General features: G+C 72.4%; 46 protein-coding genes and 3 tRNA genes. 28 read left to right on the forward strand and 21 right to left on the reverse strand.

Annotated elements, in window-relative coordinates:
- Positions 1-388 (reverse strand): MerR family transcriptional regulator (locus tag DZF91_RS21930; RefSeq protein ID WP_199486794.1); only part of this gene is annotated, 388 nt, incomplete at its 3' end.
- 74 nt (positions 389-462) lie between these two features.
- Between DZF91_RS21930 and DZF91_RS21935 the strand changes: the two genes are divergently transcribed.
- Positions 463-1,230 carry a maleylpyruvate isomerase family mycothiol-dependent enzyme gene (locus DZF91_RS21935; protein WP_117359331.1) on the forward strand — a complete coding sequence of 256 codons (768 nt, stop codon included), beginning with the start codon at positions 463-465 and terminating at the stop codon, positions 1,228-1,230.
- A gap of 253 nt (positions 1,231-1,483) precedes the next feature.
- On the forward strand, positions 1,484-2,728 hold the full coding sequence (locus DZF91_RS21940; RefSeq protein ID WP_117359332.1) for a M20 metallopeptidase family protein: 1,245 nt from the start codon (positions 1,484-1,486) through the stop codon (positions 2,726-2,728).
- A gap of 39 nt (positions 2,729-2,767) precedes the next feature.
- On the opposite strand, the gene DZF91_RS21945 is transcribed toward DZF91_RS21940, so the two are convergent.
- Both DZF91_RS21945 and DZF91_RS21950 read right to left on the reverse strand, forming a co-directional pair.
- Positions 2,768-5,260: an ATP-binding protein gene (locus DZF91_RS21945; RefSeq protein WP_117359333.1), complete on the reverse strand. Its 2,493-nt coding sequence runs from the start codon at positions 5,258-5,260 to the stop codon at positions 2,768-2,770.
- 223 nt (positions 5,261-5,483) lie between these two features.
- The gene (locus DZF91_RS21950; RefSeq protein WP_117359334.1) at positions 5,484-6,605 is read right to left on the reverse strand and encodes a TDT family transporter; all 1,122 of its coding nucleotides are present in this window, start codon (positions 6,603-6,605) and stop codon (positions 5,484-5,486) included.
- A 92-nt stretch (positions 6,606-6,697) separates the two neighbouring features.
- Here DZF91_RS21950 and DZF91_RS21955 point away from each other — a divergent pair, with 92 nt between their 5' ends.
- Positions 6,698-7,639, forward strand: a complete 942-nt coding sequence (locus tag DZF91_RS21955; RefSeq protein WP_199486795.1) for a LysR family transcriptional regulator — start codon at positions 6,698-6,700, stop codon at positions 7,637-7,639.
- A 39-nt stretch (positions 7,640-7,678) separates the two neighbouring features.
- On the opposite strand, the gene DZF91_RS21960 is transcribed toward DZF91_RS21955, so the two are convergent.
- Entirely contained in the window at positions 7,679-8,254 is a 576-nt protein-coding gene (locus tag DZF91_RS21960) for a YceI family protein (RefSeq protein ID WP_117359336.1), read from the reverse strand.
- A gap of 173 nt (positions 8,255-8,427) precedes the next feature.
- On the opposite strand from DZF91_RS21960, the gene DZF91_RS21965 reads away from it, so the two are divergent.
- The 5 genes from DZF91_RS21965 to DZF91_RS21985 all read left to right on the forward strand — a co-directional run bounded on the left by DZF91_RS21965 (position 8,428) and on the right by DZF91_RS21985 (position 10,904).
- The gene (locus tag DZF91_RS21965; RefSeq protein ID WP_117359368.1) at positions 8,428-9,246 is read left to right on the forward strand and encodes a universal stress protein; all 819 of its coding nucleotides are present in this window, start codon (positions 8,428-8,430) and stop codon (positions 9,244-9,246) included.
- Positions 9,247-9,366: 120 nt separating this feature from the next.
- Positions 9,367-10,440 carry a CHAP domain-containing protein gene (locus DZF91_RS21970; protein WP_117359337.1) on the forward strand — a complete coding sequence of 358 codons (1,074 nt, stop codon included), beginning with the start codon at positions 9,367-9,369 and terminating at the stop codon, positions 10,438-10,440.
- A 182-nt stretch (positions 10,441-10,622) separates the two neighbouring features.
- A tRNA-Gly gene (locus DZF91_RS21975) sits at positions 10,623-10,694 on the forward strand.
- A gap of 32 nt (positions 10,695-10,726) precedes the next feature.
- Positions 10,727-10,797, forward strand: a tRNA-Cys gene (locus DZF91_RS21980).
- Between the two features lie 32 nt (positions 10,798-10,829).
- Positions 10,830-10,904: transfer RNA gene (locus DZF91_RS21985), tRNA-Val, on the forward strand.
- 63 nt (positions 10,905-10,967) lie between these two features.
- Here the strand turns inward: DZF91_RS21985 and DZF91_RS21990 are convergent.
- Positions 10,968-11,582, reverse strand: coding sequence for a TetR/AcrR family transcriptional regulator (locus DZF91_RS21990; protein WP_235834465.1), 615 nt, complete (start codon positions 11,580-11,582; stop codon positions 10,968-10,970).
- Between the two features lie 278 nt (positions 11,583-11,860).
- Between DZF91_RS21990 and DZF91_RS21995 the strand changes: the two genes are divergently transcribed.
- The 4 genes from DZF91_RS21995 to DZF91_RS22010 all read left to right on the forward strand — a co-directional run bounded on the left by DZF91_RS21995 (position 11,861) and on the right by DZF91_RS22010 (position 14,550).
- The gene (locus DZF91_RS21995) at positions 11,861-12,958 is read left to right on the forward strand and encodes a glycosyltransferase family 2 protein (RefSeq protein ID WP_117359339.1); all 1,098 of its coding nucleotides are present in this window, start codon (positions 11,861-11,863) and stop codon (positions 12,956-12,958) included.
- A 277-nt stretch (positions 12,959-13,235) separates the two neighbouring features.
- Positions 13,236-13,589, forward strand: coding sequence for a hypothetical protein (locus DZF91_RS22000; protein WP_117359340.1), 354 nt, complete (start codon positions 13,236-13,238; stop codon positions 13,587-13,589).
- Positions 13,586-14,035 (forward strand): MerR family transcriptional regulator, encoded by a 450-nt coding sequence (locus DZF91_RS22005; RefSeq protein WP_117359369.1) that lies wholly within the window; start codon positions 13,586-13,588, stop codon positions 14,033-14,035. Before DZF91_RS22000 ends, DZF91_RS22005 begins: the two co-directional genes overlap by 4 nt.
- 185 nt (positions 14,036-14,220) lie before the next feature.
- Complete coding sequence (locus DZF91_RS22010; protein WP_117359341.1) at positions 14,221-14,550, forward strand: YnfA family protein; 330 nt, start codon at positions 14,221-14,223, stop codon at positions 14,548-14,550.
- Positions 14,551-14,760: 210 nt separating this feature from the next.
- Here DZF91_RS22010 and DZF91_RS22015 read toward each other — a convergent pair whose 3' ends face one another.
- From DZF91_RS22015 to DZF91_RS22025, 3 genes are all read right to left on the reverse strand, one after another.
- Positions 14,761-15,534 carry a phosphotransferase gene (locus DZF91_RS22015; protein ID WP_117359342.1) on the reverse strand — a complete coding sequence of 258 codons (774 nt, stop codon included), beginning with the start codon at positions 15,532-15,534 and terminating at the stop codon, positions 14,761-14,763.
- A 12-nt stretch (positions 15,535-15,546) separates the two neighbouring features.
- Entirely contained in the window at positions 15,547-16,788 is a 1,242-nt protein-coding gene (locus tag DZF91_RS22020; protein WP_117359343.1) for an MFS transporter, read from the reverse strand.
- A 120-nt stretch (positions 16,789-16,908) separates the two neighbouring features.
- Positions 16,909-17,793 carry a PLP-dependent cysteine synthase family protein gene (locus tag DZF91_RS22025; RefSeq protein WP_328589193.1) on the reverse strand — a complete coding sequence of 295 codons (885 nt, stop codon included), beginning with the start codon at positions 17,791-17,793 and terminating at the stop codon, positions 16,909-16,911.
- A gap of 248 nt (positions 17,794-18,041) precedes the next feature.
- Here DZF91_RS22025 and DZF91_RS22030 point away from each other — a divergent pair, with 248 nt between their 5' ends.
- Positions 18,042-18,680, forward strand: a complete 639-nt coding sequence (locus tag DZF91_RS22030) for an MBL fold metallo-hydrolase (protein ID WP_117359344.1) — start codon at positions 18,042-18,044, stop codon at positions 18,678-18,680.
- A gap of 232 nt (positions 18,681-18,912) precedes the next feature.
- Positions 18,913-19,806 (forward strand): SDR family oxidoreductase, encoded by an 894-nt coding sequence (locus DZF91_RS22035; protein WP_117359345.1) that lies wholly within the window; start codon positions 18,913-18,915, stop codon positions 19,804-19,806.
- Between the two features lie 43 nt (positions 19,807-19,849).
- Here DZF91_RS22035 and DZF91_RS22040 read toward each other — a convergent pair whose 3' ends face one another.
- Positions 19,850-20,725: an alpha/beta fold hydrolase gene (locus tag DZF91_RS22040; protein WP_117359346.1), complete on the reverse strand. Its 876-nt coding sequence runs from the start codon at positions 20,723-20,725 to the stop codon at positions 19,850-19,852.
- 85 nt (positions 20,726-20,810) lie between these two features.
- On the opposite strand from DZF91_RS22040, the gene DZF91_RS22045 reads away from it, so the two are divergent.
- Positions 20,811-21,362 carry a CGNR zinc finger domain-containing protein gene (locus DZF91_RS22045; protein WP_117359347.1) on the forward strand — a complete coding sequence of 184 codons (552 nt, stop codon included), beginning with the start codon at positions 20,811-20,813 and terminating at the stop codon, positions 21,360-21,362.
- A gap of 235 nt (positions 21,363-21,597) precedes the next feature.
- The gene (locus DZF91_RS22050) at positions 21,598-23,049 is read left to right on the forward strand and encodes a sialidase family protein (RefSeq protein ID WP_147341257.1); all 1,452 of its coding nucleotides are present in this window, start codon (positions 21,598-21,600) and stop codon (positions 23,047-23,049) included.
- Between the two features lie 81 nt (positions 23,050-23,130).
- Here the strand turns inward: DZF91_RS22050 and DZF91_RS22055 are convergent, their stop codons facing one another.
- The 3 genes from DZF91_RS22055 to DZF91_RS22065 are packed head-to-tail and all read right to left on the reverse strand — an operon-like array spanning position 23,131 to position 24,445.
- The gene (locus tag DZF91_RS22055; RefSeq protein ID WP_117359349.1) at positions 23,131-23,421 is read right to left on the reverse strand and encodes a DUF397 domain-containing protein; all 291 of its coding nucleotides are present in this window, start codon (positions 23,419-23,421) and stop codon (positions 23,131-23,133) included.
- Between the two features lie 26 nt (positions 23,422-23,447).
- Entirely contained in the window at positions 23,448-23,633 is a 186-nt protein-coding gene (locus DZF91_RS22060) for a DUF397 domain-containing protein (protein WP_117359350.1), read from the reverse strand.
- Positions 23,630-24,445 carry a helix-turn-helix domain-containing protein gene (locus tag DZF91_RS22065; RefSeq protein WP_328589192.1) on the reverse strand — a complete coding sequence of 272 codons (816 nt, stop codon included), beginning with the start codon at positions 24,443-24,445 and terminating at the stop codon, positions 23,630-23,632. The genes DZF91_RS22060 and DZF91_RS22065 overlap by 4 nt, the downstream gene beginning before the upstream one ends.
- Positions 24,446-24,511: 66 nt before the next feature.
- Between DZF91_RS22065 and DZF91_RS22070 the strand changes: the two genes are divergently transcribed.
- The 3 genes from DZF91_RS22070 (at position 24,512) to DZF91_RS22080 (ending at position 30,420) form a co-directional block, all read left to right on the forward strand.
- Positions 24,512-24,973, forward strand: coding sequence for an ATP-binding protein (locus tag DZF91_RS22070; protein WP_158588008.1), 462 nt, complete (start codon positions 24,512-24,514; stop codon positions 24,971-24,973).
- Between the two features lie 93 nt (positions 24,974-25,066).
- Positions 25,067-25,600: a DUF7933 domain-containing protein gene (locus DZF91_RS22075; protein ID WP_117359353.1), complete on the forward strand. Its 534-nt coding sequence runs from the start codon at positions 25,067-25,069 to the stop codon at positions 25,598-25,600.
- A 518-nt stretch (positions 25,601-26,118) separates the two neighbouring features.
- A complete protein-coding gene (locus tag DZF91_RS22080) occupies positions 26,119-30,420 on the forward strand; it encodes a DUF7507 domain-containing protein (RefSeq protein WP_147341259.1) in 4,302 nt (1,433 codons plus the stop codon).
- 679 nt (positions 30,421-31,099) lie between these two features.
- Here the strand turns inward: DZF91_RS22080 and DZF91_RS22085 are convergent.
- The 5 genes from DZF91_RS22085 to DZF91_RS22105 form a co-directional block, all read right to left on the reverse strand.
- Positions 31,100-31,522: a hypothetical protein gene (locus DZF91_RS22085; protein ID WP_117359355.1), complete on the reverse strand. Its 423-nt coding sequence runs from the start codon at positions 31,520-31,522 to the stop codon at positions 31,100-31,102.
- Positions 31,523-31,581: 59 nt separating this feature from the next.
- Positions 31,582-32,400 (reverse strand): alpha/beta fold hydrolase, encoded by an 819-nt coding sequence (locus DZF91_RS22090; protein WP_117359356.1) that lies wholly within the window; start codon positions 32,398-32,400, stop codon positions 31,582-31,584.
- Position 32,401: 1 nt separating this feature from the next.
- On the reverse strand, positions 32,402-32,794 hold the full coding sequence (locus tag DZF91_RS22095) for a VOC family protein (protein WP_117359357.1): 393 nt from the start codon (positions 32,792-32,794) through the stop codon (positions 32,402-32,404).
- A gap of 185 nt (positions 32,795-32,979) precedes the next feature.
- Positions 32,980-33,948, reverse strand: a complete 969-nt coding sequence (locus DZF91_RS22100; protein ID WP_117359358.1) for an AraC-like ligand-binding domain-containing protein — start codon at positions 33,946-33,948, stop codon at positions 32,980-32,982.
- A 90-nt stretch (positions 33,949-34,038) separates the two neighbouring features.
- Positions 34,039-34,560 carry a MarR family winged helix-turn-helix transcriptional regulator gene (locus tag DZF91_RS22105; protein ID WP_117359359.1) on the reverse strand — a complete coding sequence of 174 codons (522 nt, stop codon included), beginning with the start codon at positions 34,558-34,560 and terminating at the stop codon, positions 34,039-34,041.
- Positions 34,561-34,640: 80 nt separating this feature from the next.
- Between DZF91_RS22105 and DZF91_RS22110 the strand changes: the two genes are divergently transcribed.
- Entirely contained in the window at positions 34,641-35,687 is a 1,047-nt protein-coding gene (locus DZF91_RS22110) for an alpha/beta hydrolase (RefSeq protein WP_117359360.1), read from the forward strand.
- A 101-nt stretch (positions 35,688-35,788) separates the two neighbouring features.
- Here DZF91_RS22110 and DZF91_RS22115 read toward each other — a convergent pair whose 3' ends face one another.
- Complete coding sequence (locus DZF91_RS22115) at positions 35,789-37,801, reverse strand: hypothetical protein (protein ID WP_117359361.1); 2,013 nt, start codon at positions 37,799-37,801, stop codon at positions 35,789-35,791.
- Between the two features lie 4 nt (positions 37,802-37,805).
- Positions 37,806-38,108, reverse strand: a complete 303-nt coding sequence (locus DZF91_RS41265; RefSeq protein ID WP_199486796.1) for a helix-turn-helix domain-containing protein — start codon at positions 38,106-38,108, stop codon at positions 37,806-37,808.
- Here DZF91_RS41265 and DZF91_RS39005 point away from each other — a divergent pair.
- Both DZF91_RS39005 and DZF91_RS22125 read left to right on the forward strand, forming a co-directional pair.
- A complete protein-coding gene (locus DZF91_RS39005; protein ID WP_147341260.1) occupies positions 38,097-38,327 on the forward strand; it encodes a hypothetical protein in 231 nt (76 codons plus the stop codon). The two genes, DZF91_RS41265 and DZF91_RS39005, sit on opposite strands and share 12 nt — an antisense overlap.
- Positions 38,328-38,576: 249 nt before the next feature.
- The gene (locus DZF91_RS22125; protein WP_235834467.1) at positions 38,577-39,338 is read left to right on the forward strand and encodes a dioxygenase family protein; all 762 of its coding nucleotides are present in this window, start codon (positions 38,577-38,579) and stop codon (positions 39,336-39,338) included.
- A gap of 62 nt (positions 39,339-39,400) precedes the next feature.
- On the opposite strand, the gene DZF91_RS22130 is transcribed toward DZF91_RS22125, so the two are convergent.
- Entirely contained in the window at positions 39,401-40,549 is a 1,149-nt protein-coding gene (locus DZF91_RS22130) for an amidohydrolase family protein (RefSeq protein ID WP_235834468.1), read from the reverse strand.
- Positions 40,550-40,704: 155 nt separating this feature from the next.
- Here DZF91_RS22130 and DZF91_RS22135 point away from each other — a divergent pair, with 155 nt between their 5' ends.
- The 3 genes from DZF91_RS22135 (at position 40,705) to DZF91_RS22145 (ending at position 43,652) form a co-directional block, all read left to right on the forward strand.
- Positions 40,705-42,135 (forward strand): type I glutamate--ammonia ligase, encoded by a 1,431-nt coding sequence (locus tag DZF91_RS22135; RefSeq protein ID WP_199486797.1) that lies wholly within the window; start codon positions 40,705-40,707, stop codon positions 42,133-42,135.
- Positions 42,136-42,317: 182 nt separating this feature from the next.
- Positions 42,318-42,860, forward strand: a complete 543-nt coding sequence (locus DZF91_RS22140; protein WP_117359362.1) for a CGNR zinc finger domain-containing protein — start codon at positions 42,318-42,320, stop codon at positions 42,858-42,860.
- Between the two features lie 225 nt (positions 42,861-43,085).
- Positions 43,086-43,652, forward strand: coding sequence for a hypothetical protein (locus tag DZF91_RS22145; RefSeq protein ID WP_117359363.1), 567 nt, complete (start codon positions 43,086-43,088; stop codon positions 43,650-43,652).
- A gap of 159 nt (positions 43,653-43,811) precedes the next feature.
- On the opposite strand, the gene recD2 is transcribed toward DZF91_RS22145, so the two are convergent.
- Positions 43,812-46,022: an SF1B family DNA helicase RecD2 gene (recD2, locus tag DZF91_RS22150; protein ID WP_117359364.1), complete on the reverse strand. Its 2,211-nt coding sequence runs from the start codon at positions 46,020-46,022 to the stop codon at positions 43,812-43,814.
- Between the two features lie 164 nt (positions 46,023-46,186).
- Between recD2 and DZF91_RS22155 the strand changes: the two genes are divergently transcribed.
- The 3 genes from DZF91_RS22155 (at position 46,187) to DZF91_RS39010 (ending at position 50,636) form a co-directional block, all read left to right on the forward strand.
- Positions 46,187-48,286 carry a M28 family peptidase gene (locus tag DZF91_RS22155; protein WP_117359365.1) on the forward strand — a complete coding sequence of 700 codons (2,100 nt, stop codon included), beginning with the start codon at positions 46,187-46,189 and terminating at the stop codon, positions 48,284-48,286.
- A gap of 40 nt (positions 48,287-48,326) precedes the next feature.
- Positions 48,327-49,475: an aldose epimerase family protein gene (locus tag DZF91_RS22160; RefSeq protein ID WP_235834469.1), complete on the forward strand. Its 1,149-nt coding sequence runs from the start codon at positions 48,327-48,329 to the stop codon at positions 49,473-49,475.
- Between the two features lie 435 nt (positions 49,476-49,910).
- Positions 49,911-50,636, forward strand: a complete 726-nt coding sequence (locus DZF91_RS39010) for a hypothetical protein (RefSeq protein ID WP_147341261.1) — start codon at positions 49,911-49,913, stop codon at positions 50,634-50,636.
- Positions 50,637-50,829: the final 193 nt, after the last annotated feature.

Consider the following 50,829-nt stretch of genomic DNA (forward strand, 5'->3'; position numbering starts at 1 on the left):
CCGCCGCGGCGGCCAGCAGGTCCAGGCGCGCGGCGCGTCCGGCGGGGTCGCCCTCCTGCGCCGCGCGGAGCACCGCGCTCCGCCAGGCGAGCGCGGACAGCTCGGCGTCCACGGCGGCCCGCTCCCGCGCGATCGCCTCGCCGAGGTCGTCCTCCCCCGCGAGTACGGCCTGGATCGCGCGCAGCCCCATCCCGAGCGAGCGCAGCCGCCGGACGGTCCGCAGCCGCTCCACCGCGTCCGGGCCGAACCGCCGGTGCCCGCCGCCGCTCCGCAGCGGCACCAGCAGGCCCTCGTCGCAGTAGAAGCGGATCGTCCGGACGGAGACGCCGGTCCGCCGCGACAGCTCCCCGATGCCCAGGGACCCGGCCAACCGTGTGACCTCGGTCACAGACACTTGAACCTCCAGCCGACTGGAGTTCCTACGGTACGGGCAGACGTTCGATCAGGGCAGGAGGGGCACCCATGGACATTCCACCTCGGGACAAGCTCGCCGGAGGGCTGCGGCACCACGCCACCGCGCTGGGCTGGAAGGCGAGCGGCGGCGACCCCGACGCGCGGGTGCCGACCTGCCCGGACTGGACCCTGCGGCAGCTCGTCGAGCACATCGGCACGGCCCTGCCCGGGATGGCCGAGACCATCGAGAGGCGCGCCCGCGAACCGCTCCACCGGCCCGTGCCGGACGGCATGGGCCCCGAGCACTGGGAGGAGTGGCTGAGCGACGGCGCCGCGCGGCTCGTCGCCGCCGTCGAGGCCGCCGACGAACCGGTCTGGAGCCCGTTCGGCCCGGACGTCCCCGCCGACTTCTGGCTCCGCCGGCTGCTGCACGACACCACCGTCCACCACGCCGACGCGGCGATCACCGTCGGCGCGGAGTGGTCGCTCAGCCCCGACCTCGCCGCCGACGGCATCGCCGAGGGCCTCGCGCTCGTGGCGTCACCCGTCGTCGCCGAGCTCAATCCGAGGATCGCCGGCCTCCGCGGGAACGGCGAGACGCTGATGTGGCGGCCCGCCGAGTCCGACCTCCCCGCCTGGCTCGTCACGCGCACCCCGGACGGCCTCCGCGTGGCCGAGACGCCGCGCGGCACCGACGCCCAGGTCACCGTCCGCGGCTCGGCCCCCGACCTTCTCCTCCTGCTCAGCCGGAGGCTGACGGCCGACGACCCGCGCGTGAAGGTGGTCGGCGACCGCGCCCTGCTGGACCACTGGACGTCCCTCACCGCCTTCGGCTGAGCGTGCCGTCCCGCGCGGGCGGTACAGGCGCCGCACCGTGTGCGGACGGCCCGGACGGGCGCTCCGGCGGGGCGGACGGCTCGGACGGGCGCTCCGGCGTGGGCGGGCGGGTCAGCGGGCGCTGCGGGGTGTGCGGCGGGGCGGGTGGACGTCGCGCGGGTGCGCCCGACCCGGCCCGCCGGAGACCTGTCGTGCGCGGGGGTGCCGGGGATAGCGTGAGCGGAAGATCGTTTCTGAGGTTCAGGAGGCGTCCATGTCCCGCTCCACGATCCCCGGCTCCGGCTCCGGCACCGGCTCGGCGCTGCGCGAGGACGCCGCCGAACTCCGCGACGAGCTGGTCGGGCTGCGCCGCGCGATCCACCGGGAGCCCGAACTCGGCCTGGACCTCCCGCGCACCCAGGAGAAGGTGCTCGCCGCGCTGGACGGCCTGCCGCTGGAGGTCTCGACCGGTGAACGGCTCAGCTCCGTCACCGCCGTCCTGCGCGGCGCGCGGCCCGGCCCGACCGTCCTGCTGCGCGGCGACATGGACGCGCTGCCGGTCACCGAGCGCGGCGACGCGGACCTGGTCTCGCGGGTGCCGGGCGCGATGCACGCCTGCGGCCACGACCTCCACACCAGCATGCTCGCCGGGGCGGCGCGGCTGCTGGCCGACCGGCGCGACGGCCTCGCCGGAAACGTCGTCTTCATGTTCCAGCCGGGCGAGGAGGGGCTCGGCGGGGCCCGCATCATGATCGAGGAGGGTGTGCTGGACGCGGCCGGGGAGCGTCCGGTCGCCGCGTACGCGCTGCACGTCCTGTCGGCGGCCGTGCCGTCCGGGCTGTTCGTGTCGCGCGGCGGCCCGATGCTCGCCGCCGCCGACCGGCTCCGGGTGACCGTCCGCGGGGAGGGCGGGCACGGCTCGATGCCGCACCTGGCGAACGACCCGCTCCCCGCCGCGTGCGAGATGGTCACCGCCCTGCAGACGCTGGTGACCCGCCGCTTCGACGCGTTCGACCCGGTCGTGCTGACGATCGGGACCTTCCACGCCGGGACGATGGACAACGTCATCCCGGACGAGGTGAGGTTCGCCGGGACGGTCCGCTCGTTCTCCGGGCGCGCGCACCTGGAACTCGCCGAGCGGTGCGTCGCGCTCGTGCGCGCGATCGCCGAGGCCCACGGGCTGGAGGCGGACGTCGAGTACGTGCAGGACTACCCGGTCACCAACAACGACGTCGCCGAGGCGGCGTTCGCGGGCGAGACGGTGCGCGAGGCGTTCGGCGCCGACCGGTACCTGGAGTCGCCGCGTCCGCTGCCCGCGTCCGAGGACTTCTCGTTCGTGTGCGACGAAATCCCGTCGGCGTTCGTGGCGCTGGGCGCCTGCCCGCCCGGGATCGACCCGGCCGAGGCCGCCAACAACCACTCCCCCGAGGCGGTGTTCGACGAAGCCGTGCTCCCGGACGGCGCGGCCCTCCTCGCCGAGCTGGCCGTCCGCCGCCTCAACGCGGCATCCCCCGCCTGATCGGCCGCTCTACCGCCCGCAGGTGCGTCCGGGGACCGCTCAGGCGGGGTCGGGACGGGCGTTGTGGGCGTACCAGGCGGCGATCTCGGCGCGGGAGGACGCGCCGAGCTTGGCGAGGATGTGCTCGACGTGCGAGTCGGCGGTGCGCTTGGCGATGACCAGGCGGTCGGCGATCTCCCGGTTGGTCAGGCCCTGCGCGACCAGCTCGGCGATCTCCCATTCGCGGGGGCTGAGGGGACCGCGCGGACGTCCGGCGCCCGGTGCGGCGCCCGGCCCGGCGGACGGCGCGGACCGGCGTTCGGCGAGCGCGTCGGCGAGGACGGCGTCCCGCTCCGTCCGTCCGCCGGCCTCCGCCGCCGCCTCGTAGAGCTCCGGGCCGAGCTCGGCGCGCACGCCGTCGATGACGACGCCGATGATCGCCGCGTACGTCGGGCCGAACAGGACGGCGCCGCTGTCCTCGTGCTGCCGCCTGGCCGCGCCGAACAGGCCCGCCGCCGCCCTGTGCTGCCCGGTCGCCGCCAACCCGCAGGCCACGACCTCCAGTGACAGCGCCAGTCCGAGCCGGTTGTCGAGTTCGGCCATCGTCCGCAGCCCGGCGCGGCCCGCCGCGAGGCCTTCGTCCGCCCGGCCGAGCAGCAGGAGCGCGATGCCCTGGAGCGCGCGGGCGTAGGCGTGCCCCCACACGTTGCCCGCGCGCTCGGTGTCGCGCATCGTCCGCTCGGCGATGTCACGCGCGGCGTCGAGGTCGCCGAGCGCGGCGTGCGCGATCCCGGTGAGCAGCGGGACGATCGACGCGATGACCTCGCCCGGGCACGCTTCCCCGAGCAGCAGCTCGGCCTCGGTCAGCAGTTCGCGGGCGCGCTCAGGGTCCCCCTCCTGAAGCGCGATGACGCCCTCGGCCATGCGCACATACCCGGCCCCACCGCCGGACTCCGCGGCGACCGGGCGCACACCGTCCACCTGGGTGCCGACCGGTGACGCGTCCGACAGGTATGCGGTGGAGGGGTATGCGGTGGAGGGGTGGGTGGCGGCCTGGGCCGCGAGGTCGCGCGCGGTGGTGAGGTCGCGCCGGAACGCGGCGAGGATCGCGGCGAGTCCGAGCGCCTCGCCCCAGTACGGCGCGTCCCCGACCGGGCGGGTGTCCAGCATCCGGCGCACCCAGTGCCACGCCTCGCCGACCCGTCCGCGCAGGCAGAGCAGGCGTCCGTTGCACAGGTGGGCCGCGACGAGGACCTCGTCGGAGGCGGTGCCGGTGGCCCGGTCGAGCAGGGCGCGGGCGCCCGCCTCCTCGCGGGCGTGCCACTCCAGCCAGTGCCGCTGCCGGGGACCGTCCAGTTCGGCCGCCGCCGTCCGCAGCGTCCCGGCCAGCCACTCGAAGGCCCGGGCGCGCGTCCGCTCGGTCTCGCCGAGCTCCTCCAGCCGCTCGGCGCCGTACTCGCGGAGCGTTCCGAGCATCCGGTAGCGGACCCGGCCGTCGCGTTCGACGCGCTGCACGATCGACTTGGCCAGCAGCCCGGCGACCACGTCGAGGACCATCGCCGGGGCGAGCCGGTCGTCGCAGCAGACCCGTTCGGCGGCCTCCAGGTCGAAGTCCGCGGCGAGCACCGACAGCCGCGCCCACAGCAGCCGCTCGTCCGGTGAGCACAGCCCGTGGCTCCAGTCGATCGCCGCGCGGAGCGTCTGGTGGCGCGGCAGCGCCGTGCGGCGGCCCCGGACCTCCAGGACGTGCCGGTCGAGCCGTTCCAGAATCTGGCGCGGCGACAGCGCGCGGACCTGCACGGCGGCCAGTTCGATCGCCAGCGGGATGCCGTCCAGCCGGCGGCACAGCAGCGCGACCGCCTCCCGGTCGTCGCCGCCGGCGGTCCAGCCCGGCACGACGGCGGACGCGCGGTCGGCGAACAGCTCGACGGCGCCCTCGGCGGGCCACGCGGTGCCCCCACGACCGGCACCCGGCGCACCGGCACCCGGCGCACCAGCAGTCGGCGCACCGGCACTCGGCGCACCACCGTTCGGCGCGCCGTCCGCGCCGGGCGCCGGGCTCGGCAGCGGCGCGACCACCACGGTGTGCTCGCCCGCGATGTCGAGGGGTTGCCGGCTGGTCGCCAGGACGCGCAGGTCGGGGGCGGCGTGCAGCAGCGTCTCGGCGAGCATCGCGCAGGAGTCGATGAGATGTTCGCAGGTGTCCAGCACCAGCAGCCCGGGGCGGTGGGCCAGGAAGTCGATCGCGGCGTCCAGGGGTTCGCCGGCGCCGTGGTCGGGCAGCCCGAGCGCGTCGGCGACCACCCGCGCGATCAGGCCCGGCTCGGGAGCGGCGGTCAGGTCGACGAACCAGACGCCGTCCGGGGGCGCGGCGGCGCGCGCCGCGCGGATCGCGAGCCGGGTCTTGCCGACGCCGCCGGGACCGGTGAGGGTGACCAGCCTGCAGCGCGCGAGCAGTCGCTCGATCGCGGCCATCTCGTCGCGGCGGCCGACGAAGCTGGTCATCTCGGCCGGGAGGCGTCCCGGCCGTTGGTGCAGGGTGCTGAGCGACACCGGCGCCTCTTCCCACCGGCGCTGCGGGCCGGTGACGGATGGGGGGACGATCGTCGCATCGTACTCCTCGGAGCACTCCTTGCAACCGATCCGTCACGATCGGTTCCGACCTGTCCGTTCGCCCTTGGTCAGAGCGGGCCGTTCGCCCGTGGCCGGGGCGGGCCGCTCGTCCCTGGCAGGAGCGGACCGCTCGTCCCTGCTCGGAGCGGACCGCGCGGCCGGCTCAGCGGGGCGGGAGGAGCAGGCGTCCGGTGCGCAGGCCGCGCGCGGTGTGGGCGCCCGCGGCGATCCAGCCGGCCGCGAGCAGCAGGTAGAGGGCGACCGAGACCCACGTCAGCGCGGTGAGGCCGGTGGCCCTGGCCAGCGCCGACGCGCCGGTCACGCACGTCCCGACCGGGAAGGTGAACGCCCACCACGTCATCGCGAACGGCATCCCGGAGGCGAACGCCCGGCGGTTCGCGGCCAGGCACAGCACCAGCCACACCAGCGCGAACCCGATCACCGGCACCCCGTACAGCACACCGAACACGTGCATGGCCCGGGCGTACTCCGGCACGGCGGCGGAGGCGGCCGTGCCGAGCGCGCCGGCGGCCGTCGTGGACTGGCCGAGCGGTCCGAGCACCAGGAACAGCGTCGGGGTGAGCGCGAGGGGGGCGAGCTTGTCGTGCGCGATCCGGTGCCAGACGACCGGCAGCAGCACCATCGTCAGCATGAGGCTCGCGCCGAACATCGCGTAGCAGCCGTACAGCATGGTCGCGCGGGCCTGGCCGGGCGGGAGGTGCGGGATGAGCAGCGGGCCGGTCGCGGCGGCGACCATCGGCGCGACCACCGGCAGCAGCCAGGTCGGGTTCGCGGTGCCGGGCCGGATCTCGTGCCGGGTGGCCATCAGGTACGGGATCCCGAACGCGACGAGCAGCGAGTAGACCGTCCCGGCCGTCCAGAGCACCCCGTCGACCGCGAGCGCGGCGGGCTCGCCGAGGACGTCGCGGCCGACCGTCAGGGTGCCCGCGCCGACCGCGAGCAGCGCCATCGGCGGGCAGCCGTAGAACACCGAGGTCGCCGGGTTCTCCAGCAGCATCGCGCGGGCCTCGGCCCGGTACCGGACGAAGTGGACGAGCCGCGCGGCGGACAGCGCCACCAGCATCACGAAGCCGAGCGCCCAGAACGCCACCGCCGCACCGTGCAGCCCGGGGACCGTCACCGGCAGCGCGTTCGCGCCGTTCGCCATGATCGCCGTCCCCATGACGGCGGCGTACCAGTTCGGCCCGAGGTGGCGGAACGCCTCGGCCGGACGGTCGAGCTCCCCGAGAATGATCCGCTGAGGCGGTGCGACAGTGATCCCCATACGTCGAGATTGCCGACGCCTCGGAGGGATCAGTAGTGGTCACGGCCCTATGAGGCCATAAGCGGCGCTTATGAGCTGGTTAGACTGGGATCGTGCCGTTGTCCCACCGCGTCCCCGATCTGGCCGCCCTCGAGCTGCTGCTCGCGGTCGTCCGGCTCGGCAGCGTGGGCCGCGCGGCGGTCGAGCTCGGGGTCACCCAGCCCGCCGCGAGCGCGCGGATCCGGTCGATGGAGCGGCAGCTCGGCATGGCGCTGCTCGAACGCTCGCCGCGCGGCTCGCGCCCCACCGAGGCGGGGGCGCTCGTCGCCGAGTGGGCCCAGCAGGTGGTGGACGCGGCGCACGCCCTGGACGCGGGCGTCGGGGCCCTGCGCGAGGGACGCGACGCGCGGCTGCGGCTCGCGGCCAGCCTGACCGTCGCCGAGTACCTGGTGCCGGGCTGGCTGGTGGCCCTCCAGGAGGCCCGTCCGGACACCGCGGTCACGTTGCGCGCGGCCAACTCCACCGCCGTGGCCGAGCTCGTGCGCGCGGGGGAAGCCGACCTGGGGTTCGTGGAAGGAACACGCAAGCCCTCCGGGCTGAGCGGCGCGGTCGTCGCCACGGACCGGCTCGTCGTCGTGGTCGCCCCCGGGCACCCGTGGGCGCGCCGCCGGTCCGGGATCACCCCGGAGGAGCTGGCGACGACACCGCTGATCCTGCGCGAGGAGGGGTCCGGGACGCGCGAGGTCCTGGACCGGGCGCTCGCCGCGCACGGAGGCGCCGCGCCCCCGATGTTCCAGCTGGCCTCGACCACGGCCCTCAAGGGTTCGGCGGTCTCCGGGGCGGGGCCGGTGGTGGTGAGCGAACTGGCCGTCGCCGACGAGCTGGCGCGGGGCCGCCTGGTGGACGTGCCCGTCCGCGAACTGGACCTCTCGCGTCCGCTGCGGGCGGTCTGGCCCGCGGGGACGCGCCCAGCGGGACCGGCGCGCGATCTGCTGTCGCTGTGCCGCGGCACGTCTTCGACACCCGCGGCCGGCTCTGCCCCGAACCCCGTGTGAGGCACGGGCGGGGAACCGCCCCGCTCGACTGGAGGCGGGTCAGGCGGCCTTGACGAGCTGGATCTCCAGCTGGATGGCGATCGTGTCGCCGAGGACGACCTTGTCGCCCTGGAGCGGGATGTTGAACTCGATGCCGAAGTCGCGGCGGCTGATCTCGGCGGTGGCCGTGAAGCCCGCGCGGACGCCGCCCCACGGGTCCTCGCTCACGCCGTGGAACTCCGAGAGCATCCGGACCGGGCGGCGGACGCCCCGGACGTCCAGCTCGCCGTCCACGTGGAAGCGGGGCGTGCGGGCGCGGCGGCCGACCGTGGCGCGCTCGACGCCGGTGGAGGTGAAGGTCATCACCGGGTGCCGCTCGACGTCGAGGAAGTCGGCGGAGCGGACGTGCGCGTCGCGCTCGGAGTTGCGGGTGTCCAGCGAGGCGAGGGTGATCTCCGCCCACGCGGACGAGGCGAAGGGGTCGTCCGCGACGCGGGCCTCGCCGGCGAAGTCGGGGAAGGTCCCGCGCACGGTGGTCATCAGGTGCCGGACGGTGAAGCTGATCTCCGAGTGGGCGGGATCGATGGCCCAGCGGCCGGGCGTCAGCCCCGGTGCGACGGTGTCCAGCGTCAACATTCCCCCAAATGTCTACTTTGCACGCGGCGCACGCGAATCTACCCCAGAACCCTCTACACAGGCATAATTCGGGCTCCGCCCACCGGGACGGGCGCCCGCCTCCGGTCCTCCGGAACCGCCGTCCGGCGCGCGTGCGCCGCATGGCCCCCGGATCGCCGGGCATGAAGCAGGACGTGATCGGAGAACACGTGCTGGCCGGGTACGCGCCCGGCACGGGCGGCCGCGAGGCGCTGCGGCTGGCCCGCGCCGTCGTCGCGCTGACCGCCGGCCGGCTGACCGTCGCGCACGTCCATCCGCCGGAGCGTCCGGCCGCCGCGGGCGAGGCGCTCGCCGTCCTCCGGCAGGCCGAGGACCTGCTCGCCGAGACCGCGCCGGAGCTGACGGCCGACTTCGTCGCGCACGAGGCGCGGGGCGTCGGCCGCGGCCTGTCCACCCTCGCCAGCCGGACGGGCGCCGACCTGATCGTCATCGGCTCGCAGGAGGGCGGCGCGCACGGCCGGGTCGCGATCGGCGCCGCCGCCGACAACCTCCTGCACGCCGCGAACGAGGCCGTGATGATCACCCCGGCCGGGTACGAGCCGCCCGACCGGCTCAGCCGGATCACGCTGGCCTACGTGCGCCGTCCCCAGGCGGACGAGGCGGTCGAGCGGACCGCGCAGGCGGCGCTCGCCCTGGACGTCCCGCTGCGGCTGATCACCCTGGTGGTCGGCGACGACGAGCCGCGCGGCCGGCTGCGCGACGACCTCGCGCTCGCCATCCGCCTCGCCCAGGAGTCGTCCGGCCTGCCCGCCGAGGCGGTCACGGCCGAGCTGGCGGAAGGGGACGACGTGGCCGACGCGCTGGCCGACGCCGGGTGGCCAGAAGGGGAACTACTCGTGATGGCTAGTTCCGAGGACGCGTCCGCACATCAGGTCTTCCTGGGAGAAACGGCGCTCAAGGTGCTGCGCGCCGCCTCGTGTCCGGTCGCGGTCCTCCCCAGGGGCTACTCCTGACGTAGTCACCCCCGGCCCCACCCCGATAGCCCAGGATGGCCGTTTTCGCCCGGACTGCTTGCGGGTCCGAAGTTACGTTGGCTACATTCCGTCGAGATCATCGTGTGACCTTGGAGCGTCATGGACCCCATCGGCGGGAAACTGCTCGACGTCGCCCGCAAGCAGCTCGGCTACCAGGCGAAGGGCGACGGCTACTCCAAGTACGGGGAGTGGTACCGCAAGACCGTCGACGGCGACCACGACTCCTACTTCTCGACCGCGCCGTGGTGCGACATGTTCCTCGCCTGGGCCGCGCAGCAGGCGGGCGTCGCCCAGCAGGCCGGGCAGTTCGCCTCGACCATCGACCACGCCAAGTGGTTCCAGAAGCAGGGCGCGTTCGGCCACACCCCCGAGGCCGGCGCGCTGGTCTTCTTCGACTGGTCCGGCAGCGGCGACGTCGACCAGACCGACCACGTCGGGCTCGTCGAGTCGGTCGACGGCGACTGCCTGCACACGATCGAGGGCAACACCGACGGCGGGCAGCTCATCCGGCACGTCCGCTGCGACGACTCCAAGGTCGTCGGCTACGGCTACCCGGGCAGGGTCAAGGTGTCCGAGAGGCACACGCCCAAGCACGCCGCTCCCCCGGCGCCCGTCCAGAACATCGGCGCCGCGCACGACGCGGCCGTCCCGGCTCCCCCGGCGCCCGTCCAGAACATCGGCGCCGCGCACGACGCGGCCGTCCCGGCGGCGGGGCACCGCCCGGCGCCCGCCTCCGACCATGACCACGAGGGCGGCCTGCCCGCCCAGGAGGCCGTGATGGGCGGCGTCCTCGCCCTCATCCTGTGCGGCACGGTCGCGCTCAGCGCCGGCAGGGCCGCCGCCGCGCGCGCCGCCGAACTGGCCCCCGACCGCGCGCCCATCCGCGTCCGCAAGCGCGGCAAGCACCACCGTCCGGCCACCCCGGTCGCGCTCCCCGCCGACGTCACCCCCGCCGACCTGGACGCCGCCGCCTCCGAGACCACGGTGATGCCCGCCCTGTCCCTCGCCGCCGCCCACGAGGCGGAGGACCGCGAGTTCTGGGGCCGGATCGCCCACTTCGAGGAGGACGAGGACCTGGCCTTCTGGGACGACCTGCACAGCGAGTCCACGCTCACCTCGGCCCTGTCCCGCACCCTGGCCTCCGCGTCCGACCCGGAGTCCGCGCCCGCGTAGACCGCCGCGCGGGCCTCCTTCCGGACGGCCGGGCAGCCGTCCGGGAGGGCCGGGCAGCCGTCGAAGGGGGCCGGGGCACGCCGTCCGGGAGGACCTGGGCACGCCGTCCGGGACGTCGAGTGGGCATCGGCCCCGAAGTTCCGCTAAAGTTAACGACGTCGCCGGGGGAACCCGGAGGACAAGCGGAAGTGGCTCAGTGGTAGAGCATCACCTTGCCAAGGTGAGGGTCGCGGGTTCGAATCCCGTCTTCCGCTCTGAGAGGCAGGCCGTGTGCCGGTCTCGCTCTGGTGGAGTGGCCGAGAGGCGAGGCAACGGCCTGCAAAGCCGTGTACACGGGTTCAAATCCCGTCTCCACCTCTGCGCCGTGCCCCCTCCGCGAGCACGAGCCCGGGCGATTAGCTCAGTGGGAGAGCGCTACCTTGACACGGTAGAGGTCACTGGTTCAATCCCAGTATCGCCCACCACCGACCCCAGGTCAGGATCATGATCCTCGACTTGGGGCTTTTCGTTTTCCCGGCGCCGGAACCTCAGGAGGCGGCGAGGGCGCCGTTGAGGAAGACGTCGATGGCGTCCTCGATCGGGAGGATGGTCTCCCCCACCGGCCGGGCTCGGCTGAAGGCCAGGCCCATGAACATCGCGGCGATCTGCTCGGGCGGCAGGCGGAGCCTGTCACGTTCGGGCTCGAAGAGCTCGGCCAGCGCCTCGCGGGTGCTCTCCATGGCCGCGCCACGGTCGGGACCCGGCCCGGTCTGCTCGGCTCCGCCGTGGACGCCGCGTCCCTTGCGTCCGGTGGCGAACAGCGCGCCCAGCACCATGCCCATGCGGGCCAGGTAGGCGTCGATCGCCGCGACCGCCTCGGTGAGGCGTTCGGCGAGCGGTCGGTCGAGAGAGATGTCGCCGATCTCCGTCAGGACGTGGTCGTTGCGCAGCACCTCGGCGACGCAGGCGTCGAGCAGTTCGTCCTTGTCGGCGAAGACGCGGAAGATCGTCGCCTCGCCGATGCCGGCGGCGCGCGCGATCTGCCCGGTGGTCACGGCCGTGCCGTGCTCGGCGACCAGCGGCAGCGCCGTCCGGACGATCATCTCCCGGCGCTGCTCGGGGCTCATTCCCGGCGCCCGGCGCCGGGTCGAAGGGGCATCCATGCCGCCCACCGTACGGAGTGAGTACTCACTCCGTCAAGCTCTTCTCGCGCCTCAGTGCGTTTGACCAGGGCTCTCACGCGGTTATCCACAGTTGCCGCGGCGGCTCGCCCCAGGCCCTGCGAGCCGCCCAGGATGGTGCGTGAGCCCGATCGATACAAGCGAAAGGACACGCACATGCACGGCGGATTCCCGGGGATCGCGGTCAGCACCCTGGTCTACGGCGCGGTCTGGATCACCACGGCCACCACCCGAGCCCTCACGCGTCTGCGGGGTGCGCGATGACCGCCCCTACCCTGACGCGCGAGACCACTTCGACCGGCGCCGGCGACCTCACGTTGACCGTCATCGTCCCGGCGCACAACGAGGAGGCGGGCCTGCCCGCCACGCTCGAGTCGCTGCGGCGGCAGACCGTCCCTCCCGACCAGGTCATCGTGGTGGACGACGCGTCCACCGACCGCACCGGCGAGGTCGCCCGCACGCACGGCGCGACCGTCCTGCGCCCGGATCGCCGGTTAGGCAGCAAGGCCCGCGCGCAGAACCACGCCCTCCCCCACTGCACCGGAGACCTGGTCCTCGCGGTGGACGCCGACACCGTTCTCGCGCCCGACTACGTCGAACGCCTCCGCCCGGTCTTCGCCGACCCCGCCGTGGCGATCGCGGCCGGCAACGTCCAGACCCGCTTCACCCGCACCCTCTGGGAGCGTGGCCGCTCGGTGGAGTACCTGTTCGGCTTCCACTTCCAGCGGCCCATCCAGCAGGGCGCGGCCAGCCCGATGGTCTGCTCCGGATGCTGCTCGACGTTCCGCCGCGACGTCCTGTCCGCGTCCGGCGGGTTCCCCGAGCGCACGATCGTCGAGGACATGGACGCCACCTGGACGTGGCAGATCGAGGGCCGCCGCGCCGTCTACGTCCCCGAGGCCGTCGCCTGGGCCGCCGATCCCGAAACACTGCTCTACCTGCGGCGGCAGGTGTGGCGCTGGATGTCGGGCTTCTTCCAGAACGTCCGGCTGCACCTGCGTCCGATGGTGCGGCACAAACCCATGCTGGCGCTCTGGGTCGCGCTCGCGGTGATGGAGATCCTGCTCGCCCCGCTGTGGTGGCTGACCCCTGTCCTGCTGACCACCGCCGGGCACCTCTCCCCCGCGCTCGCCGCCTCCTGGTGGCTCGGCAGCGAGCTGCCGCTGCTCATCGCGACCCTGCTCTACGCCTCCCGAAAACGCGGCATCCCCTTCCGCCGCGTCCTGGCGAACCTCCCGTGCCTCTACCCGATCCGCGTCGTCAACACCTACTACGCCTGGAAGGCCCTCATCGTCGAACTGGTCCTCGTCCCCCTGGGCGCAGCCAACACCCTGACCACCTACCAAAAAGGCCGCTGACCAGAAACGCGGTCGACCACGGCGTCCGCCGCGGATGTCTCCGACTGCAACCGGCTCAGGCCGGCCCCGCCACGCGTGCCGGAAGCTGGAATTCGGCGGATGGATGCGTGGCGGGGCACGGCTTGGCTCCGCCCGGGGCGACGAGCGGGTTGCAGCCGGTACCCCGGTACAGGCTTACCGTCGGAACGTGGTCATGGGCGGTGCAGCTCCTGGCGGCGGGCAGGGCGGGCCGCATCCCGCTCTCTTCAGGTGTGCTTGGTCGAGTGGAGGAACCCGAGTGGCTGAGTCCGAAGTGCCGATCGTGTGCACGCTTTCGTCCTCATCGAGGGTCCGGCGGCTGGAGGCTTTCGAGGCCGTGTTCGCCGCCGGCTTGGTACGGGTGGAACGCCTGCCGCTGCGTCTACGGCTGACATTCGACGTCGACGGGGAACGGGAAGCCTCCCTTCGGGAGCTGTTCGTTCAGGAGGAGCGGTGCTGCGAGTTCCTCTCCCTCGAGTTCCGGCGCTCCGACGCCGGTCTGCTGGTCGAGGTGGTCGCGCCCGAAGATGCCGGTCCCACCTTGGACGGCATGCAGGCCCTCGCCGAGCGCAGGACTTCTCCCGGGGCCATCGCGCAGAGGTGGACCGGATGAGCGGGGGTTACGAGGGCCTGCGTTCGAGCCAGGTCGCCGAGGCCGCGGGAGTGAACCCGCAGACACTGCGGTACTACGAGCGGCGCGGGCTCATCGCCGAGCCGGCACGGACGTTGGGAGGGCACCGGCTCTATCCAGCCGACACCGTGACGGTCCTCCGTGGCATCAAGGCGGCCCAGCGGCTGGGATTCACCTTGGAGGAGGTCTCCGAACTGTTGGACGCGGTACGCCCCGGCGGCGGCCGCGCCGGCGGCGGATTCCAGGAGCGGGCCCGGCTGAAGTTGGCCGAGGTGGAGCGGCGGATCATCGACCTGCAGGCGATACGGACGGCGTTGCTCACCGCCGTGAGCGCGGGCTGTGACGACGTGTCGTCCTGTGCCGCCGAAGCCTCATGCCCATTCCCCGTCTCCGACCTTGGCGGCGCGATCACCGAAGGAGGAGGTTAGAGGTCAACCTGGCCGGACTGGTGTATCTGTGCGTCCATGCGTCCCCCTCAGGCAGCGGCACAGGCGAGCCACGAGAGGGCGTGGAATCCACACACGACAGGGGCGTGACATCCGCACACGACATGGCGTGGCGCGACGGCGGCGTCTCGTGCTGAGGGGTGGAAGGCGCCGGTACGGTTCGGGGCATGATGGTTGCTCGTTCCCTGGTGCTGTTCGTCCTGGCCGCGGTCGCCGAGATCGGTGGCGCCTGGCTGGTGTGGCAGGGGGTTCGCGAGCATCGCGGCTGGTGGTGGATCGGGTTCGGGATCATCGCGCTCGGCCTGTACGGCTTCGTCGCCACGCTGCAGCCCGACGCCCACTTCGGACGGATCCTGGCCGCCTACGGCGGGGTCTTCGTGGCCGGTTCCCTGGTCTGGGGCATGGTCATGGACGGCTTCCGTCCCGACCGCTGGGACCTCACCGGCGCCCTCGTCTGCCTGGTCGGCGTCCTGGTCATCATGTACGCGCCTCGCTGACCCGCCGGCACCCCGAGTCCCAAGTGTGCGCCTCGCCGACTCCCGGCGCCCCGGGTCCCAAGTGCGCGCCTCGCCGACTCTTCGGCGCCCCGGTGCCCTCAGCGCGCCTCGCTGACTCCCGATGCCTCGGTCCTCGGGTACGCGCCTCGCCGACTCTTCGGCGCCCCGGTGTCCTCAGCGCGCCTCGCTGACTCGCCGACGCGTCGGGCGTCAGGTACGGGCTTCGCCGGGTAGGAGGGTGAGGCGGGAGCGGACCGCTTCCAGGCCGGTGGCCTGCATGGCCGGGTCGTCGGTGGTCTGACCTCGGGTGACCTCGTACCACGGGCCGAGGCTGTGCCAGAGGAGGCCGCGGGCCCGGAGTTCCGGGGTGACGCCGTAGGCGGTGGCGAGGGCTTCGGCGAAGGCGGGCGGGGTTCCGTACAGGGTCCAGGAGAGGTCGATGGCCGGGTCTCCGGCGTGGGCGTCGCCGAAGTCGATGACCCCGGAGAGGCGGCCGTCCTCGACGAGGACGTGTTCGGGGCCGAGGTCGCCGTGGACGACCGTGTCGGTGACGCCGGTGTCGAGGGCGTCGAGGAGGGCGGCTCCGGCGGCGCGCTCGGGTCCCGAGAGGAGCGGAAGGACGCGGCCTCGGAAGAGGGCGAGGTCTTCGGCGAACTCGTCGCGGATGTCGCGCAGGCCGTGCGCGGTGGCCTCGTGGACGTCCGTGTCGTGGAGGGCGCGGAGGAAGAGGCCGAGGGCGCGGCCGTGCTCGGCGGTCGGGGACGTCAGCGGAATGCCCGGTACCAGGCGGTGCCGGACGACCAGCGGGTCGGACGACACCAGTTCGGGGACCGGCACCGCCAGCGGAAGGCGCGGGGCGAGCCACGGCATGAGCCGGACTTCGGCCAGCAGGCGGGGGTCGACGTCCGGACGGCGCGGGGTGCGCTCGATCCAGCCGTCCTTGAGCGTCGCCCTGCTGTCCCAGCCACCGTCGAAGTCGTTCATGGTCAACAGAGGTTACTGGGGTTGCAGACCGGGGCGGCCGACCGTCGGGCCGCGCATCCGCATCGAGCGGTTGAGCGTGGTGGTCAGCGCGATGGCGAGGCTCAGCAGGGACAGCAGCAGGACGGTCTGGCGGGGGGCGGTCAGCGACAGGAGGTAGCCGCCGAGGAGCTGCCCCAGCGGCATGGAGCCCCAGCTGGTGAGGAGGGCGACGCTCTTGACGCGGCCGAGCAGGTGGTCCGGGACCACCTTGTACTGGTGGCCGACGACCACGACGTTCCACACCGGGCCGACGACGGCCATGCAGGCGATGACCGCGGCCAGTTCGTAGGGGTTGGTGGCGACGGCGAGCAGCGGCGCGGTCGCGGCCCACACCCAGGTGGCGCCGATCGCGACGGCCCGGGAGGACAGCAGGTCGGGCACGCGCGGGGCGACGAGGGCGCCGGCGAGCCCGCCGACGCCGAAGCAGCCGAGGATCAGGCCCGTCCCGGCACTGCCCGCGCCGAGGCGTCCGGCCAGGACGATCAGGGTGAGGATCAGCGCCTGGAACATCAGGTTGACGGCGGACGTCAGCGCCACGCTCATCCGGACGAACGGCTCGTGCCACAGCCAGCGCATCCCCTCGCGGATCTCGCCGTACAGGCCGGTCGCCGTCTCGCGCGGCGGCGGCGCGGGACGGTGCCGCGTGCGGATGCCCAGGATGGTGGCGACCGAGACCAGGTAGGACGCGGCGTCGGCGACGAAGGGCAGCGCGTGACCGAGGCCGAAGAGCAGGCCGCCGAGCGGGGATCCGGTCAGGGCGGCGCTCCGGCTCTTGGTCTCCTGCCTGGCCAGCGCCTCGGTGAGGCGTTCGGACGGTACCAGGGCGGGCAGCAGCGCCCGCTGGGAGACGCTGAAGAACACGAAGCACGAACCGGACACGAAGGCGGTCAGGAGGATGTGCGGGAAGGTCACCGCGTCCAGGGCGAAGGCGGCGGCGAGGCTGCCGAGCGCGGCGAACTGCCCGAGCTCGCAGCAGAGCATGACGCGGCGGCGGTCCCAGCGGTCCACCAGCGCCCCGGCGGGCAGGTAGAACAGCACGTAGGGGAGGGTTCCGGCGAAGCCGGAGAGGCCCGCCCTGGCCGGGGAGCCGGTCAGGGCCAGCACGAGCAGCGGGAAGGCGACCGAGGTCATGCGGGTGCCGACCTCGGAGAACGTCTGCCCCACCCAGAGCAGGACGAAGTTCCGATTACGCCAGAGCGACGCGTTTCCCCGCATTACCTCAAGATCACTCGGCTTCGCGGGGCCCGTCAAGGCCACCGGCCGCCACCTCCGGGTGCACCGGAACGCCAGTCCCGGATCACCCTGCGGCTGTGGTCCCCCACGCCACCGGCGGGTTCACCGAGGTGGCGGTTCGAGCACCCCGGTGCGCAGGAAGGCCATCAGCGCTTCGGTCCCTGGCTCCACGTCGATCTTCTTCTCGTCGAGCCAGGCGTCGTTCCAGTAGGTGGAGGGGTACAGGTCGCCGTCGTCGCAGACCAGGGTGGCGACGCTTCCTTTGCGTCCGTCCCTGAGCAGTTGGGACACGAACTGCAGCGCGCCCCAGAGATTGGTGCCGGTGGAAGCGCCCGCCTTCAGGCCGGTCGTGCTGTGCAGGAAGCGCATGGCGGCGAGGCTCGCGGCGTCCCGCACGGGGATGACGACGTCCACCACGGACGCGTCGAAGCTCGGCTCGACGCGGGGCCGTCCGATGCCTTCGATCCGGGACGGCATTCCGGTCATGTAGTCGGTCGTGCCGTAGGCCCAGGCGAAAAAGTAGGCGGAGTTCTCCGGGTCCACGACCGCCAGCCGGGGCCGGGTCTCCCCCAAGCCTCGAGCCGTGCGGTGTCCGATCGCGGTGGCCGTCCCGCCGCTTCCGGCGCCGACGACGATCCAGTCGGGGACGGCCGGAAGCCTCTCGAACAGGACGTGCCCGATGTCGTCCTCGCCGCCCGCGCTCGCCCGGACGGCGTCCGCCGACGCGGCGAGGTAGTTCATGTAGTGGCCACCGAGCCGTCCGGCGAGCCGCTCGGCCTCCTCGTAGATCGCGAGCGGCGGGTGGACGAGATGGCACGTCCCGCCGTGGTCCTCGATCCGCCCGATCTTCTCGGGGCTGGAGCGGCGCGGCATCACGGCGACGAACGGGTGTCCCAGCAGACGCGCGACGTACGCCTGGGCGACGGCGGCGTTCCCGCCCGAGGCCTCGACGACCGCCGCGCCCGGCCGCAGGACACCGCGGCGCAGCGCCGCGCGCGAGGCGGTGCTTCAGGCTTCCGGTCGGGTGGGTGGACTCGTCCAGCAGGTAGAGGTCGATGCCCCATTCGGGCGGCAGCGGGAACGTCCGGACCAGGCCCGTGGTCGCGCGGTGGTCGGCGGCGTCGGCGTCCAGGAGGCGGAGGGAGTCGGTCACGCGGGCGACAGTAGCTTGCCGCACCGCGGATCCCCCGCGACCAGGTGCTGCACTGGGACCGGTGGTGAGTAGGTTGACGGCCATGAAGATGGTCAAGTACGGGCACGCCTGCGTCCGCCTGGAGAAGGACGGCCGGGCGCTGGCGATCGACCCCGGCGAGCTGACGCCCGAGCCCGCGGCGACCGAGGGCGTCGAGGCGGTCCTCATCACCCACCAGCATGCCGACCACTACAGCGTCGAGAGGCTGTGGGAGGTGCCCGCGATCTACACCTGCCCCGGTGTCGCGCGGGTGCTGGACGAGGTGGACGGATTCCGCGAGTTGGCGCGCGACCGCGTCCACGTCGTGCGCCACGGGGACACGTTCGAGGCGGCGGGGTTCGAGGTGCGCGTCGTGGGCGAGAAGCACCACCTCAGCCATCTCGACCTCCCGCCCGTGGACAACACCGGCTTCCTGCTGGACGGCGAGGTGTTCCACCCCGGCGACGCCCTGACCAGGGTGGACGTCCCGACGCTGCTGCTTCCGGGGCAGGCGCCTTGGCTGACCGTCCCGATGATGACCGCGTATCTGAGGGCGGTCGCTCCGCAGCGCGCGTTCGCGATCCACGACGGACTCGTGAACGAGATCGGGCTCGAAGTGCTGGACGACGTGCTGGCGATGGAGGCCAGGCGCGCGGGCCGCGAGATCCGGCGGCCCGCGGTGGGCGAGACCGTGGAGTTGTGACCGCCGCACCGGCACTCGCACCGTCACCGGCACTCGCACCGGTGGCGGCACCTCACCGAGACCGACGCCGACGCCTGCTGCGCGAACCTGACGTGCAGTTCGCCGCCGCTTGACCTTCCGATGCCCATGTCCGGGTATCTCCAGGGCCGAAGGCCATCGCACACGGATGCGCACGAATGCGTCCATCGCGGGCCACCGGGGACCGATGGCGGCTTACCAGGAGGGCCATGCCATGCGAGTGTTCGTCACGGGCGCGTCCGGATGGATCGGGTCGGCGCTGATCCCGGAACTGCTCGGCGCCGGTCACCAGGTCGTCGGCCTGGCCCGGTCGGACTGCGCGGCGGGCGCCGTCGCCGCAGCGGGGGCCGAGGCGCTGCGCGGCGACGTGGACGACCTGGACGTCCTGCGCGCAGGCGCCGCCGACGCCGACGGGGTGATCCACCTGGCGTTCGACCACGACCTCTCCCGGTTCGAGCAGTCGGCGCGCGCGGACGCGCGGGTGATCGGGGCGCTCTGCGACGAGCTGGCGGGCTCGGGACGGCCGCTGGTCGTCACGTCCGGGACGCCGGTCGTCCCCGGCCGGACGGCGACCGAGCGCGACGAGTCCCTGCCCGGCACTCCCCCGGCGGCGCGCGACGCCAACGCCCGGCTGGCGCTCGACGCGGCGGACCGCGCCGTGCGGTCGTCGGTCGTGCGGCTCCCCCGGTCGGTCCACGGCCGGGACGACGTGCAGGGGTTCGTCGCCCGCATGATCGACACCGCCCGCGCCAAGGGCGTCTCGGGCGAGGTCGGCGACGGCTCCGCCCGCTGGCCGGCGGTGCACGTCGACGACGCGGCGCGCCTGTTCCGCCTCGCCCTCGAAGAGGCTCCGGCGGGGTCGGTGCTGCACGCGGTCGCCGACGAGGGCGTTCCGGTCCACGACATCGCGCTGGCCATCGCCCGCAACCTGGGAGTGCCCATGGCGTCCGTCCCCGCCGCCGAGTTCGGTTTCCTCGGTCCGCTCCTGTCGGTCGACCAACCCGCGTCCAGCATGCTGACGCGCCAGTTGCTGGAATGGCAGCCGACGCGGCCCGGCCTCATCGCCGACCTGGACCGGGGCCACTACTTCGACCAGGCGGTCCAGTGATGGGGAGGGGCACGGCCGCCGGACCGCCCCACGGGCAGACCGCTCAGCGCCAGGCGCGGTCCAGGAAGTCGGCGACGAGTGGGGCGATCTCGGGCAGGTGCGTCTCCAGCGCGAAGTGGCCCGTGTCGAAGAGGTGGAGTTCGGCGTCGGGGACGTCGGCGAGGTAGGCGCGTCCGCCCGGAGCCGGGAAGAACGGGTCGTTCGCGCCCCAGGTGATGAGCGTGGGCGGGGTGTGCTCGCGGAGCCAGGCCTGCCACGCGGCATAGCGCTCGACGTTGGAGTGGTAGTCGAAGGCCAGCGCGACCTGCGCGTCCTTGCGTCCGGGGAGGTCGAGGAAGTGTTGGTCGAGCGTCCATGAGTCGGGCGCGATCGGGTCGGGGTCGGCGACGCCGGTCTCGTACTGGCCGCGCGTGCCGTCCAGGGTGAGCAGTTCGCGGACGGTCCGCTCGGCGTCCGGCTGATCGGGGCGCAGGGCGATGAAGTCGCGGGCGCCGCCGGAGAGTCCGGCCTCGTAGGCGTTGCCGTTCTGGACGACGAGCCCGGCGATCCACTCCGGGTGCCGCGCGGCGAGGCGGAACCCGACCGGCGCGCCGAAGTCGAAGACGTACATCACGAAGCGCCGCAGGCCGAGCCGCTGGACGAATCCCTCGGTGATGTCGGCGAGGCGGTCGAAGGAGTAGGTGAAGCCCACCGGCGCCTCGGTGAAGCCGAAGCCCGGATAGTCGGGAGCGATGAGGCGGTAACGCGAACCGAGGGTGTCGATCAGCCGCCGGAACTGGTGCGAACCGGACGGGAAGCCGTGCAGGAGAAGCAGGACGGGCGCGTCCTGCCGTTCGGGCAGCGACTCCCGGTAGAAGACGCGCACGCCCTCCACGTCCAGGAAGCGGTGGACGGAGCGGGTGACCGGGAGTTGCGCCATGGCTAATGCCTTCCTCCGTTGAAGATGCGTTAGTTATAGCGAGCGGCGATCTAACGGGTCAAGACGACGATGTACCGTTAGGGACATGAGCGACGCCGTGCCCCTGACCGGGGAGCCCCTGGCCCTCGACCTGGTCAACACTCTCGCGGCCGTGGGCGACCTGCTCAGCACGCCCGATGACCTGCGGAGATGGTGCGAGCTTCAGGCCGTACGGCTGCCCGAGGCGCCGGCGACCGACGCGGATGCCCTCGCCGCCGTGCGGACCGTCCGCGAGCACACGGCGCGGGCGCTCGAACGCGTCCGGCACGGCGAACGTCCGGACGACGAGGACGTGCGGGCGCTCAACGACGCGCAACGCGCCGCGCCCGCGATCAACGAGCTGGTGTGGGACGGCTCTGGGCTCATCGCCGAACGCCGCCGGAGCGGTCCGTCCGGTGACCGCCTCGCGGCGCACCTGGCCGAGGCCGCCGTCGAGCTGCTGGCCGATCCGGCGGTGAGCAGGGTCCGGCAGTGCGAGGCGGGCGACTGCGTGATGCTGTTCCTTCCCGCCCATCCGCGCCGCCGCTGGTGCTCCCCGGCCCGCTGCGGCAACCGCGTCCGCGTGGCCCGCCACTACCAGCGCCACAAGGAGCGGTGACCCTGAGGCGGTCGCGGAGCGGTGGCGGAAAAAAATTTGATCATCCCGCGACCGCCGTGACCGGCGCGAAGGCCCCGGAAGCCCTTGCGCACGGCGGTTTTCCGGCTCGGAGAGCTTACGGAAATGATCTTGAAGTTGTAGCGTCGGCTCCGCTGTTTTCGCCTCCGCCGGGACGCGCCGTGCGAGCGGTGCGGCACGTGCCGTGGAGACGCCCCATCGAGATGAGGGAAGAACCGTGAGACGACGCTCCATGTCCGTGCTGGCCCTGGCCGCCTCCCTGCTCGCCTGCACCGTGACCGCCCAGCCCGCACTCGCAGACGGCCGAGATCCCGCGGTGGTCGTACCAATATCGGGCACCAGCCCACTACCCGCCGGTTGTGGCCTGCCCGCCGGCGACGGCTACGTGGCCAACCCGAACACCGAGGTCCAGCCCATGGTGGCGCGGGACCCGAACCGGCCCTGGCATCTCGTCGCGATGTACCACCAGGACCGCTGGAACCGGTACGGCAGTGACGGAGCCGTGGCGGCCGTGTCCGACGACTACGGCGCGACCTGGCACCGGTCGGCCTCGCAGCCCGCGTTCTCCCGGTGCAACGGCGGAACCGACGCAAACGGCGGGAACTACGACGTCACGACCGACCACTGGGTCACGGTGACGCCGTCCGGCACGGCGGTCGCCGCGTCGTTCTCGCTGTCGCGGACCGGCGAGGTGACGGCGATCCTGGTGTCGCGGTCCGGTGACGGCGGCGAGCACTGGGACGCGCCGACGACCCTCGCGAAGGACGTCGACCCGGAGTTCTTCAACGACCGTCCGGCGATCACCGCGGACCCGTACCACCCGGGTGTCGTCTACGCCGTCTGGGACCGGGTCGACACGCAGGCCGACGGCGACTGGGTGCAGCCGGTCTACATGGCGAAGTCGACCGACGACGGGCGGACGTGGAGCACGAAGAAGGTCTACGACTTCCCGACCAACAGCGGCGCCATCGGCACCGTCCTCGAGCCGCTGTCCGACGGCACGCTGCTGATCGGCATGCACCAGGAGACCAACGACGGCGCGGCCACCCAGGTCATCCGCTCGACCGACGGCGGCGCCACGTGGTCGGCGCCGACGCTGGACGTGGCGGCCCCGTTCACGGTCGGCGTCAAGATCCCGGACCCGGACAACTCGGGTGACCCCGTGCGCAACGCGACGCTGCCGCTGCTGGCCTCCAAGCCGAACAGCAAGGTGGTGAACGCGGTCTGGCAGAGCCAGGCGGCGGACGGCACCTTCCACGTCAGCTACGCGAGGTCCGCGGACGGCGGGAACACGTGGTCCACGCCGATCCGCGTGGACAGGACGCCCACCGGTTCGGCCGCCGTCCCGGCGATCGCCGTCTCCCCCGGCGGCACCGTCGCGATCACGTACTACGACTTCCGCAACAACACCTCGGCCGCCACCCTGCCCACCGACTTCTGGGCCGTGACCTGCACGACCGACTGCACCAAGTCGGCGGCGTCGTGGCGCGAGCAGCACATCGAGGGCTCGTTCGACGCGCGCACGCTGCCGTTGACGAGCGCCGGCCGGATGATCGGCGACTACACCGGCCTGGTCTCCACCGGCTCCGGCTTCACGGCCGTCTACGGCGCGACCACCGGCAACACCGCCAACCCCGTCGACATCCACAGCGCGACGTTCTACAACTGACCGCCCCACCACTGACCGACAACGTGCGGCCCGCCGACGCTCCCAGCGCCGACGGGCCGCTTCACATCCAGCCGACTCACCTCACACCGAGTGGTCAGCCCGCAACCCCTTGATGGACGCCACCAGCCCGCCGAACTTCCCCTCGGTCAAGCTCAGGTGACCGATGCTCGGCATCTTGGAGTCCCTAAGCCCCACCCCACGCTCAAGACGCCCCAGCTCAACGCATACCTCGTCGGTTGCTGTGCCGCTATACGAACTCTTTCGCCACTGAACCGTCACGCGACCTCCCCAAGCACTTGAGCGACACCGACGCGAACCATCTACAGAGGCCTTTGCGCAATGTGCAGCCCACCCTGGGGCTGCACCTCGCATCCGGCCGGTTCACCTCACGCCGGGGGTCAGCCCTGCAGCTCCTTGATGCGCGCCACCAGCCCGCCGAACTCGGGCCGGGCCAAGTCCAGGTGTCCCATGCTCGGCTTCTTCGAGTCCCTGAGCCCGACGCCCGACGCAAGCCGTCCGACCTCGACACATACATCGTCATCCGCAGTGCCGCTATAGGAACTCTTTCGCCACTGAATCGTCACGCGTACCTCTCCAAGTACATGCGGAGGATCTCGAGCGAGGCGTCCTCCGACGCAGCCTTAGCCCCGATGCGGTCGAACTTCACAATCATCAGCTTGACCTCTTCCGCCATCTCGATCAAGCGGCCTCCCGCCTGGGCACCGGCGTACGCGATGTCACGCCCCTCGAAGTCGACCAGCTGGAAGGAACCGTCCGCGCCCGGGTGCGCTCCCGCCGAGAAGGGAACGATCCTCAGGATCACGTTCCAGCGCTCGGCAAGGTCGATGAGATGCTGGATCTGGGCCCGCATAGCCTCTCTTCCCCCCACCGGCCGGGCGAGCGCAGCCTCGTCGAGGATGGCCCAAATGTAGGGAGGATCCTCGCGCTCGAAGATGGCGCGCTTTCGCGCTATGCGGCCAGACACGACACGCTCCAGATCTTTGGATGCGCTCAAGCGTGCGTAGGCGCGGGTGTAGTCGTCGGTCTGCAGGAGCAGGGGCACCGCCTGGCCGTGGAAGATCCTGATCTCGTCCGACTTCCGCTCGAACTGGCTGTACTGGCGGAACCAGTTCGGATCGTGCGCGGTCCGGGCGAAGTACAGCAGGAGCTCGAACAGTCCGCCCGTGCCGAGCTTGACGTCGATGCGACGGGCCTGATCCACCTGCAGTTTGTGCCGCCCGGCCTCCATGTTCGAAACACTGGACCGCGCGGCGCCGATGATCTTTCCCCACTGGGCGAGCGAAAGCCCCTCTTTCTCCCGCATGAAGCGGAGATAGAACGCAAGAAAATGCCACATTGAGAGCTTCGGGTCGAGCGGGTCCCGAGTCCTGATCATTTACGCCCCCGTTTTATGTTCTTGGCGATACAGGCGAGCGTAGAACAGCAGAGTCAACCTTGGGGCGTGAATTCAGACATCCGATCCGAGGGCGGCACGATGGTGACGCGGGCGACAGACGACCTGATCATGGCAATGCTGGGCTCACCTGCGGCGGCGGGGCTCGCGCGGACGATGGCGGCCCACAGACTTCGCAAATGGGGCTGTTCTCACATCAACGACGATGCCGCCCTTATCATCGCCGAACTGGTGGCGAACGCGGCCGAGGCGACACCCAACAAGAAGATCCGGTTTCAGCTCAGCCGCGACGCCCATGGGATCGTGATCGCGGTCTGGGATTCCAGTCCCGCCGTTCCGGTCGCCAGGCCGGTCGTCGAACTCACGCTGGAGGACCTCGACATTTCGGAAGAGTCCTTCGACCGGAACGGCGGCTGGGGCCTTCCGATCGTCGAAACTCTGGCAAACAGCTGCGGCTACACGCCCGACCCGTCCGGCGGCAAATGGATCTGGGCCCGCCTCGTCCCCTGACGCGCGGACTCGCGGATCCGGGACGCCGATTCCAAGCCCGAGGTGATGGGTAGATCACGCGGCGTATCAGTCAGGCTGCCCTCGGGGGGAAGTATGGGTGGTTCATGTCGCGGCGGCGCGGTCCGCCGTCTGAGCAGGTCACGAGCGTTCGCGGTCGCCGCGCTGTGCTGTGCGGCGGCAGCGGCGGGCGCGCCCGCGCGTGCGGACGGGCCAGGAAGGACGGATGTCCGGGCTTCGGCGCCGGACGAACTGAAGCTGGACAACTCGTTCCGGCCGGCCTCGGTCGCCGTCGGCGAGATCTCGACACTGACGTTCACGGTCACCGGCGGAGCTCACGTCCGGCGGTGGTCGTTCACCGACCGGCTCTCGCCCGGCCTGAGTCTCACAAGGTCGGCGCGCGTCCGGACCGACTGCGCCACGGAATCCATCACGGCCGACTACGGCCGCAACCGCATCGTCGTGTCCGAGGGCGGACTCAGGCCCGGCCAGAGGGCCTGCAAGGTGATGGTCGGCGTCACCTCAGAGGCGGCGGGCACCTACCGCAACGGCGCAGCGAACATCGCCGACTCCAGCGGGCTCGCGCTTCCGGGGAGCACCGCGGTCACCTTCAGGCCCGTCGGCGGATAGGGCGCGCACGGACGGAATCGGACCCGCGTCCGACAGGACGGCCTTCCGGACGGTCGCGCCGGAGCCTCCGGGAGTCCCGCGCAGACCGCCGGGGTCCGAGGCCCCGCGGATGGTGAAGGCGGACGCCCACGGGCACGTTCCGGTCACCGGCCGACAGAAAAGCATCTTCCGCGCATTCTTCGCGCGGTGATACGAGAGCACGGCGGCGACGTCCATTCGCCGTCGTGCTCTCGCGCTCCCGACCATGCCCTGAATGGCCGAAAAGTAGGCCACCTTCGGGAATGTCCCTCTTCTTATCTCTCCACCGAGCCGTCTTCCACGAGCGAAGACGTTCGCGCTGGTCATGAGCGTGATCACCGGATCGGGACCGTGAGCCCGGCGGTCGTTTTGGGGGCCGTCGAACCCTTTCTCCCACCGACCAGAAAAAGGTCGTTCCAACACCCCGAAGATCGCGATTCTTGACGATCAGTGTCGGATAGATTACGCGCCGTAATGATCATGGGGGCAGGGGAGAAGACATGGGCGGTTCGCGCCGCAGCGGAATGTTCCGCTATCTGGGCAAGTCAAGAGCGTTGGTCGCCGCCGCTCTGTGCGGCGTGCTGATCACCGCGTCGGCATCACCGGCGTCGGGTCGAGCACGACCCGACGCCCCTGTCGGCCACGCCCAAGGCGCGGCCGAGAGGACCGCGCCCACGGGCCCGGCCTCCCCGGACGGCCCCGGGGCGCCCCTCCAGTCGCGGGCCGAGCCGTCGATCCAGCTGACGAAGACGGCCAGCCCGACGACCTTCGACGCGGTGAACCAGACGATCACCTACCGCTACCACGTCACGATCCCCTTCGAGGCCGCCGAGACCCGGAACACCGCCTTCGAGGACTTCCACATCACCGACGACCTGCCCGGGCTGTCGGCGATCGACTGCCCGTCCATGATCCTGGCGCCGGGCGTGAGCTTCGACTGCACCGCCACCTACCGGACGACGCAGACCGACCTGGACAGCGGATCGATCTACAACGTGGCGACCGCGCAGTTCACCGTGCCCGGCGCGTCCGCACCCACGGTGTCGAACCGGGCGGAGGCCACCGTACTCGCCGACACCAACGCGGCGATCACTCTGCGGAAGTCCGCGGACGTCAGCGCGTTCAACGGGCCGAACCAGGCGATCCACTATTCCTACACGCTCACCAACACGGGCAACGTCACCCTGTACAACATCTCCGTCACCGACGCCCTGCCGGGCATCTCGCCGGTGACATGCGACGCGGCGGAACTCGCGCCCGGCGAGAGCACGGTGTGCCATGCCACCTACGTCACCACCCAGGCGGACGTGGACGCGGGTTCCATCCGCAACGTGGCCAGAGCCCTCGCCTACCCGCGCGGCTCGACCGAGCTGGTCGTGTCGGCTCCGGGCGAGCACACCATCCCGGCCAACGTCAACGCCGCACTGACGCTCCGGAAGACGCCCGACCCGATGACCTACAACCGGGTGGGGCAGACGATCACCTACACGTACACGGTCACCAACAACGGCAACGTGACCCTGACCAACGTCGGGGTCACCGACGACCTGCCGGGCCTGTCGCCCATCACCTGCGACACGACGACGCTGGCGCCCGGCGAGAGCACCGAGTGCCGCGCCACCTACCAGATCACCCAGGACGACCTGGAGGCCGGCAGCGTCCGCAACAGGGCGGTCGCGCACGGCACGCCGCCGGCCGGAGCGGGCGGGGTCAACGGAGGGGCCACGCCGATCCAGTCACCGCCGGCGGAGGCCGTCATCACCGCGATGTTCAACCCGGCGATCCACCTGGAGAAGTCGGCCGACCTGGAGTCCTTCTCCGTGCCCGGCCAGACGATCAACTACACCTACACGCTCACCAACATCGGCGACGTGCCGCTGACCGACATCGGGATCAGCGACGACCTGCCGGGGCTGTCGCCCATCACCTGCGACGCGACGTCACTGGCCGTCGGCGCGAGCACCCGGTGCCACGCCCTCTACGTCACGACGCAGGCGGACGTGGACGCCGGGGCCGTCCACAACACGGCGGTCGCCAAGGCCACGCCACCCGTCGGCGAGGCCATCCAGTCGGAGCCGAGCGAGGTCACCGTCCCGGCCGAGCTCAACCCGTCGACAACCCTGCAGAAGACGGCGGACGTGACCCAGTTCACCGGCCCCTACGAGACGATCAACTACACGTACACGGTCACCAACAACGGCAACGTGACCCTGACCAACGTCGGGATCACCGACGACCTGCCGGGGCTGTCGCCCATCTTCTGTGACACCACGATCCTCCCGCCCGGCGAGAGCACCAAGTGTCACGCGACCTACACCACCACCCAGCAGGACGTGAACAACGGCGAGATCCGCAACAGGGCGACCGCGCACGGGACTCCCCCGGGTGCGGGCACGCCCATCGAGTCACCGGCCGACGAGGTCGTCATCACGGGCATCGCCAAGCCCGCGCTCACCGTGGAGAAGTCGGCCTGGCCGACCTCGTTCGACAGCGCGTACCAGCCCATCTTCTACACCTACCGCGTCACCAACACCGGGAACGTCACGCTGACCGACGTCGGCGTCAACGACGACCGCAACCTGCCGGTCTACTGCCCGCAGACCGTTCTGGACCCGGGGCAGAGCGTGGACTGCCAGGCCGTGTACATCACGACGCAGCAGGACGTGGACAACGGCTCCATCACCAACTCGGCGACCGCGCACGGCACACCGCCGGGCGGGGGCGGCCCCATCGAGTCGCAGCCGGACCAGGAGACCATCCTGGCCAATGCCGCTCCCGCGATCACCGTGGAGAAGTCGGCCGAGCCGATGACCTACTCCGCCGCGAACCAGATCATCGCGTACTCGTACCTGGTCACCAACACGGGGAACGTGACGCTGCAGGCCATCGGCATCACCGACGGCCTGGCGGGCCTGTCGCCCATCGTCTGCGACAGCGGGGTGCTGGCTCCCGGCGAGAGCACGGTGTGCCGCGCCACCTACGTCACGACCCAGCAGGACGTGGTCAACGGCTCCATCACCAACTCGGCGACCGCGCACGGCACACCGCCGGGATCCGGCACGCCCGTCGAGTCCCTTCCGTCGGACGTCACCGTGACCGCCGCGACAAACCCGGCGCTCACCATGACGAAGTCGGCGGATCCGATGACGTACAGCAGCGTCGACCAGACGATCACCTTCACCTACCAGGTCACCAACTCGGGCGACACGCCGCTGACCAACGTCGGCATCACCGACGACCTGCCCGGCCTGTCGGCGGTGACGTGCGACACGTCACCGCTGGACCCCGGGGAGGGCACGACCTGCCGGGCCACCTACCGGGTGACCCAGGAGGACCTGGACGCGGGTTCGGTGAGCAACACGGCGACGGCGCACGGCACACCGCCGGACGGGACCACCGTCGAGTCGCAGCCGGACGGGGTGACCGTCACCGCCGAGACCGACGCGGCGATGACCGTGGAGAAGTCGGCCGAGCCGACCACCTTCTCCTCCGCGAATCAGACGATCACCTACACCTACCGCGTCACCAACACCGGCAACGTCACCCTGAACGACGTCGGCATCACCGACGACCTCACGGGACTGTCGAACATCACCTGTGAGACCACGACGCTGGCCCCGGGCGAGCGCACGACCTGCCACGCCACCTACACCACGACCGAGCAGGACCTGCGGAACGGCCAGGTCCACAACACGGCGACCGCGCACGGGACACCCGAGGGCGGCCAGCCCGTCGAGTCGGGGCCGTCGGAGGCCACCGTCACGGCCACGCCCACCCCGGCCGCGGAGATCGCGGTGGAGAAGTCGGCGGAACCGGCGGCCTTCTCCGCCGCGGACGAGAGGATCACCTACACCTACCGCGTCACCAACACCGGGGAGGCGACGCTGCACGACGTCGGCGTCACCGACGACCTCGCGGGACTGTCGAACATCACCTGTGAGGCCACGACGCTGGCCGCCGGGCAGAGCACCACCTGCTCGGCCACGTACACGACGACGCAGGCGGACGTCGACCGCGGCGGCGTCCGCAACGTGGCGACCGCGCACGGCACGCCTGAGGGCGGGGAACCCGTCGAGTCGCCGTCGTCGGAGGTCACGGTCCCGTTCAGGCCCGGCGAGCAGGCGGGGATGAGCGTGCGCAAGAGCGCCGAGCCGAGGACGTTCTCGCGGGCGGGCCAGGAGATCCGCTACTCCTACCGGGTGACCAACACCGGCACCGTGCCGCTCACCGACATCGGGGTCACCGACCGGATGAGCGGCCTCTCGGAGGTCACCTGCCCGAGTGCGGAACTCGCGCCGGGCGAGAGCATGACCTGCACGGCCACCTACACCACGACCGAGGAGGACGTGCGGCGCGGCTCGATCCGCAACAGCGCCACCGTGCACGGCAGGACGCCCCACGGAGAGCCGGTCGAGTCTCCTCCGTCCACGTCCACGGTGCACAGGTCCGGCAAGGCCGGGATCACGGTGCGCAAGAGCGTCCGGCCGAAGACGTTCTCGCACGTGGGACAGGTCCTGCACTTCAGCTACCGGGTGACCAACACGGGCACCGTGACGCTGCGGGACGTCCGGGTCGAGGACGCCCTGCCCGGTCTGTCGGCGGTCCGCTGCCCGACGCGGACGCTCGCGCCGAGGGAGTCGATGACCTGCACCGCCGCGTACCGCGTCCGCGCCGGGGACCTGAGGCGCGGGGCCGTGCGGAACCGCGCGGTCGCCGAGGGGACGCCGCCGGGATCGCGCGTCCCGGTGGCCTCCAGGCCCGCCAGGGTGACCGCCTACGGGCACGTCCCGGTCACCGGCTGACAGGAGGCGCCGTCCGCGCTTCCCGCGTGACGGCATGAAGGCACGGCGGCGAGCTCATCGCCGCCGTGCTTTCGTGTTTCGTACCGGACAGCCTCCGGTCTCGTGTCGGACAGCCTCGGGTCTCGTGTCGGACAGCGTCTGGACCGTCGCCGACCGGTCTCGGGGCGTGTCGCCAGGCGGTTTGTTCTGCATGGATCGCTTCCTCCTGTTTTGCGGGCAGACGGGACCTGAAGATCGCGATTCCCAACGATCTGTGATAGATGCGCCACCTCCCGTATTGATCATGAGCGCGAAGAACGCGTGCGCGGCGGTCGGCTGTCGGCGATCCGCTGCGGGCAGCGGACGCTGCGTCCGGGCGAGAAGCGACGACCTGCACGGCCTTCTAGCGCGTCACCCGGCACGACGTGAAGGCCGGATTCGTCCGGAACATGGCCTACTCCGCGGGCTTCCCGTCCGGGCGGCGGAACCGGTGTGCTCCAGGTGGATGAAGGCCCCCGCCTACGGCCACGTCGCCGTGACCGGATAGCCGCGACCGCGGAGCCGCGACCGCGAAGTTGTGACCGTGGCGCACCTCAGGCCGCGCGGTCAGGCGAGGCGGGACGAGCACGGTGACGGCGTCGGCCGTCACCGTGCTCGCGTGCTTCCGACTCCCAGTCGCGGACCCACGGGACGGTCCGCCTCAGGAGCGCGCCAGATCGTCCGCGAGGCGGGCGGTGATGGCTTGGAGGACCCGGGCGGTGACCGCCAGTTCCTCCGGGGTGGCCGCGCCGTAGGCACGGCTGATGGTCTCGGCCCTCGCGGCCCGGACGGTGCCGACCAGGGCCTGGCCGGTGCCGGTGGCCCGGATGTCGCCGTCCGGGAGAAGCTCCACATATCCGCTGGCCAGCAGCGCGTCGAGGGCCTCCTCGACGGCGGTTTCGGGCCACCGGGTGAGGCCGGCGACGCGCGCGGTGTGGGCCTCGCGGCCGGTCGGGGCGGTGAGCTGGCTGAGGGTGATCCACTGCCGCTCGTCCAGCGTGGTCCCGCGCAGGGCCCGCGCCAGGACCGCGGTGTGGTGCTTCTCGACCTGGCCGATGATCTTCGGGGTCAACGTCGCGTTCATGAGTCCATATTGGCACTCAGTTTCATTTGTGGTCAAGCGTCATCAGAGGCACCGTCCCCTCACTGGCGGGCGAAGAACTCGAGGAGTTCGGGCGCGAGGGCCGCGGCGGAGACGTCGTGGGCCTGGTCCGGGAGCACCCGGTGGACGGCGCCCGGGATGCCCCGGGCCACGGTCGTTCCCGCGGCGCGCATCCACGCGGGACTGTCCCGTCCGTTCAGCACGAGGACGGGCCGGGCGATCGCGGCCGCCGTCCGGGTGGGGAACGCGTTGCCCGGCCCCATCACCACCGCCTCATAGACGAGGGTCCGGGCCAGCGTCTCCATCCACGGCCAGGACGGCCCCGCCCGCAGCGCCGCGACGGCGGCGGGCGGGACCTCGGCGGCCCGCGCCATGAACAGCTCCACCGCGTCACCCCGGGCCCCCGCGTCGACCAGGGCGGCGAGCCGGGCGGCGAAGTCGTCCGGCAGGACGGGCGCGCCGGCGCCCACGTGGTACGGCGGCTCCCACAGGGCCAGCCGGGTGACGGCGGGGAGCCGGGCGGCGGCCTCCAGCGCGAGCGCCGCGCCGGAGGAGCCGCCGAACACCATCGCCGAGCCGCCCGCCGCCGCGATGACGGCGGCGAGGTCGTCGATCTCGCGCCGGAGCGCGTAGGGAGGGGTGTCCCCGCTGTCCCCGCGGCCACGGCGGTCGTAGTTGAACACCGTGAACCACGGGGACAGGATCCGCGCCACCTCGGCGAGCGTCGGATGGGACCGGCCCGTCATCGCGCCGTGGACGAGCACGACCGCCGGTCCCGTGCCGGTGACGTCGTAGGCGATCGGCGTCCCGTCCGCGGACACCACCGTGCCGGTCGAGACGCGGCCGGGGGCCGTCGTCACCTCACTTCTCCGGGGCGGCCAGGCACAGCGCGGACCACTGGTGGCCGTCCGGGTCGGCGAAGCCGCGCTGGTACCGGCCGCCCTCGGTCATGGGCTCGCCGACGGCGGAGGCCCCGGCGGCGAGCGCCTTGTCGACCAGCTCGTCCACCTCCTTGGGGTCGGCCAGGCCGAGCACCAGGATCATCTGGGTGCTCTTGGCGGGGTCGGCGACCTGGTGCTGCGCGTAGCCGGCGAAGGTGGGCTGGGCCAGCAGCATCACCTGGGTGCGCTCGCTGATGATCACGGACGCCATGTCCTCGGTCATGCCGTAGAAGTCGAAGCCGAGCGCGGTGAAGAACTCCTTGGAGCGCTCGAGGTCGCTGACGGGCAGGTTCACGAAGAGCGTGGTGGACATCGAGGTTGCGCCTTTCTTCGGGTGTCTTGTGGCGACAAGTCTTCCGATCAGGGCGTCCCCGGGCTTGGCGATGAGCGCCAGGGGCTTGACGATCCGTGCCACGCCCGGATGCCGCGAGCGATGTCCCAGCCGAGGCCGAGCGGAGGGGGCGGTGCACCGGGCCGGCCGCCTCCGCTGCGTGCGTGTCAGACGCTCGGCATCAGGGCGCTGCGGCGGTACTCGACGGGCGACACCCCGTAGGCCCGCCGGAACAGGCGGCTGAAGTGCGCCGGGTCGGGCATGCCCCAGCGTGCCGCGACGCTGCTCACCGGCTGGTGCGCCATGGCAGGGTCGGCGAGGTCGCGGCGGCAGCGCTCAAGCCGCCGGTGGCGGATCCACGCCGCGACCGTGGTGTGCTCGGTCTCGAACAGCCGGTGCAGGTGGCGCACCGAGACGTGGTGGGCCGCCGCGACCGCCGCCGGGTCGAGGGCCGCGTCGCCGAGGTGCTGTTCGACGAACGCGTGGACGCGGCGCAGCAGCACGCGCTCGCGGGTCTCCGGCGCCAGCGCCGCGACCTTCGCGGACCGCTCGGCGAGGGTCATGTCGAGCAGGTCCGTCACCACGCCGGGCAGCCGGGACGAGCCCGCCGCGCGGTAGGTCTCGGCGTCCTCGGCCACCCGGCGCAGCAGGGGCGCGGCGAGCGCCGCGCTGCCCTCGTCCGGCCCGATGGGGACGGCGGTGAGGTGGCGCACCGAGTCGGCGGGGACGGTGAGCAGCGGGCGGGCGAAGCTGAAGACCGCCAGCTGGACGGCCGAGTCGTAGACCAGCTCGTAGGGGCGGGAGAAGTCGTAGAGCGCCAGGTCCCCGGCGCGCAGCCGCGCGGTCCGGCCGTCCTGGCCGAGCAGGACCGTGCCCGAGACGGCCAGCACGACCCGGTAGTGGTCGGGGTCGTCCCGCCGGATCAGCCCCGGTGTGCGGTGCACGCTGTGCGGGGTCGAGGTCTCGATCCGGCCGACCCCGAGCGGTCCGAGCTGGACCGCCTCGATCTGCCCGTGCAGCGGGGCGTCCCGGTCCATCCGCACGTCCAGCGGGCCGAGCGTCTCGCACACGATGCCCAGCCAGGCGTCCACCCGCTCCGCGGCGGGCACGTCACCGGCACGGATCAGGACGGCCAAGGCCACCTCCCCGAAAGAATCGCCCCATCGTAGGGCCGACCAGGCGGTACCCGGAAGATCATCCAGGGTGCGCGCAGCCCGCCGTTCCGGTCAGTCCGCCAGGGGGAGGAGGTCCGGGCCGTCCCGCTCGGCGGCGAGGGTCACGACGCGCAGCAGGTCCGAGAGCTGGCGGCGCTGCGCCGGGGTGAGGGCCGACAGCAGGACGTGCTCGCCGGACGAGCGGTCCTCGTACACCGACTCCCACACCTCCCGCGCCTTGGCCGTCAGCCGGACGAGCAGGCGGCGGCGGTCGTCCGGATCCGGGATCCGGTCCACGTAGCCGTCGCGTTCGAGGCGTTCGAGGCGGTTGGTGAGGGTGGCCGGGCGGACGTCCAGGACCTCGGCGAGCCAGGTCGGACTCGCCTGGTAGGGGGCTCCGGCGTTGCGCAGCCACCAGATGACCTCGTACTGCCAGTCCTGGAGTCCGTGCCCGGCCAGGGAGCTCTCGCGCTCGTGCCGCAGCCGCCGGACGATCGCCTGCATGCGGGTGACCGCGCCCTCCACGTCCGGGTCGAGGTCGGGCAGCTCACGGGACCAGAACGCGATGTGCCGGTCGATGGAGTCCTGTGCCATGAGGAGATATTACCATTTCAGATATTTCCATTTCGTAGTACTGTCTCGGCCCGTCACCCCCGACGACGAGGAGGACCGCCATGCCACTCTGGCCCGACGACCTGGCCGGACACGTCCACGAGCACACCTTCGACAGCGTCCTGCTGCGCGGCAACCCGCTCGGCGACCCGCACGAACGGCCGCTCTGGGTGTACACGCCGCCCGGTTACGACGACGACCCCGACCGCCGCTACCCGGTCGTGTACATGCTGCTCGGCTTCACCGGCCAAGTGCAGGCGTGGAGCCGCGCCACCTCCGCCTACCGCGATCCGGTGCCGGTCGCCGTGGACCGGCTGTTCGCGCGCGGCGAGGCGCCGCCCGCGATCCTGGTGTTCGTGGACGCGTTCACCACCTACGGCGGCAGCCAGTACGTCGACTCGCCCGGCACCGGCCGCTACCACTCCTACCTGTGCGACGAGGTCGTCCCGTGGGTGGACGCGCACTACCGGACGCTGGCGTCCCGCGACCACCGCGGGATCGCGGGCAAGTCCAGCGGCGGGCTCGGCGCGGCCATCACGTCGATGACGCGGCCCGACCTGTTCGGCGCGTTCGCCACCCACTCGGGCGACTCGCTGTCGGAGGCGCAGTACACGCCGCACTTCTACAAGGCCGTCCGTGACCTGCGCGCCTACGACGGCGACATCTTCACCTGGTGGGAGGACTTCCGGTCGCGCGTCGCGTTCACCAAGGCGGAGGACCTGCGGCTGCTGGAGATCCTCGGCGTCTCGGCATGCTTCTCCCCCGCCGAGGACGGCACGCCCCTGCTCCCCTTCGACCCGGCGACGGGCGCGCTCCGGCCGGACGAATGGGGGCGCTGGCTCGACCGGGACCCGGTCAGAATGGCCCCGGCCCACGCGGAAGCGCTGCGGTCGATGCGCGGCATCTGGATCGACGCCGGGACGCACGACGAGTGGTTCCTCGACCTGGGCGCCACGGCGTTCCGGCGGGCGGTCGCCGACGCCGGCGTGCCCGACGACCGGGTCTACTTCGAGCTGTTCGACGGCGGCCACATCGCGGTCGAGTACCGGCAGCCGCCGGGGGTCGCCTGGCTCTCGCGCGTCCTCAGCGCCCCGGTGGCGGACGACTGACGCACCACCCCGGAACCGACCGGCCGTCGCCGCGGCATCAGCGGCCGGTCGGTTCCGGCCGGTCGGTTCCGGCCGGTCGGTTCCGGCCGGTCGAAGGGCGGTCAGCGGCGGGTGAGTGCGCGGGTGACGCCCGCGGCCACCGTGGACACCAGGATCCAGCCGACCGCGACGAGCACGAACGAGAACCACTGCGCCGCGCCCGCCGGGTTGAAGGCGTACTTCTGCCCCAGCGTCACCAGCGGAAGCATGAGGTCGAGGGTGTAGACGAACGGGTTGAAGTGCGGCGCCTCGTCCTTCTTCAGCGGGGCGGGGTGCTCCATGGAGAAGACCATCGTGCCGACGGTCAGGAAGAACGCCACCCACGCGGCGGCGAGCCACGGCCGGTAGCCGTAGCCGACCGTGACGTCCTGGAGAAGGCTCCACGCGCGCGCCACGGGCGGCCTGAACCGGCGCTGGCCGCGCTCGCGCTCGTAGAGGATGCGCTGCGCCTGGGACTGCCGTCCCAGCTGGACGTACATCGCGGCGAGCTGGTCGCACGCCTGGGGGCGCTGGTCGATCGGCGCGCGCTCCACCCATCGGAGGCGTTCGCGGGCCGTCAGCACCGGTTGCAGCGTCTCGTACACGAAGCCGTCCATGCTCAGCTCCTCCGGCCAGCCCGCGGGGAGGTCGCGCAGGACGGTCAGCCGGGCGCCGTCGAGCACCACCCTGCCCTCGACGGGGGCAGCGGGCAGGAGGGCGAGTTCGGTCGCCCGGACCCCGGAGACGTCCAGGGCGGTGCCGCCGGGGCACCGCAGCTCGCTCTCCCTCATGTCGATGCCGAGACGGAAGCGGCTGTCCACGAGGCGGACCTCGCGGTCGGCCGACAGTCTCACCAGGCGGATGCTGGAGGCGACCTGGTTGCGGGTGAAGCGGAACGCGACCCCGGTGGCGCTGCCGCCCAGCCGCATCCGGGCCGCGAGCACGCTGCCCGCCATGCGGCTGTTGCTGACGCGGATCTCGCCTTCGGCCCGCAGCCCGCCCAGCCGCAGGGTGCCGCCGACGTCGCCGTTCTCCATGTCCAGGCAGACGCCGTCCCGGCCGGGGCCGAGGGACGCCTCGACCAGGCTGAGCTCCCCGGCGACGCGCGCGCCGCCGAACCGGATCTCGCCGCCGAGGACGGACAGGCGGGGCGCCTCGAAGTGCCCGACGGCGGCGCGCTCGAGGGTGAGGGCGGCGCGTCCGGCACCGTCCAGGCACGCGTCGGGGAGGTGCACTCCCCCGTCGAAGTGGACGCCGGTCAGGTTCATCTCGCCCTCGATCGTCAGCCCCTTCTCGCACCAGAGCGCGCCGGTGAGGTGGGCGCGGGGGCCGTTCAGCGCGAGGCCGCCGGGGTTGCTGAGCCGGGCGCGGGGCAGCACCATCGGCCCGCGGATCTCGGCGCTGCGCATCCTGACCTCGCCCAGCGTCTCCAGGCGCGTGCCGTCGAACCCCTCGCCGATGTCGGTGTTGTCGATGTCGAGCGCCACCGCCCCCCGGCTGTGGAGGCGGGCGCGGGGAAGGTCGCAGACGCCGGTGATCCGGGCGCCGCGCAGCACGACCGGGCCGTCCGCGGTCAGGTCGGCGCACGCCAGGTCGCCGCGGACCGAGACGCCCTCGGCGTCGATCGCGGTGCCGTGCCCGGACCGTCCGACGGCCGCGCCGTGCAGCCGGATCCCGCCGGTGACCTCGGCCTGGGCGAGCCGGATGCCGCGGTCGACCACGGTGGCGCGCAGGTCCAGCACCCCCTCGACCCGGACGCGCGGCGCGTTGAGCTGGTCCAGGCGGCTGCCCACGAGCCGGACGGTGCGGGTGGCGGCCTCGGCCAGCCGCAGCGGCGCGTCGAAGACGCAGTCCTCGCAGACCAGCGCCACGTCGAGCGCGGCGCCCATCAGGTCGAGCCTCCCGGTGACGGTGGCCCCCCGGAGCCGGACGGCGGCCAGCTCCCCCGGCTCGCGGTCGCGCCCGCCGAGCAGCAGCCGCCGGAGGACCCCGGCGCGGACGGTCCGGTCGGCGGCGGCCGTGAGGTCGGCCCACGCGCCGGTCGGGAACGCGTCCCAGAGAAGACGTTCGGAAGCGGTCAGATCGTCGGGAGCCACGGGGTCATTCTGGGGCGGCGCCGCCGTCCGGGCCAGGCTCGCCGGGGAACAGGACGGGGCTGAGCCGGTAGCGGCGTTCGACCGCGCCGCGCACGCGCCGCTCGTCCGCGACCTCCAGGACTCTCCCGGCGGCGAGCGCGTCCACGTGGCGGTAGACGGTGGCCTTGGAGACGTCCGGGATCAGTTCGGCGAGGCGCGAGGTCGTCAGGACGCGGTCGCCGCGCAGGCCGTGCCCGTGGACGGACTCGTGCTGCTCGCGGCGGACGCCGAGCCCATGCGCCGCGCGGCGGTACGGGTGTCGCGGCATCTGGCGTCGCTCGACCCGGCGTACGCGGACTTCGCGGCGCGGATCGAGCAGCAGGTCGCGGCGCTGGACGCACTGACCCCGGACACGCCGTCCGCCGAGCTGCCGTTCGGCCTGCCCGCGTCCTACTGGGCGGATCTGCTCCCTACGACCCGGTGGCGACCGCGGAGGCGCTCGGCCTGCCGATGTCCGTCGCCCAGGGCGGCCGGGACTCCCAGGTGACCGTCGCCGACGACGTCTCCCGCTGGCGGGCGGCGCTCGACGGCCGGACGGACGTGAAGTGCCGCGTCTACGAGGCCGCCGGACCTCTTCCTGCCCGGCTCGGTACCGTCCGGCCGGGCCGACTACCTGCGTCCGGGGCACGTCGATCCGGCGCTCGTCGCCGACGTCGCCGCGTGGCTCCTCGCGGTGTGACGCGAAAGGGACGGGCCCGGAGCGCGCACTTGTTGAAATTTGAACTAATATGGGCGCATGGTCAGGATGCCCGCGATCTACCTCAGCCACGGCGCGCCCCCGCTCGCCGACGACCCGGTCTGGCCCGGTGAGCTGGCGGCCTGGGCCGCCGGTCTGCCGCGCCCGGAGGCCGTCCTCATGGTCTCGGCCCACTGGGAGGACGCCCCGGTCACGGTCGGCGCGACCGCGCCCGTCCCGCTGGTCTACGACTTCTGGGGCTTCCCGGAGAAGTACTACCAGGTCACCTACCCCGCGCCCGGCGCCCCGGAGCTGGCCGCCAAGGTGCGCGGCCTGCTCGGACCGGCCGTCCACGAGGCGCCCGAGCGCGGCCTCGACCACGGCGCGTACGTCCCGTTGAAGGAGATGTACCCGGAGGCGGACGTCCCGGTGCTGCAGATGTCCATGCCCACCCTGGACCCGGGCGAGCTGTACGAGCTGGGCCGCCGCCTCGCGCCGCTGCGCGACGAGGGCGTGCTGGTCGTCGGCAGCGGCTTCTTCACGCACAACCTGCGCGCGCTCGACCCGTCCGGCGGCGTCGCCGCCGCGACCGCGGAGTTCGACGACTGGGGCCGCCGCGCCCTCGCCGCGCACGACGTGGACGCGCTGCTCGACTTCCGGCACAAGGCGCCCGCCGCCGGCTTCGCCCACCCGCGCACCGAGCACTTCGCGCCGCTGTTCGTGACGCTGGGCGCCGCGTCCGAGCAGGACGCGGACGACACCAGCCAGCCGATCGACGGCTTCTGGCTCGGCATGGCCAAGCGGTCCGTACAGTTCGGCTGACCCGGCCCGCGCGCTCGCCCGACCGGCGCGGCAGGCCGAGGGGTGGCTGACGGCCGACGCGTCTATCGCCGCTGGTCGAGGGCGTAGACGCGGCGGGCGTTGTCCGCGGCGACCATCCCGGCCAGCCGGGACGCGTCCGCGCCCGTCCAGGAGCCCTGGGCGACGCCGCCGTCCAGCACCCGGGCGAGCGCGCGCCGGAACAGCACGGCCGCGAGGTGGAAGAACTCCGCGAGGCCGTAGGCGTCGGACGAGTACAGGACCTTGCCGAAGGGCGCGAGCTCGAGCAGTTCGTTCAGCAGGACCGAGGCCCGGTCGCCGACACCGTGCAGCGCCAGTCCGACGTCCGCGAAAACGTTCGGAAAGACCTGCGCGAGATATCCCGCGTTGCGGTGGAACGGGTAGTTGTGCAGCAGCATCACCGGCGTGCCCGTCGGCGCCAGCCCGCGCAGCAGCCCGGTGAGCAGCAGCGGATCACCGCGCGTGAGGTCGGCCTCGGCGTCCCCGTACCCCACATGGAACTGGACGGGAAGCCGCAGGTCGGCGGCGCACCACACCAAAAAGCCGTGCAGGACGGGGTCGGCGATGCGCAGGTGCTCCGGGCGGCGCCCCTGGGGGTCCCCGCCGGAGCCGCGCAGCAGGCGCTCGACCGCCTTCACCACCTCGCCGTCCGGCGGACGTTCGCCCGGCAGGTCGAGCCCGGCCCGGTACGCGGCGATCGACTTGACGCCGACCGCGTGCCGCGTGCGCTCGACCAGGGCCTCACGGAACCGGTCCGGGAAGGTGTCCGGGCGGTCCAGCTCCGCGGCGACGGACTCGGCGAGCGTTTCCAGCCGCACGATCTCGTGAGGCGTCGCGTCCGCAAGGCCGCCCAGTTCGCGCGGGGTCAGCAGCGCGTCGAAGTCGAAGCCGGTGTCCACGCAGAGGGAGTCCAGTCCCGCGCCCGCGAGAAAGCGGCGGTTGACCTCGGCGAATCCGAGTTCCGCGCGGCGCGCGAGGTACTCCTCGGGTGAGGCGTGCGGCGCCAGGTCGAGGACGGGCGCGCACCACCGCCGGACGGCCAGCCCGACCCGCGAGTCGAAGAGGCTGCCGCCGAGCGGGCCCGGCCCGTCCGCCTCGGTCATCAGCGCCTCGAACCCGGCCCGGTCGAGGTCGCGGCGCACCACCCCGTGGCAGTGGTGGTCGACCAGCGGCGGAATGTCGTCGTGGAGCACCGTGCCTCCCTCGTCATACGGTCAGGACGACCTTACGATGCGTAGTTGCGACCGTGCGGCACCAGGCATCCGCACCACGCCCGGGCGCCGCGCACACGCGCGTGACGACGCGTCCGCACGGGCGGCCAGAGGTGACCGAGGGATGGGAGCAGGGCGTGGAACGGAACGACGGCGGAGCGGCACGGCGGGCCTTCCAGCCCCTGGACGGCGCGGAGCGGGACCGGCTCGCGGCCCGCGCGGCGCGCCTGGCGCCCGAACTGCACGACCTCGCCGGGGTCGTGCTGGGCTGGGTCGACACCAGCGGCATCACCCGGGTCAAGACCGTGCCGGTGGCGCGGCTGGAGCACGCGGCGGCGTGGGGCGTCGGCATGTCCCCGTGCTTCGACGTGTTCCTGCTGGACGACTCGGTCGTGTCCGGGCGCTACTCGGGCGGCCCGGTCGGCGACCTGCGGCTGCACCCCGACCTCGACCGGCTCGTCCGGCTCGCCGCGCTGCCCGGCTGGGCCTGGGCGCCGGTGACCCGGTACACCCAGGAGGGGACCGTCCACCCGCTGGACTTCCGGGCCGTGCTCGCCCGGGAGGCCGAACGGCTGGCGGACCTCGGCTGGTCGGTGCGCGCCGCGTTCGAGATCGAGTGGTGCCTGTCGGACGACGACGGCGACCGGTTCACCCCGGCGTGCAAGGGCCCCGCGTACGGCATGACGCGGCTCACCGAGCTGTCCGGCTACCTGCGCGACCTGCTCGGCGCGCTCGACCGGACGGGCGTCTCGGTCGAGCAGCTCCACCCCGAGTACGCGCCCGGCCAGTACGAGCTGTCGGTCGCCGCCGAGGACCCGGTGGGCGCCGCCGACACCGCCGTCCTCGTCCGCGAGACGATCCGCGCCGTCTCGTCCGACCACGGCCTGGTCGCGTCGTTCTCCCCCAAGGTGCTCGCCGACTCGGTCGGCAACGGCGGGCACGTCCACCTCAGCCTGTGGCGGGACGACCCGGCCGGGGGCCCGGTCAACGCGATGTCGGGCGGGCACGAGCCGTTCGGGCTGACGGCCGAGGGCGAGGCGTTCGCCGCGGGCGTCCTGGACCGGCTGCCCGCGCTGCTCGCGGTCGGCGCGCCGACCGTCGCCAGCTACCTGCGGCTGATCCCGTCGCACTGGGCGGGCGCGTACGGCTGCTGGGGGCTGGAGAACCGGGAGGCCGCGCTGCGCCTGGTCCAGGGCGCGCTCGGCGACCGGAGCCGGGCCGCCAACCTCGAGGTCAAGTGCTTCGACGAGGCCGCGAACCCGTACCTGGCGCTCGCGGCGCTGCTCGCCGCCGGCCGCGCCGGGCTCGCCGCGAAGTCGTCGCTGCCCGAACCGCTCGCCGTGGACCCGGCGACGCTGTCGGACACCGAGCGCATCCGGCTCGGCATCGCCGCGCTCCCCGAGTCGCTGGAGGAGGCCGTCACCGCGTTCGAGCGGGACGAGGTGCTCGGCGACGCCCTCGGCCCCGAGATCATCGACACGGTCGCCGCCGTCCGGCGCGGCGAGATCGAGCTGTTCGCCCAGTCGTCCCCCGAGCAGATCACCGAGGCCACCCGCTGGCGCCACTGACCCGACCGGTCCGGCCCCGGCGACCGCCGTCCGGGCGACCGCCGTCCGGGCGACCGCCGTCCGGGCGCCCCTCCCGGGCGGCGGCGCGAGCGGGTCGTCCAAGCGGACCGGCTCGGCCGAGGGGACGGGATAATCTCGGTGCCAGCCCGAACCGACACCGCGACAGGCAGGTCCGCGAGCCCATGAAGATCACCGGATACCGCAGCCACGGCGTCGCCGCCGCGGTCGCGCTGGTGAACGCCGTCACCGTCCCGGAGGGCGACGCCGGCCCCGACGCGCTGCGCCGCATCCTGCGCGTCAACGGCTTCGTCTGGCAGGACTTCGACCCGGCGACCGCGGACGAGTACCGCGCGTGGGGCCGCGAGCTGCGCCCCTTCTTCGAGGCGCCCGACCTGCCGTCGGCGGTCGCCGTCCTCAACGCGCTGCTCGACCGGACGCCGACCAACCCGCACCTGTCCGACCACGACGGCCTCGGCCTGCACCTGCACCACGCGCCGCCGTCCGCGAAGCTCCCGCTGCGCTTCCGCTCCACGACGCTGATGCACCTGTCCGAGCTTGTCTGCTCCTACGGCATCGGCCGGACCGGGGTCTGCGCGGCCCCCGACTGCCTCCGCGTCTACGCCGACACGTCCCGCGCGGGCCGCCGCCGCTTCTGCTCCGAGACCTGCGCCAACCGCACCAACGTCGCCGCCTACCGCGCCCGCCGCCGCTCCCCCACCCCCTGACCCGGCGACCCGCTGAGCCCCCAGCGCCGCGCCAATGCGTCCGTCGCGGGGGCGGCGAAGGCGTACTCCGGCTGCTACCGTGACCGGAAATTCTGGTGGGGAGTACTCACTGAACGAATCATCGTCGCGGGCGGACGCCCGGCACGCGATCGACAAGCCCTCCTGGCCCACCGCGCGGGCGAACCGTCCACAGGTCGGATTCGCGTACGCCCAAGGGTGACTCCGATGCGTTCGATCATCGTTCTGGCCGCCGGGGCGCTGCTCCTCGCGGGCGCTTTCGCCGCGGTCGCGTGGTCGCCGGAAGAGCGCCACCCGGCGGCACCGCCGCCACCTGGGGTGACCTTCAGCGGGGATGACAACGCCAGCTTGCGGAAGCGCGTTGCGGCCGTCATCGTGCGGTTGCGTCAGCGCGACGCCGCCGGACTCGCCGACTTCGATGTGGATCCGACGACCCATGAACGGTCGGAGAGCGGTGTGAACGGAGCGGGATGGCTCATCACCCATTTCGCCACCCCTCTCCAAGGGCCCGCGCACGTCGAGATCCGCGAGGACGACAACAACGGGATCAACTGGTTCGCCTGCCTCTCCTACGGCCGCGACCGGAGAAAGCTCCGCCTCACCTTCGTCACGTACGGGAAGAAGGGCGTATGGCCGGACCCCAGCGGAGGGGATGAGTACGCGTTCCCCGTGCACGTCTACGCGGAACTAGCGGGAAGGCCCCCGCGAACACAGAAGGCCGTAGCCGGACTTTTCTGCAACGACGGCGAGGTACTTCCGCCCGCCCGATGGTGACGCCCCGCGGATGACGGCCCGTGGGTCGGCCTTCCCGACCGGACGGACCTGCGCTCCGCTCTCGAAACCGCCGACACCACTCCCATCAGCGATGAGTGTTGAGCCCCCTGCTCTTCAGCTGTGCCGGGAACCGGCAGGGGCCCTTGAGGGGTGGGCGGGTCAGGTGGGGCTGGTGAGGCGGTGGGCGAGGGCGGTGTGGCGGCGGCCTGAGGACGTGGTGCGGACGGCGGCGGCCAGGGCCCGGCGGGAGCCGGTGAGGACGACGAGTTTCTTGGCCCGGGTGATGGCCGTGTAGAGCAGGTTGCGCTGGAGCATCATCCAGGAACTGGTGGTGAGCGGGATGACGACGGCGGGGTACTCGCTGCCCTGGCTGCGGTGGATGGTGATGGCGTAGGCGTGGGCGAGCTCGTCCAGCTCGTCGAAGGAGTAGTCGATGTCCTCGTCCTCGTCGGTGCGGACGGTGAGGGAGTGGTCCTCCGGGGAGACGGCGGTGACGACGCCGACGGTGCCGTTGAAGACCCCCGCCTCGCCCTTGTCGTAGTTGTTGCGCAGCTGGGTGACCTTGTCGCCCGGACGGAAGACGCGACCGCCGTAGCGGCGTTCGGGGAGGGTCTCCCGGTGCGGGGTGAGCGCGTCCTGGAGGAGGGCGTTGAGCGAGCCCGCCCCGGCCGGGCCGCGGTGCATCGGGGTGAGGACCTGGACGTCGCGCCGGGCGTCCAGGCCGAACTTGGCGGGGATGCGGTTGACGACGACGTCCACGGTGAGGGCGGCGGTCTCCTCGGACTCCTCGCAGGGGAACAGGAAGAAGTCGGGGTAGCCGCGGGTGTGCGGATGGTCGCCGGCGTTGACGCGGTGCGCGTTGACGACGATGCCGGACTGCTGCGCCTGGCGGAAGATCTTGGTGAGCCGGACGCGCGGGACGGCCGTCTCGGCGGCGAGCAGGTCGGCGAGCACCTCGCCCGCGCCGACGGACGGGAGCTGGTCGACGTCGCCGACCAGCAGCAGGTGCGCCCCCGGCGGGACGGCCTTGACCAGCTTGTTCGCGAGGATGAGGTCGACCATCGAGCACTCGTCGACCACCACCAGGTCGGTGTCGAGGGGGTTGTCCTGGTCGAACTTGGCGTCGCCGCCGGGTTGGAGCTGGAGCAGGCGGTGGATGGTGGCGGCCTCGTGGCCGGTGAGCTCCGCCAGGCGCTTGGCGGCTCGGCCGGTCGGCGCCACCAGGGTGATCTTGGCCTTCTTGGCGGCGGCGAGCTCGACGACCGAGCGGACGGTGAAGCTCTTGCCGCAGCCCGGGCCGCCGGTGAGGACGGCGACCTTCTCGGTGAGGGCGAGCCGGACGGCCTGCTCCTGCTCCGGGGCGAGCTCGGTGCCGGTGCGCCCGCGCAGCCAGGCCAGGGCCTTGGCCCAGTCGACGTCGGCGAAGGCGGCGAGGCGGTCGCGGGGAACGTTGAGGAGGGTCTGGAGGCCGCGGGCGAGGGACCGTTCGGCGCGGTGGAAGGGCACCAGGTAGACGGCGGGGACGTCGTTCACGCGTTCGCGGACGACGCCCTCCTCGGCGGCGAGCTCGTCCAGCGCGGGGACGATGAGCTCGCGGGCGACGCCGAGGATCTTCTCGGCGGCGGTGACGAGGTTGGGTTCGGGCAGGTAGCAGTGGCCCTGGTCGGCGGCCTCGGACAGGGTGTACTGGAGCCCGGCCTTGATGCGCTCCGGGCTGTCGTGCGGGATGCCGACGGCCTGGGCGATGGTGTCGGCGGTCTTGAAGCCGATGCCCCACACGTCGGCGGCGAGCCGGTACGGCTCGCGGCGCACGGTGCCGATGGACGCGTCGCCGTACTGCTTGTAGATGCGGACGGCCAGCGACGTGGAGACGCCCACGCCCTGCAGGAAGACCATCACCTCCTTGATGGCCTTCTGCTCCTCCCAGGCGGCGGCGATGCGCGCCGTGCGGCGCCTGCCGAGGCCGCGCACCTCGACCAGGCGCTCGGGCTCCTCCTCGATGACGCGCAGGATGTCGGTGCCGAAGTGGGAGACCATGCGGTCGGCCATCACCGGGCCGATGCCCTTGATCATGCCTGAGCCGAGGTAGCGGCGGATGCCCTGGACGGTCGCCGGGAGCACCGTGCTGTAGGAGTCGGCCTCGAACTGGCGGCCGTACCTGGGGTGGGAGCGCCACCGGCCGGTCATCCGGATGCTCTCGCCCACCTGCGCGCCGAGCAGCGCGCCGACGACGGTGAGCAGGTCGCCGCCGGACTTCTCGGTGGCGACGCGCGCGACCGTGTACCCGGTGTCCTCGTTGGCGTAGGTGATCCGTTCGAGCACCGCCTCGAGGACCACCGGTTTCGGTGGGACCGCCGCCTGGTTCGTCATGGATCTCATCCTCGCGGACGGTCCGCCGCCATCGAAACCGAGCCCGGTTCTGTGGATGACGCCGCGGGCCGCCGTGGCCGCTTCCGGCGAGCGCGCTGGATCTTCCGGGGCGCGCGACGTACGGTCCGGGCGCACCCGTACCACGAGTACCGGAGGTATCGCAGGTGTTCCGCTCCCGAACCCTGGCTCTCGCGCTGGGCCTGTTCACCGCCGTCCCGCTCGTCGCCGCCGCCCCGGCCGCGGGCCGCTCCCCCGCCCCCGTCCCCGGATTCACCGCCAGGTCGTCGGCCTGGCAGCGCGCGTACGAGAGGGCGTTCAGCGCGATCCCGTCCGCCGCCGAGGCCCGCCGGCTCGACGCCGAACTCGCGCGCGAACCCGCGCTCGCCGGGACGACCGGCGACTGGCACCGGGTCCAGCGCATCGTCCGTGAGCTGCGTTCCTACGGGCTGAAGCCCGAGGTGAAGACGTACTACACGTACGTGTCGCGGCCCAAGCGCGTGAGCGTGGAGATGACCGCGCCGCAGCGACGCGTCCTGCCGGTCAAGGAGAAGAAGCAGCCCTGGCAGAAGTACTACGACGACGTCATCCCCGGCTACAACGGCCTGTCTCCGTCCGGGAACGTCGAAGGCGAGGTCGTCTACGCCAACTACGGGCGTCCCGAGGACTTCGCCCTGCTCGCGAAGAACGGGATCTCCCTCAAGGGGAAGATCGCGCTCGTCCGCTACGGGCAGGTGTTCCGCGGTGTGAAACCGCGCCAGGCCGCCAAGGCGGGCGCCAAGGCCGTCATCATCTATTCCGACCCCGCCAACGACGGGTTCACCCGGGGGCCGGTCTACCCGCAGGGGCCCTGGCGCGCGTCCGACGGCATCCAGCGCGGCAGCGTGGGCCAGATGATGTACGCCGCGGGCGACCCGCTCACACCGGGATGGCCTTCGACGCGTAACGCGCCCAGGCTGAAGCCGTCCCAGGCACCGGAACTCCAGGGGCTCGTCCCGACGACACCGATCTCCTACGGCGCGGCCGAGCCGCTCCTGCGCGCGCTCAACGGAGCCCAGGTTCCCAAGGAGTGGCAGGGCGGGTTGCCCTTCCCCTACCGGTTCGGGCCCGGCGGCACGCGCGTCCACCTGGATCTGCAAAGCACCTATGTCACCACGCCAATCTGGGACGTGACCGTGCGCATCCCCGGCGCGAAGCGTCCCGACCAGCAGGTCGTCCTGGGCGGCCACCACGACGCGTGGGCGTACGGGTCACTGGACAACATGTCCGGCACCGAGAACGTGCTGCAGGTGGGCCGCGCCCTCGGACGGCTGCTGAAGCGCGGCTGGCGCCCCGACCGGACGATCGTCCTCGCCACCTGGGACGGCGAGGAGTACGGCATCTACGGCAGCACCGAGTACGCCGAAGCGCACGAGAGGCAACTGCGCGGCACGGTCGCCTACGTGAACATGGACATCGCCGCCGGATCGCGGTTCGGCCCGTCGGCGACGCCCGCGCTCGACCAGAGCGTCATCGACGCGTCCAAGGAGGTCCGCTGGCCGGGCACCGGCGGAACGCTCTACGACGCCTGGAAGAAGCAGAACAACGGCAGGACCCCGATCGACCGCATCGGCGGCGGCTCCGACTTCCAGCCGTTCTTCCAGCGGTACGGCGTCCCGGCCATGGACCTCGGCGCGAGCAGTCCCGGGGCGTCCGGCAACTACCACTGCACCTGCGACGACTTCTACTCCACCGAGCGCTTCGGCGACCCCACCTGGGAGTACCACGCGGCCATGTCCCGGCTCGCAGGCATCGCGACCCTGCGCCTGGCCAACGCCGACGTCATCGCCATGCGGTACCAGCCCTACGCCGCCGAGACCGTGGGCTACCTCAACGACTTCACCTCCGAGCAGCGCCAGAAGCTCGGCCAGGTCAAGGTCGATGTCTCGCGTGACGTCGAGCAGGCGCGGGCGTGGGAGCAGGCGGCCGGGTCGCTCCAGGCCAGGGCCGACGCGGCGTTGGCCAAGGGCGACACCAGGACGTTCCGCTCCCTCAACGACCGCCTCATGCGCACGGAACGGGACCTTCTCACCAACGCCGGGCTTCCGGCGCGGCCCTGGTACCGCCACCAGATCTACGCGCCCGGCCTGGACACCGGATACGCCACCCAGCGGCTCCCCGCCCTGCACGATGCGCTGTTCCTGCAGAACGACCCGGCCACCGCGCGCGCGTACGAGGCACGCCTCTACGCCGCCCTCCGAGCCGCGACCAGAACCCTGAGCCTGTGAGAACCCGAACCCTGAGCATGTGAGGACGACCATGAAGTCTTTGCACGCAGCCGGAAACGCCGTCCTGCTGGCCGCCGCCGCCCTTCTCGTGGCCGCGCCCGCCGACGCCGCGCAGGGGCCGTCCATCGGCAAGGAGTCCTTCGGCAAGCTCGCCGACGGCACCCGGGTGGACCGGTACACCCTGCGCAACGCGCACGGGATGCGCGTACGCATCCTCACCTACGGCGGCATCATCCAGATGCTGGACGTCCCCGACCGCAAAGGGCGCGAGGCCAACGTCGCCTTGGGCTTCGCCACCCTGAAGGACTACGTCGACAAGAACGGCGGCCCGTACTTCGGCGCTCTCATCGGACGCTATGCCAACCGCATAGCCAAGGGACGCTTCACCCTGGACGGGAAGACCTACCGGCTGCCCGTCAACAACGGCCCCAACAGCCTGCACGGCGGCATCAAGGGGTTCAACACGAAGGTCTGGAAGGCCACGGTCGTCAGGGGCAGGGGCACGGTCGGCCTGCGGCTCACCTATGTCAGCAAGGCCGGCGAAGAGGGCTACCCCGGGACGCTCACCACGTCCGTGACGTACACGCTCGGAACCGCCAACCGGCTCCGCCTGGACTACCGGGCCACGACCGACAAGGCCACCATCGTCAACCTGACGAACCACTCCTACTTCAACCTGGCCGGGGAGGGCACGGGCGACGCCTACGGGCATCTGCTCCAGGTCAACGCCTCCCGGTACACCCCCACCGACAGCACCCAGATCCCCACCGGGAAGCTGGCGCCGGTCAAGGGCACGCCGTTCGACTTCACCCGTCCCCACACCATCGGCGAGCGCATCCGCGCCAACGATCCGCAGCTCCTGGTCGGGCACGGCTACGACCACAACTTCGTGCTGAACCAGCGCCGGCCCGGCGAACCGGTGCTCGCCGCCACGGTGACCGAGCCGCGCTCCGGCCGCGTCCTGCGACTCAGCACCACGCAGCCGGGCGTCCAGCTCTACACCGGCAACTACCTGGACGGCTCCCTGATCGGGACGAGCGGCCACGCTTATCGCCAGGGCGACGCCTTCGCGCTCGAAACGCAGCATTTCCCCGACTCCCCCAACCACCCGAACTTCCCCTCGACCGTTCTGCGCCCCGGCCAGGTGTTCACCTCGACGACCACCTACGCCTTCTCGACCACCCGCTGATCCTTACATAACGGGAGGGAATGCGCCCAAGTGGCTCATTCCCTCCCGTTCTTCGTTTGTTCGGGCGTGCTCGGGCTCAGCTCGACCCCGATGAGGCAGCCCACGAGTGCGCTGACCAGCCGAGACGTCTACTGATGAACGACCCGAAAACGCAAGCGGGAAGCCTTCACTGAGATCGCACAAAACGCCACCGAACGGTCATCGGCCACTTCCGCCCATCTCCACAACAGGTCCGATGGACTGGACCGCGACACCGTTCGCGTTTATCGTTTTGGTCATTCTCTCCGCGCCCTCCCTTGATGGAATCGAGGGCTCGACAGCGGCTTGCCGTGAGGCGCGGTTTGTGTTCGGAATTTCATGTAATCCCGCATACTGCCCCTTTTGTTTGACGGCGCCCGGCTCACCACGCGCCCCGATCCGTGACGGCGGTGCCACTTGTCCTCCGAGAAGCCCTCCTTCGACTCGCTCGACGTCCCGCCGGAGACGTCCCGGCGGCAGGACGCGGCGCAGCGGGCCAGAGACCCGTTCACCACCCTCTGGGCCGACGAGCCCGAGCCGGAGCCGGAGCCGGGGAGCTTCTTCGCGACGACCTCCCCGCCGCCCGAGCAGACCTCCTTCTGGGAGGCCGACCTCCCGTCGCTGCCCCGGACCGCCCCCTCCATCCGGCGGCGCTCCCGCGGTCTGGTGCTCACCGTCGTCGGCGCCGTGGCGGCCACCGCCGGCGGCACGCTGGCCTGGGCGCTGGTCAGCCAGGACTCCCGCCCGTCGCCCGCTCCGCAGGCCCCGCCTCCGAGCACCGCCCCCGCCGACCAGCCGTCCGCGGTCGCCCCGCCGCCGCCCGACGCCGTACCGCCGACCGCTCCCGTCCCGCCGACCGGCGCCGCGCCGTCCAAGGGCGTCGCCTCGCCCACGGAACGGCCGTCCGCGCAGGCCAGTCCCACGCACTCCGGCGCTCACGCACCCCATGCGCCGTCGGCACCGGCCAGGGGCGGCGGAGGGACGGCCCCCTCCTCGCACCACCAGAACCCGCCGCCGCGTCGCCACGTCCCGCCGCCTCGGGTGACCCATCCCAAGCCCCAGCCGAAGCCCAGGACGCATCCCGGGCCGAAGCTGTGCCCGGTCTACGACAACGGCGTGCTCGTGGCCTACCGCCCGTGCTGATCGACCCGCCGACCCAGCCCATCACCTACCCCGCCCAGGACGGACTTCGATGACCAAAGCCCAAGCAGTGCTCGCCCCTGCCGCCGCTGCGGCGATCACCGTCGCGCTCGCCTGCCCCGCCACCGCGCGGACCGCCACGCGTGCCAAGCACGCCCGCGCCGAGCACGCGCGTGCCGGGCACGGGCGCGCCGCC

This window comes from Actinomadura logoneensis, assembly GCF_003428695.1.
GTDB lineage: Bacteria > Actinomycetota > Actinomycetes > Streptosporangiales > Streptosporangiaceae > Spirillospora > Spirillospora logoneensis.

Coding starts and splice junctions, on each gene's coding strand:
- DZF91_RS21935 (WP_117359331.1), top strand. CDS start 463: ATGGACATTCCACCTCGGGACAAGCTCGCCGGAGGGCTGCGGCACCAC.
- DZF91_RS21940 (WP_117359332.1), top strand. CDS start 1,484: ATGTCCCGCTCCACGATCCCCGGCTCCGGCTCCGGCACCGGCTCGGCG.
- DZF91_RS21950 (WP_117359334.1), bottom strand. CDS start 6,605: ATGGGGATCACTGTCGCACCGCCTCAGCGGATCATTCTCGGGGAGCTC.
- DZF91_RS21960 (WP_117359336.1), bottom strand. CDS start 8,254: ATGTTGACGCTGGACACCGTCGCACCGGGGCTGACGCCCGGCCGCTGG.
- DZF91_RS21970 (WP_117359337.1), top strand. CDS start 9,367: ATGGACCCCATCGGCGGGAAACTGCTCGACGTCGCCCGCAAGCAGCTC.
- DZF91_RS21990 (WP_235834465.1), bottom strand. CDS start 11,582: ATGGATGCCCCTTCGACCCGGCGCCGGGCGCCGGGAATGAGCCCCGAG.
- DZF91_RS21995 (WP_117359339.1), top strand. CDS start 11,861: ATGACCGCCCCTACCCTGACGCGCGAGACCACTTCGACCGGCGCCGGC.
- DZF91_RS22005 (WP_117359369.1), top strand. CDS start 13,586: ATGAGCGGGGGTTACGAGGGCCTGCGTTCGAGCCAGGTCGCCGAGGCC.
- DZF91_RS22010 (WP_117359341.1), top strand. CDS start 14,221: ATGATGGTTGCTCGTTCCCTGGTGCTGTTCGTCCTGGCCGCGGTCGCC.
- DZF91_RS22015 (WP_117359342.1), bottom strand. CDS start 15,534: ATGAACGACTTCGACGGTGGCTGGGACAGCAGGGCGACGCTCAAGGAC.
- DZF91_RS22020 (WP_117359343.1), bottom strand. CDS start 16,788: ATGCGGGGAAACGCGTCGCTCTGGCGTAATCGGAACTTCGTCCTGCTC.
- DZF91_RS22030 (WP_117359344.1), top strand. CDS start 18,042: ATGAAGATGGTCAAGTACGGGCACGCCTGCGTCCGCCTGGAGAAGGAC.
- DZF91_RS22035 (WP_117359345.1), top strand. CDS start 18,913: ATGCGAGTGTTCGTCACGGGCGCGTCCGGATGGATCGGGTCGGCGCTG.
- DZF91_RS22040 (WP_117359346.1), bottom strand. CDS start 20,725: ATGGCGCAACTCCCGGTCACCCGCTCCGTCCACCGCTTCCTGGACGTG.
- DZF91_RS22045 (WP_117359347.1), top strand. CDS start 20,811: ATGAGCGACGCCGTGCCCCTGACCGGGGAGCCCCTGGCCCTCGACCTG.
- DZF91_RS22055 (WP_117359349.1), bottom strand. CDS start 23,421: ATGCGAGGTGCAGCCCCAGGGTGGGCTGCACATTGCGCAAAGGCCTCT.
- DZF91_RS22065 (WP_328589192.1), bottom strand. CDS start 24,445: ATGATCAGGACTCGGGACCCGCTCGACCCGAAGCTCTCAATGTGGCAT.
- DZF91_RS22075 (WP_117359353.1), top strand. CDS start 25,067: ATGGGTGGTTCATGTCGCGGCGGCGCGGTCCGCCGTCTGAGCAGGTCA.
- DZF91_RS22080 (WP_147341259.1), top strand. CDS start 26,119: ATGGGCGGTTCGCGCCGCAGCGGAATGTTCCGCTATCTGGGCAAGTCA.
- DZF91_RS22085 (WP_117359355.1), bottom strand. CDS start 31,522: ATGAACGCGACGTTGACCCCGAAGATCATCGGCCAGGTCGAGAAGCAC.
- DZF91_RS22095 (WP_117359357.1), bottom strand. CDS start 32,794: ATGTCCACCACGCTCTTCGTGAACCTGCCCGTCAGCGACCTCGAGCGC.
- DZF91_RS22105 (WP_117359359.1), bottom strand. CDS start 34,560: ATGGCACAGGACTCCATCGACCGGCACATCGCGTTCTGGTCCCGTGAG.
- DZF91_RS22110 (WP_117359360.1), top strand. CDS start 34,641: ATGCCACTCTGGCCCGACGACCTGGCCGGACACGTCCACGAGCACACC.
- DZF91_RS41265 (WP_199486796.1), bottom strand. CDS start 38,108: ATGCCGCGACACCCGTACCGCCGCGCGGCGCATGGGCTCGGCGTCCGC.
- DZF91_RS22125 (WP_235834467.1), top strand. CDS start 38,577: ATGGTCAGGATGCCCGCGATCTACCTCAGCCACGGCGCGCCCCCGCTC.
- DZF91_RS22140 (WP_117359362.1), top strand. CDS start 42,318: ATGAAGATCACCGGATACCGCAGCCACGGCGTCGCCGCCGCGGTCGCG.
- DZF91_RS22145 (WP_117359363.1), top strand. CDS start 43,086: ATGCGTTCGATCATCGTTCTGGCCGCCGGGGCGCTGCTCCTCGCGGGC.
- recD2 (WP_117359364.1), bottom strand. CDS start 46,022: ATGACGAACCAGGCGGCGGTCCCACCGAAACCGGTGGTCCTCGAGGCG.